This window comes from Gramella jeungdoensis (genome assembly GCF_023805255.1).
Lineage (GTDB): Bacteria > Bacteroidota > Bacteroidia > Flavobacteriales > Flavobacteriaceae > Christiangramia > Christiangramia jeungdoensis.
The window spans coordinates 115343-173013 of the sequence record NZ_JAMSCK010000005.1; the positions used below are offsets into that span (position 1 = coordinate 115343).

Here is a 57671-nt window from a genome sequence, read left to right on the forward strand (position 1 = left end):
AATCTTAGTCTTTTATCAAATAATTTTTGTACACTTAAGAATTCTTTTCTAAAAGTAACACTATTGGTATTAAACAACACTAATTCCCTTCCAAGGACTTCTTTATAAAATTCGAAAGAAGTTATCTCATAATTCCAGATTCGCCTAATATCCTCCTTTGCTCCATATCGTTTTTCGTTATTTCCCACGTCTTCTTCAAGAATTGAAGAAGAATAAGCTGCATCAACGTTTTTATATTTGATAAAAATTTCAACATCTTTAACAAACCTATTTGGCAAATACCAATCATCGGCATCAAGAAAAGCAATATATTCACATGAGGCTTTTCTTACCCCTAAATTCCTGCTGGCCCCTGCTCCCTTATTCTTTCCATCAGGATGCTGAAATAATTTTACTTTTTCATATTTCTTTGATAATTCCTCACAGACATGAAAAGAATCATCCGGTGATCCATCTTCAATTAAAATAACCTCTCCTACTTCCTTAAGATCAATAGCCGATATAACAGCCTCCTTTAAAAATTTATCAGCTTTATATACAGGAATAATTACAGAAACCTGAAATCTTTTTACTGAGGGTAGTTCTTTTTTTAACAAATCCATCTTCGTTACTTCTTAAATACCTTTTTAGCTAATTCAACTTCTTCACAACCAAAAAAATAAGATATTGAAAAATAAAAAACTGAACCTGAAATTGTAAGTATAAGTAAATTAAATATAGGAGCTAGTTGGGCTGGGCCTACCAAAAAAATCTTTAAAACAAATAAACCTAATGCCATGCCTGCAGAACAAAAAAATGAATTGGATAAATTTTTGAGCATATCGAGGACTGAAACTCCAATTTGTTTTCCTGCAATATAGAAATTTGGAGCTGCTGTAATAAAACCGGCCAGAGCATAAGCAATTACAAGGCCTAAAAGCTCCCCTACCATAATTCCAATAATAAAACTCGTTAAATAAATTACGCTCATTACTAATGTCACTCGGAAAGCTATATATGACTTCCCCAAAGCATTATAAATTACACCATTCAAAGAAAGTATTGATTGAACAGCACCAAGAAGCGCTAATATGGAAATAACAGGGATCATTGCTAACCAGTTTTCCCCAAAAGCAACCAATACAAATGGTTTTGCTAAAATGGCAAGACCCGTCATCATCGGAAAAGTAATAAATGCAATTAATTTGGTCGCCTTAAGATATATTATCCGAATTTGCAAAATATCATCTTGAAGAATGGAGAAGGAAGGAAACATAACCTTAGAAATCACGCCCGATATATTCCGAAGGGGTAACATCATAACAGCGTAAGCCTTGGTATAAATCCCTAAATCACTCTCTCCAAGAAATTTACCTATTAACAAATTATCTGCATTCCTACTCCAATAATTTATAGTGGCATCTCCAGCAACGTTAGAACCAAATTTAAAAAGCCCCATAAATGAGTTCCTACTAAATCTTAATTTTTGATTCAAGGGGTTATGAATTAAAAAAAGTATGGTAATGATTACTCCGTCAATTAACATTTTCACCAGAATACTCCACTCTCCAAAATTGTGATAAGCCATTAAAATTGCTGATACCGAACTCACAACTGTAGCAGCAAGAATAATTATTGTGTTAAGCTTTATATTAAGGTTTTTAAAAGTCAAGGCACGATTAACCCCGCTTAATGCAGAAATTAAAAAAATAGGCGACAGGGCCCGGGTTAAAATCATCAAAGTAGGCTTATCATAAAAGTCTGCTATTAGCGGTGCTAAAAAAAAGAAAATAATAGTTAACATTAAACCAAAGAAAATATTCACACAGAATACTGTATCTATATCCTTCTTCGAAATTTCCTTTTTTTGAATTAAGGCTGTACTAAAACCAAAATCAACAAAAATCTTTGCAAAACTGGTGAAAACCGCGATCATCCCTATGGTTCCAAACTCCTTAGGAGTAATCAATCTTGCAAGCACAAAGGTCACCAAAAGGTTAATTATTTGATTCCCTCCCTGATTTATGAAACTCCAGACTATTCCGGTTTTGGTTTTCCTTAAATGATTTGACATAGAATTATTTATCTAATTCACTATATATATCCAACCAATTCTTCTGTATTTCACTAATAGAAAAATTTTGAATAATCAAACTACGGTTTTGAGCAATTTTGAGTTTATAAATCGATAGATATTGCTCAATATCTTTTAAAATTTCTTTTAAATCTGAAAAATCATTGAACTCTACGTACTCTAAGCCATAATTTTTAAAAGTTTTATAAGGAAGCCAACTTCCCACTATTGCAAGATTGTTGGTGTAGAAGAATTCCGTAAGGAAAGCGCTTAGACCATCGGTTGTGGGTGCATGGATATAAACATCAGAAATGATCTTAAGTTTTGCCATCATTTCCCAATCAAGAAATTTTTCAATATAAGTAAAACCAGTATTTAAATTAGAACACTGTTTTTTTATATAATTTATATGGTCCATAGTACGATTTCCATAGGAAAGAGGAAATACCACATGAAACTTTTCAATTATTTCCTCTGGAATTTCTTTTAAAATTTCAATGAATTTTAGGTGATTATTCTCTTCCACTGCATTATGCCCATATAATATGACTAATTTATCTTCGGCAATATTTAATTTTTCTTTAAAATCAGCTTTCCATTTTTTATCCCCTTCTAACAATTGTTCGGCTACGTTATAAAAAGTTTCATCATGGATAAATCTTGCTGTTCTAAACTTATCCAAAAGATTAAAACCGAAACGGTTTTGAATTGCAAATTGCATTTCTGGTGTGGCAGCTGTAATTAAATTACCTTTTGGAAGAATGGTTTTTTGAATTTCATGATCTTTCCATTTAGAGATTCTGAAAATGTCAGAGCCCCAGTATGTGTATATGATTTTATAATCCTTTTGTAAATAATATATAAAAAGGCCATGTTTATGGTTTAAAAAGTGGAAATGAATAATATCAGTGCTGGTTTCCCCATCAATAAATCTAGCGAAACTATAGGCATGAAGATGTTGTTTGGTAAGCCTATAACTATGAGCCAAATAATTTAACAAACCCTTCTCAGCAAAATGTATGCGATGATCCTTCCAGAAATAAGTCGAAGCACTTAAATGAATTATACCCTTTAAGAGAGAACCTAAATTGAGTGAAGGAAAGCCGAACTGATAATTGTATTTGAAAATTTTATCAGCCCTTTCGTGGACATTTAAATTTCCGAATCCCTTTAAATTAATAGAACTAAAACTAAACCGTGATAATTCGGGAGCAATATTCTCATATAATTGTAAAATATAATTAGCTTGCCCTGTGCCAGCGATTAAAACCTTTTTTTTCATGAATATCTGGTTTAATGCACTTTATAGATTAATTCCAGGGTAACCGAGTTTTTGAGAAGTCTTATTATACTCATCCCATTGACCTATATCCATCCAGCTCCCCTCACTTACAGGAAAGATCCCCACTTTACCATTTCTATCCAATATCCTTTCGATAAGAGTTGTAATATGAAAAAAATCATCTTCAGGAATTTCTTCCAGAAGGTGAGGTTCAAGGATATACATCCCGGCATTAATAAAAAAGTTATACTCAGGCTTTTCTTTTAATTTTTCCAGAACACCATTCTCTCCAAACTCAAGAGTACCATAAGGGATCTTAAAGTGCTTTACTGCACTTACAGCAGTGAGTTCATTTCCATTGGACTTATGATATTTTAGCATTTCAGAATAATCATCCTTGATGAGAATATCACAATTAGTAACAAAAAAAGTTCCTTTTAATTTACCTTTTAATAAGTGAAGGCTCCCGGCAGTACCCAAAGGTTTGTTCTCTTCAAAATAATTGATGCTATAATCTCTTTGAGGTTGATTCGCAAAATAACTACGAATCATATCCTGTTTGTAATTTACTGTCAAATGAAAATTCTTTACTCCTACCTCATTAAAAGAATCTATAATCCACTCCAATACCGGTTTCTCTCCAAGTGGTATAAGGGGTTTAGGGATAATATTTGTAATAGGTTTTAAACGGGTTCCCTTTCCCCCAGCCATGATCACTACAGGAATATCATGAAGAGTATCCACCCTCTCTTTTTTTTCAGAAAAAATCTGATCCCAGAAAATAACATCCACCACATTCTGATCTTCGTCAACTATTGGCATAGTTTCAATACGGTGTTGGAGCATAAGATTACGAACATCCTCTTCCTTATCCTGAGCTGATGCAATAATTATCCTATCCCTTAAAATGGAATTTATTTCATCCTCCAATGAACGATTAGAAAGAATTGCTCTTTGAATATCACCTATACTTAATACTGATTTAAATTTTTGGTTTTTACATACCAAGAGTAATTTTGATGCTCTTTCATCCATAATCTGAAGAGCTTTTCTAATCTTCGTATTTGGTTCAATCATCAACCTTCTCCAATCTCTAGACATAAATTCCTTGGTCACTTTTTATTGAATTAATCTAATTTAATTTTCTTTATTTGATGAATTTCCGGATTAATCTAATTAGCGATTAAACCTTTTCAATATTCCCTATGGATACCCCTTTTGTTTTAGATTTGCATCCTGATGCGCTGCTCTATAAAAATTTTTGTTACGAGCTTACCTGCACAATAAGTTTGTAATTTTATAAAATCTCTACCTCCATTTGTTTTGGAATCAGGTAATTTCCATAGTAGTTTCAATCTCCCAGCTGTGATTGACATCCGCCCCTGTTATAATATTGTTTTCAAATTCGTTAAGTTAATACTTCTCCAACCTTTAGTTTTGTATTCACTTCCATAATTTCTATAAAAGAATTCTGTGTTTTTACCAAATATCCATTTTTGGTTTTAGATAATATCTGTCCCGGTTTACCAATATAACATGGAGCCTCCTGAATAAACCTGGCTTTATTTATTTTAATCTCTTTACCGTTCAGTATTGTACGTGCCTGCGGTCCAGGATCACAAATCGCTCTGATAAAATTAAATATATTTCTTGAGGAATCTTGCCAGGTAATTTTTTCATCACCTTCCGATCTTCGCCCGCAATACATACCAATTGGATCTATTAATTTTTGAGGAATTCGATTTACCTTTTCATCCAAAAAAAGCTTTATTGAATCATACAGGATATTTGCACATTCCCCGTAAGCTATTTGAAGTAGAGTGCCGTAGTTGTCCTTATCTGTGATGCAAAAAGTCCGTTGTAAAATTATATCACCTGTGTCAATTCCTTCATCTACAAAATGCACTGTAATTCCAAATTCTTTTTCATCGTTTATTAAAGCCCAATTCAGGATATTTCTTCCTCTATAGAATGGTAATTTACCTGCATGACAATTGATTATTCCTAATGGGGTTAGATTTAATATATCTTCCCTAAAGATTTGATTGAAACTCATAGAAACCAAAATATCACATTCATAAGAGGAAATCCTCTCTAATGAGTGCACTGAGTTTACATTATTTAATTTAAAGTAATCTATTCCAAATTCCTCTGTATACCTAAGTAAAGTTTCATCTTGAGTATCAAATCGAGGTACAACAAAGGCAATTTCGATACGATTATCATCAGCTATTATTTCAAAAGCCTTATGCGACCATGGACCATCTGCGAAATAACCTATCTTAATTTTTTCCATATTCCTGTATTGACTATCCAGCTTTTTTTAAAAGTTAACTTTGAACTATAAATCAAAATGTAAAACTATACCTTAAAATTTATCGAATGCTACTAGGTATGTTTACGATCCTATCCTCCAAAAATTCCGCGTTCTTCTGATTATCCCTAAAACAGTCTTTGTACATATCCAATTTATACATTAACTTCCAAATGGGTCGAGTCATCACTCCGTTCTGGTTGGTATATTTTAAGAACTCTTCCCTATCCCTCTTATTCTGGAGTTCAACACACATCAACCAATAATTAGATCTTGAATGTTCAGGTTCTTTTCTAAATTTAATTCCTAATCCATCAAAAAATTGATCATACTTATTAGCGAGTTTCCGTTTTTTATCAACAAATTCCGAAAGAGATTCAAGTTGACCACAAACTAAGGCTGCATTTAGGTTAGGCATTCTAAAGTTATATCCAAGCTCATCGTGTATATATTCGTAAGGATGTGAAATTTTTGCAGTAGTGGTTAAATACTTAGCTTTTTTTCCTACCAGTTCATCGTTTGTTACTATTGCACCTCCACCACCACTTGTTACAATCTTATTACCATTAAAAGAGAACACCCCTAATTTCCCAAATGCGCCCGTATGCTTTCCTTTATAAGAACTTCCTAAAGATTCTGCTGCATCTTCCACTACCGGAATATTCCATTCTTCACAGATTGGAATAATCTTATCAATCTTCACTGGAAATCCGAATGTATGCATGGGTAAACAAGCTGAAATCTTTTTACCCGAAATTTTATTAAAACATCCATCATCCCTTATTTCACCATATTCCTCCAAGAAGTGTTTAAGAGCAATATGAGATAAACCCATAGTTTCGTAATCTACATCCAGAAAAACCGGCTCGGCTCCATTATATTTGATAGCATTAGCGGTCGCTACAAATGTAAGCGCCTGGGTAATAACTTCATCTCCTTCTTTTACCCCTGCAAGACGTAAAGCTACCTGAATTCCAGCAGTTCCATTTACAACTGCTACCGCCTTTTTAACAGCCGTTATTGAAGCCATCATATCCTCAAATTTGTCTACATACGCTCCAACCGAAGAAACAAAGGTTGAGTCTATTGTATTGCAGACATATTTTTTTTCATTACCCAAAAATTTGGGTTCATGAAGGGGAATAAAATTACTTCTTTGATAATAATCCCTAATAAATGAAACGGTATCTTCAGCTTCTTTCATTACATTTTTGAATCTAAATATTTACCTGTCTCTTTATGCCCAAAATCAGGAATCATCTCAAAAAACAAATCGACCAAATCATCCTTACTCCAAACCTGTACATTCCTTAAATTTTCGATTGCATTTTCAAAAAAATCTAATTTTTCCTGATTCTGATACTTATTTTTAATAATACCAAGATTCTTGAAGCGTTCCAGATCTAAAACTTCTTTGTCGGTAAAAAACTCTTCAAAATCCTTTTCCCCGGTAGTATCACTTCCAGTAAACAGGCAGGGCCATTTATTTTTTTGTGGAAGGGTATTGACAAGTTCCCTTGCTTCATTTTCATCCTTACACAGATAAGCATCATAGCCTCTTTGCTTTAGAAATTTAACGGCAATATCCGCGAAAGAAATCAAATGTAATTTCTCACTAAGTTTAGGGAAAAATATATCTCTGTTCTCTCCAAAAATGCAGGACATCAGGCAAAGTTCTCCACTTTCCTGAGCTGTAACAAAATAACGCTTTACATCATTAGGTGCGACGATTGGTTGTTTTTTCTGAATCCTTTGATTAAATCCGTGTAACAAAGAACCATCCGAAAAAGCAACATTTGCAAAACGGGCGGTAGAAATCGAAATATCCTTACTCCTTCTCATTAGAAACATTTCCATAATTCTTTTGGATGCTCCCATCATATTAACAGGGTTCGCTGCCTTATCGGTGGAAACGCAAAAATATTTTTTAGTTCCTTTATCTATCGCCTGTGCTATGGTTTTATCAGTATTAAATATGTTTACATCTATCATCCGCATCAAAGTGAAAGGATCCTTCTCACTTCGAACATGTTTAAGCGCCGAAAGATTTAAAATATAATCATATTTACCATCAACTTTAATAAAGGCATCATATTCTATAGAACCTATATCCAACGCAAATGTCCTGAACTCCCCTTCAATGTAACCATAAGAACTTCTGATATCTCTGACAAGCTCTACTAAATTGTTCTCACTAAGGTCCACCACATGCAGTTTCTTTGGCTTTCTCTTAAAGATCTCCTTGGTAACAGCCTGGCCTATGGATCCCGCTCCTCCTAAAACCAAGAATGAAGAACTGGATATCAGATCCTTCAATTTATCCCGATGGGAAAGAATATCTTCTTCAAATAAGGCTGTTTCTCTTCCTATTAAGGACAATATGCTATTTTCCATTTTAAAAAACTTCCCTATAAGTTTAATTAAGCTTCATTTCTTCAAGGATATGACGAAAGGCTTTGTTAGCCGAATCCTTTGGTGAAATTTTAACATCTTTATCCGGAATTTTCCAATCTATGTTTAAGTCGGGATCATTAAAAATGATCCCTGATTCACTTGAAGGCTCATAATAATTATCGCATTTATAAAGGAATTCAGATTCTTCACTTAAAACCACAAATCCATGAGCAAATCCCCTTGGAACAAACAGTTGCCGATTATTTTCAGCTGAAAGTTCAACAGAAAAATGTTTCCCGAAGGTGGGTTCTTCTTTTCTAAGGTCTACAACAACATCCAGTACTTTTCCTTTCACTACCCTAACCAGTTTTGCCTGTGCATATTCTCCAGTTTGAAAGTGGAGTCCTCTTAGGACCCCATATGTAGAGAAAGACTGATTATCCTGGACAAAATTAACTTCAAGCCCTGATTTTACCTTAAATACCTTATCATTAAAAGATTCATAAAAATATCCTCTTTCATCGCCGAAAACTTTTGGTTCACAGATAAACAAATCTTTAAATTCGGTTTTTATCAAATTCATAAATGTCTTTTTAAGCTTTTTAAGTATTCTCCATACTTACCTTTTCCGTACCTATTAATGGTCTTCTCAAATTGATCTGTATTAATGAATCCCATTTTATAAGCAATTTCTTCGAGGCAACCTATCATGGTACTCTGGTTTCTTTGTACCACCCGGACAAATTCGGTGGCATCATCCAGAGATTCTACTGTTCCCGTATCGAACCATGTCATCCCCCGACTCATAACCCCAACTTCTAATTTACCTTTTTCCAGATATACCTGATTAATAGAAGTGATCTCCTTTTCACCCCGGGCCGAAGGTTTTACATTTCGGGCAATCTCCACCACATCGTTATCATAAAAGTAAAGACCAGGCACCGCATAATTAGATTTAGGCACTTTAGGCTTTTCCTCAATTGAAATCACCTTTTGGTTAATATCAAATTCAACTACTCCATACCGGTTAGGATCGGTAACAGGATAGGCAAAAATGGCTCCGCCACTAACATTGGTTTTGGATTGTAAAAGCTTACTCAAACCGTTTCCATAGAAAATGTTATCACCTAAAATTAATGCGACTTTTTCATTCCCTATAAATTCTGCTCCTATGGTAAAAGCTTCAGCTAAACCATTTGGCTCTTCCTGCACGGCATATTCAAATACGCATCCAAACTGAGAGCCATCACCTAATAATTTTTTAAACAGATCCTGATCATTGGGAGTCGTTATAAACAAGATTTCATTTATTCCTGCCAACATCAGCACAGATATAGGATAATAGATCATAGGTTTATCATAAACAGGTAATAATTGTTTGCTCACAGCTATGGTTATTGGAAACAACCTGGTTCCTGTACCTCCTGCTAAAATAATTCCTTTCATTACTTATATTGTTTTAGATAATATTTCTGATAATCGCCGGTTGTAACATTCACCAACCACTTTTCGTTTTTCAAATACCAGTCTATAGTTTCTTCAATTCCTTCTTCAAAAGTGACACTTGGCCTCCATCCTAGTTCTGAATTGATTTTCGAAGCATCAATAGCATAACGCTTATCATGCCCAGGCCTATCTTTCACGAATGTTATTAATTCTTCAGACTCTCCCCGGTTTCTTCCAAGTTTCCGATCCATTACGGAACATAAAAGTTGTATCAGTTCGATATTTTGCCATTCATTAAAACCACCAATATTAAATGTTTCTTTAATGGCTCCTTTATGTAAAAGAAGATCTATCGCTACAGCATGGTCTTTAACGAATAACCAGTCCCGTGTATATTTTCCATCTCCATATACGGGAAGGTTTTCTTTCTTTATGATATTATTTATAAATAATGGAATTAATTTCTCTGGAAATTGATTAGGTCCGTAATTATTGGAACAATTTGAAATTATATATGGCAGCCCATAAGTTTCACCATATGCCCTTACAAAATGATCTGAACTAGCTTTTGAAGCAGAATATGGAGAATTTGGATCATAAGGAGTATCTTCTCTAAATAAACCTTCTTCTCCTAAAGTACCATATACTTCATCTGTACTTATATGATAGAATACTTTTCCAGAAAAATCACTAACCCAACTGTTTTTAGCAGAATTTAATAAATTCATAGTTCCAATTACATTAGTCCTTACAAAAGAAAGGGGATCGGAAATAGACCGATCTACATGAGACTCAGCTGCAAGATGAATTACTGCGTCAAACCCATAATCTGCGAACAGGTTATGTATAAAATCAGCATTAGTTATATCTCCTTTTATAAAGTGATAATTGCTTTTTCCTTCTACATCTTTAAGGTTTTCCAGGTTTCCTGCATAGGTTAACGAATCCAGATTATAAATTTGATATTCGGGATATTTATTAACCAATAATCTCACAACATGAGATCCGATAAAGCCTGCCCCCCCTGTCACCAATATTTTATTAAATTGTCGTGCCATTTTTTATACAATCATCCCCGCCGCAACGGTTTCATTAGTATTTTCATCAATTAGGATAATACTCCCAGTATTCCGATTGTCCCTGTAAGAGTCTAACATTAATCGGTGTGTAGTTCTTATTTTAACCCTGGAAATATCATTCATCCTTAGATCTTTATCCTCAGAATTTCGCATATAAGAGTTTATATCTATCTTATAAACCACCTCTTTTATCATAGCCCTTTGCTCGTTAGTAGTGTGCATTACAGTGTATTTGGCACGTGGCCTGGCAGGCTCATTATGAAGCCAGCAAAGCATAACATCAAACTCCTGTTCTCCTTCGGGCTGATTATTTTTCTTTACGATCATATCCCCCCTGCTCACATCAATATCATCCTCTAAAGTAATGGCTATAGACATAGGCGCATAAGCTTCCTCAACTTGCTGCTCCCCGCTATTAATGGATGTAATCCTTGAAGTAAAACCTGATGGCAATACAGCCACCTCATCTCCTACTCTATAGATCCCACTGGCGACTCTACCCGCATAACCCCTGTAATCTCTGTGTTCATCGCTCTGAGGTCTTAATACAGTTTGAACCGGAAATCTAGCATCTATCTTATTAATATCACTACTAATATGAAGCGTTTCAAGTATGTTCAAAAGCGTTCCTCCCTGGTACCAATCCGTATTCTCAGATCTATTAACAACATTATCCCCCAATAGAGCACTAATTGGAATAAAGCGTACATCCTTTACCAGAAGCTTAGATGAAAATTCTTCAAACTGGCCTATAATTTCATTAAATCTTTCTTCAGAATATTCTACAAGATCCATTTTGTTTACACAAACAATAAGGTGCGGAATGTTCAATAAGGAAGCTATAAAGGAATGTCTTTTAGTCTGCTCGATTACACCATGCCTTGCATCTATAAGGATTACCGCTGCATTTGCAGTTGAAGCTCCAGTCACCATATTACGTGTATACTGAATATGTCCGGGAGTATCTGCAATTATAAATTTACGTTTGGGAGTAGTAAAATACCTGTAAGCAACATCAATAGTGATACCCTGCTCTCTTTCATCCTTGAGTCCATCTGTGAATAAAGCCAGATCAACCCCGTCATGTCCTTTCTTCTCACTGGTAGCGCTTACCGATTCAAGCTGATCTTCAAATATAGATTTAGAATCAAAAAGAAGTCTTCCTATAAGAGTACTTTTACCATCATCTACACTTCCTGCCGTTGTAAACCTTAATAATTGATTATTATTTATTTCCATTTGTCTTTAGCTTTATGCGTTAAGCGTTAAGCTTTTTTTTAATTCCAATATTCACTTTTGTTGAATATCTGGATTCAGATCCTAGTAAAGGGAATTATTAATTCTTATAATATCTGAGTATATTAAAAAATCTACTAGCCTAAAGTGGGGCTTAAGGCCTAAAGATTAATTAAAAATATCCCTGTCTTTTTCGATCCTCCATTGCCGTTTCCGACCTTTTGTCATCAGAACGATCACCTCTTTCAGTCTTCCTCATCATAGAAACCTCATCCACAATTTTTTCAAGAGTGTCAGCATCAGATTCAATTCCTCCTGTAATCGTGATATCTCCCAGGGTTCTGAATCGGATCTTTTTCTTTTCGATTTTTTCTCCCTCTTCCAGTTTTAAATACTCTGATACCGGGATCCACGAATGATTTCTAAAAACAACTTGTCTTTCGTGGGCGAAGTAAAGAGAGGGAATGTTAATATTTTCTTGTTTTATATAATTCCAAACATCCATTTCAGTCCAGTTACTAATAGGGAATGCCCTGAAATGCTCTCCTTCAAAGTGCTTTCCGTTCAACAGGTTCCATAATTCAGGGCGCTGATTTTTGGGATCCCATTCTCCAAAATCATTTCTATGAGAAAAGAACCTTTCCTTTGCTCTTGCTTTTTCCTCATCCCTTCTTCCTCCTCCTATAGCGCAATCGACTTTATGTTCTTCAATAGCATCCAGAAGTGTGGTGATTTGCAAAGCGTTTCTGGTGGCATTCTTTCCTTTTTCTTCAGCAACCCTTCCATTATCTATGGATTCCTGAACAGACCCCACAATTAATTTGACACCAAGATTATTGATCAAATCATCCCGGAATTTTATTGTTTCGGGAAAATTGTGACCAGTATCCACATGCATTAAGGCAAAAGGTATTTTGCTCGGATAAAAGGCTTTTTTAGCCAAATGAGTAACCACAATAGAGTCTTTCCCACCGGAAAACAATATTACCGGATTCTCAAACTGAGCCCATACTTCACGTAAGATGAAAATGGCTTCAGATTCTAATTCATCAAGGTAATTCAGATAATATTTACTCATTACTTAATAATTTCCAAATTGGTTTTTAAAAAGGTGACAATTCTGTCAACTGCATCTTCCGCATCTTCCTTATCTGTCCTAACTTCAATATCAGGAGAATCGGGTTGTTCATACGGTGCATCTATTCCTGTAAAATTTTTGATCTCTCCTGCTCTTGCTTTTTTATACAAACCTTTAACATCCCTAGTCTCACAAATCTCAAGGGGTGTATTTACAAAAATTTCAATAAAATCATCCTCTCCTATAATTTCTTTAATAAAATCTCGATCGGCCTTTAAGGGAGAAATAAATGAAGCAATTACGATGTTACCTGAATTTACAAAGAGTTTTGCCACTTCTGCTATTCGTCTAAGGTTTTCTTTACGGTCTTCCCTTGTAAAACCAAGATTTTTATTCAATCCGCTACGAACATTATCCCCATCTAAAGCAAAAGTATGAACTCCAAGGTCGAACAGTCTTTTTTCCACCATATTGGCAAGAGTAGATTTACCCGATCCTGAAAGACCAGTGAACCAAACTACAAATGAGGTATGACCTTTTTGTTTCTTTCGGTCTTCTCTCTTTATATTAAAGGAATGAGGAATTATATTATTCATCACTATAACTTACTTCTTGTGCTTTTTTAAGCTTGTTATTTTGCAACTGCTTATTCCGTCTTTTATGCAAACCATAATCAAAATTATACCATGTTCTCTCGTGTAAGTAATATAAAACCATTTTGGTAATTACTTCAATGAGACCAATTTTGAGACCTGTGAAAGGATTACCGGATATCCACCAGGCCAGCATCATAGTATCCAGAGTACCCACTATTCTCCAGGTAACTGTCTTTGCTATATGTCTTTTTCGGCTATCACCATTTCTTGTTACACCCGCTTTAATATTAAACCAGATTCTTTCATGAACAAAGTATAAAATCATCTTAGTTATAACTTCGGAAAAGCCAATTTTCAAACCGGTATAAGCATTTCCGGTAATCAACCAGGACAATAATATTGTATCCACAGTACCAACTGTTCTCCAGGTAATAGTCTTGGCGATATGTCGCTTATACGATTTAGCCAATTGCTGAAACTAAGAAATGATTATTTAAGAGATGGGTGCGGTTATATTTCATTTCTTCCCCAGTTTTTTTATCAATTACACTAAGCCCCACTGAATTACAAATTGCATGTCCGGCAGCGGTATCCCACTCCATAGTAGGCGCAAAACGTGGATAGACATCAGCCTCTCCTTCAGCTACAAGGCAGAATTTCAGCGAACTTCCCCGGGAAACCACTTCTATTTCCTGATTATAATTCTCCTTTAGGTTGGCAATATAACTTTCCGTATCCTCATTCATATGAGATCTACTGCCTACTACTCTTATTTTTCCATTCTCTTTTTGAGGAGATATTTTTACTGATTTAGAATGATCAAAGGCACCCGAATCAGTTTGGATCAAGACTTGCTTCCAGGCAATATTTCCATCAGCATAATAAATGATATTTTTAGCTGGAACAAAAATCACTCCTAATAATGGGAAAGAATTTTCTATTAATGCGATATTCACTGTGAACTCCCCATTTCTCTTTATAAACTCTTTCGTTCCGTCCAGGGGATCTACTATCCAACAGAGGTCCCAGGACTTTCGTTCCTCATATTCCAATTGTCTGTTTTCTTCACTAATAATTGGTATTCCTGTAGAATTAAGATATTGGTTAATAACAGAATTTGACCTTATATCCGCTGCTGTTAAGGGAGAATCATCATCTTTCTGTTCAATATTAAAATCAGCTGAATCATACACCTCCATTATTGCATATCCTGCTTCAATAGAAGCTCTAATAGCCGTCACCAATCTCTTATCCATATAATCTTTTTTTATGATCCGATTGCGTAAAAATCAAAACCAATATCTTCTTTGGTTTTTCTATCAAGTAACCTGCGTCCATCAAAAAGAAAAGCCGGTTTTAGCATATCTTCATATAATTTCTTCCAGTCTAAGGTTCTAAATTCATCCCATTCCGTCAAAACCGCAATGGCATGTGCCTCTTTTCCAGCCTCATAAGGATCCTTTACTACGCTCACCCTCTTCCTGTTTTCTTCCTCGGTTCTTGAATTCAAATAATCAAGATCTGCATATATCTGCTCCTCCTTCACCTTTGGATCGTAGATCACAATTTCTGCCTGTTCATTCAAAAGGTAATCTGCAACATAAATTGAAGCAGATTCACGCGTGTCATTAGTATCTTTCTTGAATGCCCAACCTAAGAAAGCTATCTTCTTACCGGAAACGGTATTGAATAAAGTTTTAACAATATTCGCAGCAAACCTTCTCTTTTGATGATCGTTCATAATTATTACCTGTTCCCAGTAATCAGCAACCTCATATAAACCAAAGGATTTGGCTATATAAACAAGGTTTAGGATATCTTTCTGAAAGCAGGATCCTCCAAATCCAACAGAGGATTTCAGAAATTTTGGTCCTATCCTGGAATCCATCCCGACAGCTCGGGCCACTTCATTAACATCAGCCCCGGTCTTTTCGCAGAGTTCAGACATCGCATTAATACTGGATACTCGTTGGGCAAGAAACGCATTTGCCGTAAGTTTTGAAAGCTCAGAGGACCATACATTTGTAGTTAGGATTCTTTCATTAGGTACCCAATGCGTATATACATCCACAAGAGCCTGAACTGCTTCCTTACCCTTTTTAGTATCAATATCACCCCCTATCAAAACCCTGTCTGGAGACAGCAGATCGTCTACTGCTGTGCCTTCAGCCAGAAACTCAGGATTAGAAAGGATCTGGTAATTTACTCCATTGCCTGTATTATCAAGAATATTTTTAAGAGCCTCAGCGGTCCGCACGGGAAGTGTTGATTTTTCTACAACGATTTTATCACTTTTGGACACCCTCGCTATTTGCCTTGCACACAATTCAATATACTTTAAATCAGCGGCCATACCTTTACCAATTCCATAGGTTTTGGTTGGGGTGTTCACAGAAATAAAGATCATATCAGCCTTATCTATGGCTGAATCAATATCTGTAGAAAAGAATAGGTTTCTTCCCCTAGCCTCAGCTACTATCTTGGATAATCCCGGTTCATAGATTGGAATATTCTCTACATCCTTATCATTCCAGGCGGCTATCCTTTTTTCGTTTATATCTACTACTGTAACATTTATTTCAGGGCATTTCTGAGCAATTACGGCCATGGTAGGTCCACCTACATATCCTGCCCCGATACAACAAATATTCTTTATTTTCATTAATAAGCTTTTATTTAAAGCAACAAGCCCTAAGCAATATTTATTTTATAATTTCCCATCACATTTATCACCTAATACGCCTTTGACATCATAGATTACAGTTTGACCATTTTTCAATTGATCAAAATTTAAAGTCAAAAACTCTTTATGAGCAACTGCCAGAACTACTGCATCAAATTTTTTCTGTGGAAGTTCCTTAACTGTCTTAAGGTCATATTCATGTTTAACCTCTTCCGGATTAGCCAGTGGGTCAAAAACAGTAACATTGGTGCCATATTCCTTAAGGTTCTTAATCACATCTACCACCTTGGTATTTCTCACATCAGGACAGTTTTCCTTAAATGTTATACCTAAAACTAAAATTTCAGCTCCTTTTACTTTCTGGTCATTTTGCAGCATTAACTTCACTACTTCACTTGCGACATACTGCCCCATACTATCATTCATTCTTCGTCCGGCAAGTATAATCTCAGGATGATATCCTATCTCTTGAGCCTTTTGCGCAAGGTAATAAGGATCCACCCCTATGCAATGCCCCCCAACCAGGCCTGGCCTGAACGGAAGGAAATTCCACTTTGTTCCTGCAGCTTCAAGAACTGCCTGCGTATCAATATTCATCATATTGAATATTTTTGCCAGTTCATTGACAAAGGCAATATTGATATCCCTCTGTGAGTTTTCAATAACCTTTGCCGCTTCAGCTACTTTGATGGTAGGTGCTAGATGAGTTCCAGCAGTTATTACCGAAGCATATAGATCATTTACTTTTCCGCCTATTTCAGGAGTGGAACCTGCCGTTACCTTAAGAATTTTTTCAACAGTGTGTTCCTTATCTCCTGGGTTAATCCTTTCGGGTGAATAACCTACATAAAAATCCTTATTAAACTTTAATCCGCTAACTCTTTCAAGAACTGGCACACATTCATCTTCAGTGACTCCCGGATATACAGTAGACTCATAAATTACCACATCCCCTTTCTTCAATACTTTCGCGACTGTATCGCTGCTTTTATATAAAGGTGTTAAATCTGGGCGGTTATTTTTATCAACAGGTGTAGGAACTGTGATTATATAGTAATTGCAATTTTTTATATCCTTCAGGTCGGCTGAACAAAAGAGTCCTTTCTTTTCAGTAGGTTCTTTTACTAATGCGGATTTTAAAAGGTCGTTATCCACCTCTAAAGTTGAATCTACTCCATTTCTCAATTCCTCTATTCTCTTCTCATTAATATCAAAACCAACAACGGAAAATTTTGTTGCAAATAAGCGGGCCAGGGGAAGACCCACATAACCAAGCCCTATGACGGCTATTTTAGTATTCTTTTCCATTAATAATTACCAATTTGTTTATTTTAAATTATGCCAATACCACTTGACAGCTTCTTTCAAGCCTACATCTATTTTGAATTCGGGCTTATAGCCCAGAAGTGTCTCGGCTTTCTCAATTGAAGCTAATGAATGAGGTATATCTCCAGGCCTATTAGGACCATGTTCTACTTTTATATCGGCTATAGTTGAATCATATTCTGATAGATGCTTCTTTAAAAGCTGGGTCAGCTCCACCAAATTTGTTCTATCTCCTACGGCAGTATTATAAATCTGATTAACTGCATCCTTATTCTGGGTGGTAATTGACAATAAATTCATTTGAATTACATTATCTATATAAGTAAAGTCCCTGGAATAAGTGCCATCTCCATTTATGATCGGGCTTTTATGCTCCATAAATTGCATTACAAATTTTGGAATAACGGCGGCATAAGCTCCGTTTGGATCTTGTTTTCTTCCAAAAACATTAAAGTATCGTAGACCTATAGTATCTAAACCATATGATTTATGAAATATATCAGCATACAATTCATTTACATATTTTGTGATCGCATATGGAGAAAGAGGTTTTCCTATTTCATCTTCAATTTTAGGAAGTTTTTCAGAGTCACCATAAGTTGAGGAACTGGCAGCATACACAAACCTTTTCACACCTGCGTCCCTACCGGCAACTAACATATTTAAAAAACCGGAAACATTTACTTCATTGCTGGTGATTGGATCATTAATAGACCTTGGAACAGATCCCAATGCTGCTTCATGTAAAATATAATCCACCCCATCACAGGCTTTTTTACATGTCTCTAAATTCCTGATGTCACCTTCGATCAATTCAAATTTTGAATGATCGTTAATGGCTTCTAAATTTTTTTTGTGACCTGTGGAAAAATTATCAAGACAAACGACAGATGCATTTAACTCTAATAAAGTTTCACAAAGATTTGAACCAATAAATCCTCCTCCTCCTGTAACTAATATTTTAGAAGAGGAAATCGTTTCTTTTTGAGATTCAGTAATCAAGATTTATAACTTTAACATTTTGCAGTGGGCAAATATAAAATATCTCAATTAAGAATTGTTCAAGACAATCTTAAAGAATTGCCAAAACTATCGAATTAATTGAGATGGTTATTGAACAGAAAATTTATCTTTTAAATTTATGCGCCGGTCCATTAATCCCTCCCAAATTATATTTAATTCAATAAAACAATTCTTGTCCTGAATTTAACCATCCCAAACAAAGAAAATTTCCTTTCTTTAATTTCTCATCAAATACTGCTATTAATTATTTTGGAAATTTTTACTACCTCCTTTTCCTTCAGATCAAAAGCTAAAGGTAAGCACAATATTCGTTCTGCTATGCTTTCCGAAATTGCCATTGGTCCTGCGGTCACATAAGGCAATTTATTAAGCGAGGGATAAAAATATCTTCTGGGAAAAACCCCGTGCTCATTTAATTTTTTTTGAACCTTAAATAACAACTTGTCGCTTTCAAAGATTACCGGATAATAGGAATAGTTCCATTCAGTAAATTCCCTAATAGCAAGTTTTCTATATCCATGGACATTTAAGTAGGTGTCATACCAATTCGAAATCTGCTCGAGATTAGTTTTAATGGTATCTATATAAGGTAACACCGCTAATCCCATACCTGCTTGCAATTCGCTCATTTTTGCATTAATTCCTAGACCATGATAGGCCAGCTCTCCCTCATGACCAAAGTTATGCCGATAAAACAACTGTTCATGCAATGACCTGTTTTCTGTAATAATGGCCCCTCCCTCACCCGTATGGAAGAGTTTTGTGGCATGAAAACTACAGGTACTTAAATTCCCATAATTAAAAATGGATCGTTTTTTATATTTAACCCCAAAACAGTGTGCGGCATCATAGATCACTTTTAAAGAATGTTTTCTGGCGATTTTCTCTATAGCTTCAACATTACATGGGTTCCCAAAAACATGTGTAGCCAGAATGAGAGTCGTGCGCGGGGTAATAACATCTTCAATTTTCCTTTCATCGATAGATAAATAGTCAGGATCAATATCTACAAAAACAGGCGTACATTTTTCCCAGACTATGCTTGAAGTGGTAGCTACATAACTAAAAGGAGTAGTGATTATCTCTCCTTCATTGCCTAACAGGTTAAGCGCTATTTGTAAAGGCAATGTCCCATTTGCAGTAAGAATTATATTATCAACTTCTAATCTTTCTTTCAATTTCTTTCTCAGTTCCAAATGCAACTTCCCTCCATTTGCAATCTGGTTAGAATGCCATATTTCTTCCAAAATCCGGTCGTATTCCTCTTTGGGAGGAAGAAATGTCTTGGTCACATTAATCATCTATTCTTTATTAAGTTAATGATTTCATTATAAGATTTCATTTTTAAAAGCTTTGCTGACAAGAGATAAAAAAGCACCCCTGACACCCCTCCAATAACAATCCTATATAGATCTATCAAGTTTCCTAAAATAAATCTATCCTCCAATGAAATTACCAATCCACTAATAGCCGCTAATAAGATAATGGGGATCACGTCTCTAAGTTGTTGTAAAGCCGTATAGTCTATATATTTTCCAGTATAGTGAGCATTGATAAAAAATGCCATTAACGAGACAAATACCTGGCTATAAAGTAAAGCCATAATGCCAAAAGGCAAGGTTACAAGCAGAGTAATTAGAATTAATATTTTCTTTACTATCTCAAGTTTTAAGAACAAATCACTTCTACCCTTAACATTTAAAACATCAAGATTATAAGAATGTAATGGGAACATTATCCCGGTAACGCAAAGTACCTGAAAATAAGGAACAGCTGGCAACCACTTTTCGGTAAAAAGAAACCTGAAAATTGGTTCAGCCAGAAAAGCCAAAAAAATTAAGACAGGTGCAATAATAAAAATTACCATTTTCATCAACTTACTATAAACCACTCTCAAACGTTTGTCATCTCTCTGGATTTTCACGAACAACGGAAATGTAACCTTACCAAGGGCTTTGGATATATTTTTCACAGGGAGTTGATTCATTGTTTCAGCACGTGTATAGAACCCGACCTGTGCAGCTGAAAAACTTTTACCAATTGCTATTAAAAATATGTTATTAAAGATCCTGTTAAGCAAGTCTGATAATATTAATTTATATCCAAAATTAAGATGCTTGCCTAATTTTTTAGGATCAAACTTAAAAATTGGAAACCATTTTGAGTAAATCCATATTTGGGCGGTGTTTGCAAGAGATAAGAACAAATTACTCCAAACCAGACTCCAAACTCCATAACCATTCATCGCCATCCAGACTCCAATTATCCCACCAATTATAGCAGAGGGAATAGCTATAATCGTCTGGGTTTTAAAGTTCATCACCTTGGTTAAACGGGCGAATTGGACTGAAGATAACGCATTAATGATAAGAGAAATACTATAAATCCTCAGAATTGAGGTCAACAACGGTTCTTCATAAAACGACGACACCAAGGGCGCCAGTAAATATATTATTCCATAAATAACGACACTGGCACTTACCTGAAAAAAAAAAATTGTAGAATAATCAGTTTGATTACAGTCTGTATCCCTTATTAAAGAATTAGTTGTACCACCTTCCAGAAGAGCACCCCCAACAGACACTACCACTGCAATCATACCTATCAATCCAAACTCTTCAGGGAGCAGGATTCTGGCCAAAACCAGGGAAACCACAAATCCAATGACCTGATTCCCAAATTGCTGGGTAAACGTCCAAACGAGACTTGTAGCAGCTTTCTTCTTTAAAGACATTGAGTAATTATAACCAAATGATGATTTTATTGCTAAACGAAGATATTAAATTTTAAATACCAATCTTTACCACTGCTCCGGTGAATTAAAAATTTCCTTATGAACAACATTTTATATTTTTGAAAACACTTTGCTATTTTGAACCAGCCGTACTAATGAATAAAAAGATATTATTACGAAACTATACCAGACTCAATAACTCTTTCACTAAGACTTTGACCTTTAATATTGGAGCTGATGCGGGTTTCTTTTCAGAATTCAACAATATGGTCTTTGCGATTCTTTATTGTTTGGAAAACAAAATCAGGTTCAGACTATATTCCAAAAAAGCTAATTTTTCAGTTGAACATGGATGGCGTGACTTTTTTGAACCTTTCTGCGAAGAAAAGACTTCTTTTCTTCATTATCGATATAATAGGCGAGCATACCAGATTCAGAATCAAAGAAAGCTGCCTCCTAAAATTCTAAAAGTTATAAGCGGGGATACTTATCTAACCCAGGATATCTGGAATTCCATAAGGAACAAGGATTTCGCTCAAAAAAAATTTAATATCCCAGAATTGGAAATAGAAGAAGCTAACCTTTTAGACGCTTCTAAGGTGATTATTAAAATGATTTGGCACTATAATCAAGAAAGCAAGGAATTTGTTGATCAATATAAGAACAGTATTTTCTTGCCAGAAGATTATTTAAGTATGCACATAAGAGCTGGAGACAAATCAAATGAAACGGATATTTTCCATATTCATAATTACATTAAAATTGCTTCTAAAATAACCAATATCCGGGAAGCATTCATTTTAACCGATGATTATAGGATAATCGAAAATTTGGAAAAAGATTATCCTGAATGGTGGTTCTGTTCACTATGTGAGAAAAACGAGAAAGGGTATATTCATTCAGATTTCAAAATGCTGGATTGTTCCAGAAAACGTCTTCTCCAATTAAAATTGTTTGCCAGTATTGATATTTGTGCACAATCCTCACATTTTATAGGTACTTTTAGTTCAAATCCCGGAATGTACATGGGAATGCGAATAGGAGAAGAAAAATGTACAGGGATTGACCATGACAGCTGGGTGCTATGGTAAATTGAATACCGGTCAGTAATATCTATAGTTGAAAATTTTTAAATAACTGTTCATGAAGAAGATCCGTATATGGTTTTCAGATTTCTATCCGGGTTTTAATCCCAAGGAGAATCCATTTATTAAGCTCTTATCCAAGAAGTTTGAAATCATATTCGATGATCAAAATCCTGATTTCTTAATTTATTCATGTTATGGGCTTGATTTTCTTAAATATGATTGCGTTCGTATTTTTTATACAGGGGAAAATCTAAGGCCTGATTTCAATTTATGCGACTATGCCATTGGATTCGACTACCTGGATTTTGGAGACAGGTATCTTAGATTTCCCAATTTTGCTCTTTTTGAGGGACAATTCAATAAATTGATCGATAATGATAGACATGTGCCGGAAAAGAAATACTTCTGTAATTTTATTTATTCTAATAATAAAGCCAACCCTATAAGAGATCGTTTTTATTTTATGCTGAATGAATACAAACCCATTACCTCCCCAGGCAAGCATCTCAATAATTCCAATATCGATATAGGCAAAAGAAACGATCCCGCTTGGATGTTCTCCAAACTGGACTTTCAATCACAATGTAAATTTACCATAGCATTTGAGAACTCTTCTTCTCCAGGATATACGACCGAAAAACTGATGCACGCCTTTTTAGCGAACAGTATACCAATATATTGGGGAGATCCATTAGTCGAAAAAGATTTTAATTCCAGGGCTTTTATAAACTGTCACCGCTATAACTCCCTGGAAGAGGTTGTACAAAGGATAAAAGAGCTGGATAAGAATAATGAAAAATATAGTGCGATGCTGAATGAAAAGCCATTTGCACAGGATCAAATTCCTGAAAACCTTTCCAAACAAAAAGTCATTGAGTTTTTGGAAATGATTTTTAATCAAAATCTCAGGGAAGCAATAAGAAGGCCTAAGTATGGGACAACTCTGAATTATGAAAACCAACTAAAAACCTTACATAAAAACAATAAGAAGAGAATAAAACTTAATCCCCGAAACTGGTTTTAACCCTATTCATATTGTTTCTTGTAATAGTCACGATATGCCCCACTGGTAATATTCGATAACCATTTCTGATTATCCAGGTACCAGTCAATGGTCTTATCAAGCCCTTCTTCAAAAGTAACCGAAGGTTGCCATCCTAGTTCTCTTTCTATCTTAGAAGCATCTATGGCATAACGTTTATCATGACCTGGCCTATCCTTGACAAAGTTTATCAGGTTTCCTGAAGTTCCCGGTTCTCTTTGAAGTTTTTTATCCATCAATTCACATAGCAACTTAACCAGTTCTATATTTTTCCATTCATTAAAACCTCCTACAATATAGGTTTCACCGGAGGTTCCTTTATGAAAAATAAGATCTATGGCTCGTGCGTGATCAATAACATATAACCAGTCCCTGGTATAGTTCCCGTCCCCATATACAGGAAGCAGATCTTTTTCAATTATATTATTAATGAAAAGTGGGATCAACTTTTCTGGAAACTGATTTGGTCCATAGTTATTAGAGCAATTGGAAATAGCATAAGGAAGGCCATAGGTTTCACCATAAGCCCTCACAAAATGATCTGAACTTGCTTTGGATGCAGAATAAGGAGAGTTGGGAGAATAGGCAGTTTCTTCAGTAAATAGCCCCTTTTCCCCCAGAGTACCATAAACTTCGTCTGTGCTGATATGATAAAATCTCTTATTTGCCCTGGCCTCCTTCCATTGGTCCCTTGCTGCGTTCAGCAAATTTAAGGTCCCCATAATATTGGTTTTTACAAACGCCAAAGGATCGGCTATTGAACGGTCCACATGTGATTCAGCCGCCAAATGTATTACACCATCAAATCTATGATCTTCGAAAAGTTTTTTGATAAAACTTTCGTGAGTAATATCACCGCGTAAAAACTCATAATTTGGACTGTCTTCAATATCCCTTAAATTTTCAAGGTTACCCGCATAGGTTAAAGCATCCAGATTAAAAATTTTATAGGTCGGATAATTTTTTACAAAATACCGAACTACATGTGAACCAATAAAGCCCGCACCGCCGGTTATAAGTATATTCATTCTTCTTGCTTTGAGCACAGGGATTAAATAATATTAGTAAAGAATCTAGACTTTAATATTTTTCTTTATCGCGAATATAGAGATATAATTCTTTATTCTTCAATTCAAAAAACGTGAACGGTAATATCAATATTACTTGGAAAAATATATAACTCCCTTTTTTTTAATTTTAGCATATCCACTTTCTTTAAAGAATTGATCTATTTGTAATGTAGAATTTTGAATCCTATCGGGATAATTATCAATGAAAAATATGGCAGCCTTATCAAAGCCCTCAATTTTTTGCTGGAGAAAATCGGAATTTAATAAAGAGTCACTTGTTTGAAAGAATGATGTGGAATCCAAAGCTGACCCTGGATACAGATAGGATAAGATTTGACTTTTATTCCCATAAAAATAAACCTGAATCCCTTCATTCTTTAGGTGATCAACTTCTTTATCTACCTTATCTAAAAACAGCTTTCTTGACTGTGTAGTCCTGATTGGGTGGAGTAACTCATGGCCAGGTGTTTGCCCTAATTGATATAACCTACCATCCTCATAGACCGCATTTATTTTTTCAATAAAGGAGAATGGCACGATAATCAACAATAGCGTAATAATTATCTTTCTTGAATTTACCCCCCCATTTACCAGGATAACGGGAAATAGAACAAATAAAAAAGATGATTTCAACAAGCCTGTATTTGACCCGAACGGATTCACAAAAAGAAAAAGCATAAAGGTAACCAACATTATTCTGTAACGATTGCCAGCCTTCAGATCAAAAAACTGAAAAACACTATACACTAAGCCCAACGATGTTAGAAACAGGGAATAAGATCTGGAATATTTGGTATGAATTATAAAAGCACTTAGAAAAAGAATCAGGAAGATAATTACAAGCATAGGAACATACTTGTTTTTTCCCTTTCTTTTAATTAAAAGATAACAAAGAAAAATTACCGTAGAGTAGAATAACAGAGTAAGACCATCCATAAAATAATTCAATATGAGCAGTCTTATATTATGGTATTTACCATTCGTTATAAAGCTCTCTCCAAAATTCGGCTCAGAAGAAAACATTAGAAGATATCCCCCTGCGATAAAACCTAATGATAGAATGAAGAATATCAATGATCTTTTTACATAAATCTTAAAGCCTCTCCCCGTTAAGAGCTTATCAATTAGAAGAATTATCGGTATTAATATTACTAAAATAATATTCGGAAGTCTTATAAATACAGCTATGGCACAGAGAAGGGCCAGAAGACTAAGCTTAACGGGAGTCATCTCTCTCATAAAGGTGATGAACGAGGTGAAAATAATACTGGTTATAAAAAGTGTGAAAGTATCAAAACCTAAAACATTAGCATTTAGAGGTGTAATTATCACCAGTACAATCGATAATACAAAAAGCAACTCTCTCCGACTTGCCCTGTGTTTCAGGGAAATAACGGGAATTAAAGCTGATAAATAAATAAGAAGAGCATTAAAAAAGCGTATCACCAGCAAATTCTTCCCAAAAAATTCTATCCACTGTTTAATTAATACTGAGCTTAAAAAAAATTTATGCTGGGACCAGTCATTAGAATTATGAATAGCCTGATTAAGATGATAAAAGCCATCTGTAAAATCAAGGCCAAAAAAAATAACGGAAAAGAAATAAGCGGTTGCTAATAGAAAGATCAGAAAAACGAGGAATCTGCTCTTAATTAAATTCAGGTTAGAAAATCTCTCTATATCTCCCAAATTAGTTGGATTATCAATCTTTCATTCAAAACCTCGTCGATTCCAAATGCACCAGGCTGGTGGTAATGATCTCTTCCCGGAATTTTCCCGGCTCATAAACTCCTTCTAGTCGGTTGTTTAGCAGATCTACGGCCCTGGAGCCGACTTCCTGAGGATGTTGCTCTATATAACTTAAAGACGGTGTTAGGAACTCAGCCACTTCCTTGCTTATATAACCGATTATTTTAAGATCTTCAGGAACTTTGATTTTCTCTTCATAGGCTATTCGGGTTGCCATGATCGTGCTTTCAAAATCGGTACAGAGAAGAGCTTCTACTTTATCTTTAGTGAAAAGGGATTTTATTTTTTTTCTTAGGTCTGCAGGCTTTGAGCTTTTTGCCAGGTAATGATGGGTGTCTTCCAGAGCTTTTTCATAACCCCTGATTCTCAGTTTTCCGATTCCAACATGATGAATTGCGGACGCAAGGCCTATCTTCTCAACCCCTCGGGATCTGAAAAAATTGGCAGCATCAAAAAAGCTGTTCTCGTCATCCACTCCAATCTTGTCGGCTGGAAGGTCAATGTTTATCCTGTCATATACAACCACTGGAATATCATAGTCCACCAGGGAGAACAAATGATCATACTCCTGTTTTTTCTGGGTTTCTTCAGATACGGCTATCAAAACTCCATCTACGAAACCAGAGGTGAGCATATCGCAGATCTGCTTTTCCCTTTCCAGTGATTCATTCGATATATAGGTGATCACCTGCTGATCATGTTTCTGCGCTTCGGCCTCCATCCCTGAAAGTACACGGGCAAAAAAACTATTGGAAATATTCGGAATTACCACCCCTATTGTTCCGGTTTTACTTTTTTTAAGGTTAACCGCAACAGGATTAGGTTTATAATTATGTAAACGGGCTAGTTCTTTTACCCGTTCTGCAGTTTTCGGGCTTATCTCAGGAGAATCATTAAGGGCCTTAGAGACAGTAGAAACGGAAACATTAAGCAGTTTTGCAAGTTCCTTTAAGGTTATTTTACTTTTCATAGGCCCATAGCATATTAGTGTATAAAGGTTAAAAAAATACTCAAATACCACAACTAAAAAGTTAATTTTGGATTTAAGAAAACCTCTATTCATAGATAGTGTAGTAAGCAAATATAGCATGTATGTTCAAAAAGTTTGAGAAAACATCCCATCCACCAGCCTTCAATGTAATGGTCTGGGATGGAAAATGCGGTTTCTGCAAATTCTGGAAAAGCCGTTGGGAAAGGAAGACGGAAGGTTTACTGCAATTCAAAACTTACCAGGATTATGCTGAGAATTTTCCTGATATCCCATTGAAAGAATTTAAAAAAGCGAGCAGGCTTATTGAAACTGATGGGAAAATTTACAGCGGACCCGATTCCGCATACAGAAGTTTATGGCATGCCGGCAATAATAAATGGCATCTATGGTATTCCAAATATTCATGGTTTAGATCATTAAGCGATCATGCATATAACCATATAGCAAAGAACAGACACTTTTACTTTCAAGTAACGAAACTTCTATTTGGTAAAGAGCCTCTAAAACTTAAGCCTTACTGGCTTTTGTATCTATTGGTAATAATTTTAATATTAGCAATGTTATGAAAATACCCAAATCATACTGGTTCTATATCATTGCAGCGATTGTAACCATAATAGGGATAATAACAGGGTGGTATTTCTTTTTATTGATCATCTTCCCGCTGAGTATTTTCAGTTCTAATAAAAAGCAAAAATAATCTTAAGAATTAGGTTTCCAAACCGAGTTAAACTTATCCTAAACAGCCCGGAGTATTTGCTAAAATGGGCCTTTCACTGTAATTTAAATTTGAATTAAAATTCAAAAAAATGAAAGATTACGGTACATTATCTCAAGCTATCAACAAATTGAAACTCGAAGAAGGTTATGAGCACGACTTTAACCTGCTCGATGAACAAATTGAGTTAAAATCTAAAAACGAAACCTTTGGTGTGGAAGAATTTGAGGTAGATAAGGTTCTTCGGTTTGAAGGAATGAGTGATCCCGATGATAATGCCATACTATATGCGATAACCACTACCAATAATAGAAAAGGTGTACTGGTTGATGCTTATGGAATGTATAGCGGCCAGGTTTCTCAAAAAATGCTGGACAAGCTAGATCTAAAGGATCATCGCGATATAGAAGAATCCTAGTTAAACTTCTATTAAAATCCCCTGCCAGAATTGGGCAAATAACTAAATCATTGTAATTTTATATTGAAACAAAAAAAACAATAACTAAAAACTATGAATTATTTAGGTTTGGATTCTAATAAAACAAAAAAAACAGTTGAAGAACTGAATGTCCTTTTAGCTGATTATCATTTGTACTATCAAAAATTGAGGAACTTTCACTGGAATATTATAGGCAAGAATTTCTTCGACCTACATGAAAAATTTGAAGAGCTTTATGAGGATGCCAAAATAAAGGTTGATGAAATAGCTGAAAGAATTCTCACCTTAAGGTTTCAACCAACCAGCAATCTTAGTGAGTATTTAAAAGATTCCAATTTGAAGGAATCTCCTTCTGATATTTCTGACAGCAAAATGATTGGAATTTTACTGGAAGATCACAGTTTAATCTTAAAGCAAATGAGAAAGGTGATTAAAACTGCCGATGAGGCGGGTGACGAAGGAACCATAGACCTTATTGGTGCATATATTCGTGAAATGGAAAAAACAAGCTGGATGCTTGATGCATGGAAAATGAAGACCAGTGAGCACCATAAACCTGTCAAGAAATAATATTCAGTACTAACAAATCAATATGGACGAATTTAATATCCGGGATTCAGTAAAAGGTATATGGGATAAATTAGGCGGATGGCTGGATTCATTAATCCTTAATCTGCCTAATTTTCTTTTGGCCGTAATTGTATTTATTCTGTTTGTGGTGATTGCCAAGTATGTAGGCAGAATATTTGGAAGGATCACCAGAAAACGAATAAAACAGGATTCTATCAGATTGATGGTGGTAAAAGTCATCAAAGCGGTTGTAATCCTGATAGGTTTTTTCATATCCCTTGAATTATTGAATCTGGATAAATTGCTCACCTCTGTTCTGGCTGGTGCTGGAGTTGTAGGATTGGCAATAGGTCTTGCCCTTCAGGGTACCCTTAACAACACTTTTTCGGGACTTATTCTTAGTTTCCTGCCAGAATTACAAATTGGTGACTGGGTTGAAACCAATGGCTATGCCGGTACGGTTACCGAAATAAACCTGAGAAATATTGTTATCAAGCAATCAGATAATAACTACGTGGTAATTCCCAATTCAAAGATAATCGAGGAACCGTTTAAGAATTTCTCCAGAACGCCTAGATCCAGGATCTTTGTGAATTGTGGTGTTGGTTATGAATCAGATCTGGAAATGGTAAGAGACCTAACCCTGGAAGTGATACAAGATCATTTTCCCCAACGTGGGAATGAAGAAGTTGAATTTCTTTATCAGGAATTTGGAGATAGTTCAATAAATTATGTAGTAAGATTCTGGGCAGATGTCACAAAAAACAGGGATATCCTGGTTGCACAGAATAAAGCAATAATTGCCATCAAGAAAGCCTATGATGCTAAAGGAGTGAATATCCCATTCCCTATAAGAACTATAGATTTTAAAAATCAGCTTTCTATAAATAAAAATGCAGAATAGAAGCTTAGTTTATAATCTCAAAATAAAAAAGCCGTCTATATTAGACGGCTTTTTTAATTTATATAGTGAGGCCTGGATCAGAACTTAAGTCCAATACCAAATTCAAAGCGTGTTCCTTCACCACCTGCAAATAAGCTAAAGGTTCCCTGAATAGCATCTGCACTATTTATCCATAATCCGCCTCCATAGCTATCATGCCATAAATCACTATTCTTTCCATCTAACCAAACCCGACCAAGATCATACCCTCCAAATACTCCAAGCTGAAATGGCAGAAAGCTTGTTTTCACCGTATTGAATGAATAGCGTAGGTCTGCCCCGGTTCCAAAAGAACTTTTCCCCGTATATCGTTCAAGTCTATAACCTCTCAACCCACTATCTGCTCCTAATTGGGCGGCCTGGTAAAACTCAAACTCCTGCCCTATATTGATATGGGCCTCTGCCCTGGTTTTAAGTACCAGTTTCCTGTTTCTTGTAAGCGCATTATAAAATCCCATATACGGTTTAAAATAACCATATTGGCGATCAATGTCAGCTGTGTTCAGCTTAGCACCAAGATTAAGTTCAAAGAGCATTCCCCGGGTGGGGTTCAACCTATTATCATAACTTTCATACCTGTACATTGCATCAACCCCGGCAAAATACTTTCTTTGGAAGAATTTAGGATCATTAGTCGTAAATTCTTCAGTAACGAAACGGCCTTCTGTATCCTGAACTTCAACCCCTTCAAAGCTGGCTGTAAATCCAAAGAAGCTACCAAACGGTGTTTTATTTACAAGTGCAGCCTTAACCCCTATTTTACTTAAGCCTACCCGATTATAATCCAAACCTACTTCATCCTCATAATTTAGAGTTTCATTACCAAAGCCGAAGAAGTTTTCCGAAAATTTAGGACTTGCGAAATTCACTCCTACCTGTAAATTGTATTTTCCTACAATACTTGCAAACTCGGCTTCATAATCCAAAGCAAATCCATTTGTGGCAGAATGAAATTCAGCCGAGAAAGTATGCTGTGAAGTAAAAGGGTTTCGCTTGAATTTATTGATAGACTTTATAAATTTTAGTCCGAAAGTATATCCATGATCGGGATTATATCCCAGGTCTGGCAAAATAGTTCCTGATGAAAATGTCTTCTTATCCTTATCGTAGGTATTTATTTCATAATTATCAGTAAACCTGAATTTAGCATTCTCGGCCTTTTTTACGGTATTCGGAAGCGATTTATGATCATATATCTTTAAATTCCTACCGTTTTCAATTGTATAGACATCGTTGTTCTGCCCACCAATTATCCGAACAAAGATCTTTTCGGGGCCGGTACCTTTTACCAGAATCTTATCATCATCATCCAGACCATATACCCAGATCTCCTCAGTTTCATCGGCTTTATATATTTTATCACTAAGGTCTTCGGCTCTTTCACCATCCTTATTTCTGGTCACAGTGACCCGGGTATTCCCATCAGGCAATCTTTCAACATCTATAAAATCATCCTTATCTGTTCCAGTGACAATCGCCAGGTTAGCCAAATGATCATAATACCTCATGGCAATATCCACAATATTGTTCCTTCGGCCTTTGACGTTTTCCATCAGCTCCTCTGATGCTTCTCCTCTGGTTTCTTCTGGTAGGTTTGCAAAGGCTTCTTCTATTACTTCGTCAGTAATATTGTTCTTAATGAACTCTGCCTGCTCCTTCCAGGTTTCCTTTCCTGTATTTTGCAAAAGGGATCTATCCAATCCAAGCGCAGCAATATTGAACCATTCAACATCATGAATATCATCGCCATAGACCGCGAACTGATTCGCGAATCCTGTTAAAGCTCTTAATGTTCCGAAAAATGCACCATCAAAATTCGAAAATACCTGGTCACGGTCCCGGGGAATGGGCTTAAAGTGGTGATTACCTTCACTATCTTCTATTTCAGCCCAACGCCACTGATTCTGGTGCCTATCCCAATCCCCTATAAGCATATCAAAAATTCGGGCTCTAACATAGGAATCCTCATCAAGGATATATTTTTCATCGCGCCTTAATCTTTCAAGCATGCCGTCAGTACCGACAATATCATGATCAGGACTTCCGAAATACTCATACCCCTTCCAGGTTTCTTCGGGTCTTTCAACGATCATATATATATCATCTCCATGAACTGAGTTATACTTACCCAGGGCCTCCTGCTTTGGGAGATAGAAAATTTTGGGGTTGGTATGATATACATCGGCTGCCTGACTTAGCCTGGGCACAACAAGAAAACCATAAGGATGGGCAGCAGTATAAAAATCGGTCATTAGATCCTCTGCCACGGTATTCTCCAACTTATCTTCAACCGGCTGATTTTTAAAAGCTACATTCTGAAGAAACCTTAAAGCATCCTTCCTAACTCTCCTGATATTATAAACTCTACCGAGGCTGTCTTCTACACGTAAGGAAACTGTTTGGTGGCCTCCTGCTTCCCTAACGACCTTAAGTCCACCATACAGAGTATCCAGATCGGCTACCGGAAGGGTAACATCGGTACCATATAATTCCCTATATCTTTTTCCCCAAACTGTATTATATACCGGGCTCTTCTCGGTTTCTTCCTCCTTATAAATGGAAGTCGTCATGGTTGGCGGAAAACTATCAGGATAATCCTTAAATTCGAACGGTACAGGAGTCTCATAAACCTGCCTCTGATAAAGCAACTTAGGTTTATTATCCTCATTGCCATAAAAACTTATCCAGGAAGAACCATCCTTAAAAATATCCAGAACTGCAAACCCCTGTCCATTATAGGCAAAAAGACCATCATTACTTAAAGTTGCGTATGTAGCCTTGGACCCAGAACCAGAAACTACCTGCTTCACACTATCGTGTTCTATGTATTGAAGTGAGTGTTCATGACCCGATACAAAGATCATTCTCTCAGCACTTCTTGCAATATTAGACAATCGGGTTGCTAATGATTTATAACGGTTATTCTGGGCATCCTGAATGGATACTCCTCCGGTTGTTCTTATTAGAGTTGCAAGAGATCCCAGTATTGGAATTGGGATTTTCTTTTGAGAAGGATAGATATGCCTGTCAAAACTATACTGACCGCCGTGAACCCCATTTGTATAAACCGGGTGGTGAAGGGCCAGAACAATGGTTTTATTCTGATGGTCTTCAATTTCTGACTCCAGTTCGAGGAACATAGCCTCTCTGGTCTTTATTTGCTCACAATTATCATTTATTCTTGGGTTTTGATCCCAGTCTTCCAGGTACCACTGCGAGTCTATAACGATCAATTGGATATTTTCGGTAATCTCCACAGATTGCATTCCACATCCAATTTTAGGGCTCCAGACCAGGATATCCTTAAACTTTTCAGTTAAATAATCCTTTTGCCTTTCCAGACCATTCAGTTTTTCGTTATACCAGTCGTGGTTCCCAGGAATCACCACAACCCTTCCTTTATAGTTCTCAATCGCATCAAGTTGGGCATCCAGGCGATATTCTGCTGCTTCACGTTCCGGTGAATCTTTAGGAGGCATCCCGTCTGGATAGATATTATCTCCAAGAAAAATGGTGTAGTTTTCAGTCTTATTGACCGAATCTAGAAATGTCTTAAAAGCAATCAGGCCAAGAGAAGTTCCTCCCGGTGGTGAATACCCACCATCCCCAAGCAGATAAAAGGACTTTTCAATTTCTTTGGTTTCAGGGTAATTGAAATTGGATTCTGGTTCACCTTCTTTGTATTTTGGTTTAACCGTAGCACATGCAAAAACGAGGAATAATGCTAGGAAATAGGCTGAAAGTTTAACTTTTCTCATAGAAAATATTGGTCGATTTTTTTTGTAATTTGGTCAATGTATCTAAGAACTTCATGTATGAACAATCTCATAGAGAAAGCCGATAAATTTGTTGAAGAATTATTTAAAGAAAAACTGCCAAACACCTTTATTTATCATAATTACCAGCACACGCAGCGTGTGGTTAAAAGTACTAAAGAATTAATCGATAATTCTGAAATTAATGTTAAAGACAAGGAAGCGCTACTCCTGGCAGCATGGCTTCATGATACAGGCTATATACATACATATAAAGGCCACGAAGAGAAAAGTGCAGAAATAGCAGAGGAGTTTTTGAAAGATAATAATGCTACTGATGAACTTATCGAGAAAGTAAAAAAATACATCAAGGCAACTAAATTTACCAATGTCCCTGAAACATTGGGAGAAAAAATTATCAGGGATGCTGATTCCTCCCATTTCGGAAAGGATTACTTTGAGGAAACCAGCGAGTTTTTAAGGCAGGAACTTGAACTTCATAATATCAAGAATTTCACAAATGCAGAATGGCTGGAGGAGAATATCCTGGTTTTTACTGAAAAGCATCAATATTATACCGATTATGCAATAAAGGAATGGAAACCCAAGAAAGAAGAAAACCTTCTCGAACTCATAGAGAGCAAGAATAAGCAGGAAAAAAAGCTTAAAAAAGAGGAACACAAGGCCCGTATGAAGGCCAAGTATAAAAACGAAAATCCTGAGAGAAGTATTCAAACCCTCTACAGGACTACACTTAGAAATCATATTAAATTGAGTGATATTGCCGATACCAAAGCGAATATCCTGCTTTCGGTTAATGCGATTATCATTTCCCTGGCGATCGCTGATATGATACCCAAGCTGGAGGCTGCCTCTAACAAACATTTATTGATCCCTACGCTGATTCTAATCCTATTTAGCGTGGCTTCAATTATTCTATCAATCATGTCCACCAGACCAAATGTTACCAGTGGGGAGTTTACAAGAGACCAGGTAAAAAACAGGGAAGTTAATCTGTTGTTCTTCGGGAATTATCACAAGATGCCATTTGATCAGTTTAGATGGGCCATGAATGAACTCATTAAAGACAAAGATTATGTTTATGAAATGCTAACCTTAGACCTTCACCTTCTTGGAAAGGTCTTACATCGTAAGTATATGCTTTTAAGACTCACCTATACCGTTTTTATGAGCGGGATCGTAATTTCGGTATTGGCCTATATAGTTTCTTTTTACTTAATGTAGTTCTTCCATCAGGTCTTCGTAGGTAATAGTTTCCTGAGGATGATCATTATCTTTTGAATAAAGTATATTCACTCTAATGGCTTTAAGACCAACCACGCCCTGCACATCCTCGAGTTCAAGAACCTCTACCTCTTCCCCAAAATATTTTTTGGCCTGCAGGTATTTTATGTACTGAAGGTATTCCCTTTCATCACTGCTCTGAGAATATACGATCGTCATTTTCCCCTTTTGAGTTACCCTCTCTTCAGTTCCCTTCACATATGCCTTATCGATCCTTTTTTTGATTATCTCGTACCTTGCATTATATGTTCCGTCAACATCAAATTTTTTCTCATCCATTCTGTAACGGATAGACATTGTACTATTATAAACGAGGATAAGTGAGGCTGCATCTAATTTGATAGGTGTATTTTCCTGAAGCTGATAGAAACGGTTCTCCATTTCACACATGGTACTAAGCTGCCATAATCTCAAATTGAAAAGATACACCTTATTGAATGGCTTTTTATTGGCCATGGAAGCACCAATGTAAATATTATGGTCTACTCCATCAGTTTTATACCTTTCAAAATAATGAGGATAGATTTCCTGAGCCTGAACCTGTTTCTTATCAATATAACGGGACATGGTACGATTAATCTGTTGTACCGTTTCGTCGTATTTTTTTCGGTGATTATATACTATACCGGTCTCAGGATTTAATTTCTTCTTATACTCTTCTACCAGTTTCTTTATCTCATCTGATTGTTTCTTAAGATGACTCATAAGCGGATTCACCTCCTTATGCAACAGATTGAAAACCTTTTGTTCACTACTGGCGTTAAGCTTGTCTTCTATTTCCTTTTTAAAATCTGAAATACGGTATTTCACCTGATCGTAAATTGGAAGCTCTTCTATCTTATAAGCTTTACCAATAATATCAAGTATAATGTCCAGCTGGTCCAGTAAATCCTTCTTTATAGCTTCGTTTCGTGCTTCAGAAGAGGCTACTATATCAATCTGACCATACAAGGGATAAACATCCTTAAATGAAATATCCTTGAAGGAAGCCAGTCCGTCCTTATCAAGATCTTTAATGAATTGTTTAGCCTCTTTTTCAAAAACCCAAAGAACACTTGGATGAATTGATGTACACTCACTCTGAATCACGGCCTTAACCCTGTTCTCAAAATCATTTTGATTTCGTTCCACTGTATTTACTATATAAGGAAGAATATCGTCCAGTTTTATAGCGTTTATACTGTTGAGTTCATTCTTTCTTTCAGAAACGAGTTCCAGTATACCTAAGAGTTTTCCGTTCTTGGCAATCGGTGCAAGCAAACAGCTTTTAACATTATTCTTCTTCAGGTTTTTTGCAAGAAGGTTATCATTGTTGCTCACATAATCATCTACATTCGATATAACAAAGTAGGTGTTTTCATCAATTAGCTTTTGGAATCCCTTTTCACAGATACCAGTATCACAATCGTTCACCAACTCCTTATCCAGGATATAACTACTGGCTTCCTTGTTATCCATACGTTCGAATACCATCTCGCGTTTATTGAATACCGTAAAGCCAACCCGGAGATCTGATATTTTATAAATTGACCGAAAGATCTCTTCAAGTTTCCGAAGCTCTTCAGCCTCGTTGATCTCTTCAAATAAAAGTGCAGTTTTTAATTCAGATATAGCCTCATCTATTGTAACATCGGTAAGATTGGTAATAGTAAAACCCTTAAAAACATAGCTTTTAGGCGGTATCTTCTCTTTCCACAACTCCACTTTATCTACATTCTGAAGTAAAAGGTCTACATCATCCTGTGTTATCTCTGGCGTATCATCTTTAGGAAAGACCTCAACAAAGTCGGCATTCATGGCTATCCTATAATGCTTTTTGATACCATTCTCATCGGGAATATCATAGTACAATGGCCGTGAGATATCAATCTTATACCCATAATAATTCTTCAATATCTGGATACAGGCCATAACATATATAACATCCTCATCCAGGTTTCGAAAGGAAAGTTCAAAATCTTCACCTGCATTTTTCAGTATCTGTTTTAAACGGCGGGAGGAATTAAAAAGAATATTATGAAAAGGAACTGAAGCCGCCTTAATTTCATTATTTGTAAGAATAGTGGGGAAAAGATCGTCCAGTAATACTTTTATTGGCTCTTTATATTTTTTCAATAGTTTCGGGTCCTCAAATCCTTCAGATAGTTGAGGGTAATCGGATATATAATCCAGCATCTTTTTAATATGTTCTCTTGAAATACTACTTTCAATACTTTCTATCTGTTCTTCATACTGTTCTATAACCTTATGAAAACTGATCCTGACTTCAAGAGGAAAATCCTTCATTTGCTGCATCATAATGGGATAATTTAGTGTAAAATTAATTTTTACTGAAGCCCTTCAGGTACAAGCTTAATTAAATTAACAATATTTTATAAATAAAGGATACCTATACGGAAGTAGTTCTTTATTTTTGTGAAAAATCACATATTAAAAATGAAAAAAATAGTAATTCTGATTTCTGCTTTTGTATTAGCCTTAACAGGCTGTGAAGAAGATAAGGGCTATTATCTAACGGGTACAATCGACGGAGTGGAGAATGGTAAAAAAGTATATATATCTGAACTTGACGGGAAGAACAGAACTCCTGTAGCAATAGATACTGCCACGGTTACCGATGGTAAATTCGAGTTGGATATGGAAGCTCCCGAACTACCAAAACTTAGTTTTTTAAGAATTGAGGGAGTAAATGGAAATGTTGTGTTTATATCTGAAGATCAGATTATCAGTTTTGATATCAATAAAGACAGTATTAGAGGTAGTGAGGTAAGTGGTGGAAAAGAAAATAAAGCTCTTTACGAATACCTGGCACATCTTAAAGAATTGAACCGCAAAATGAGCGAGATGCAGAATGAAATGCGCCAGGCCATGGTTGCAAAAGATACTGCCAAGCTGAAGAGTCTTCAGGAAACTCAGGTAGAGCTAAGGGATAATGATAAAAATTTCAAACAGGAGCTATTTCAGAGAAACAAAGACTCCTATATTGCAGTGATGATCCTTACCGATATGCTGAATATGAGAACACATTCTTCGGCTGAAGTAAGAGAAATGTATGCTGAAGTTTCCGACAGGATCAAAAAGACAGATCTGGCTCAATCTTTAAAAGAAAACCTGGATAGATCAAGCGCCAGCGAAATAGGAAGCAAAGCTCCTTCATTTTCAGCCCCGAATCCGGAAGGTGAAGAACTTGCACTTGAAGACAATCTGGGAAAAGTTACAATAGTAGATTTCTGGGCAGCCTGGTGTAAACCTTGCAGAGTTGAAAACCCTAACCTTGTTAAGACTTATAATAAATATAAAGACCAGGGATTAAACATCATTAGTGTTTCTCTTGACCGTCCCGGACAGAAAGATAAATGGCTACAGGCGATAGAAGATGACAATCTTGAAGAATGGGACCACGTTTCAAATCTTCAGTTCTGGAACGATCCTATCGCTAAAAAATACGGGGTTAGAGCTATCCCAGCAAGCTTTGTACTTGACGAGAACGGAGTTATCGTAGCAAAAAACCTGCGCGGTGATGAACTCACGAATAAAATTGGAGAATTACTTGAAGAGTAAAAAAATAAAAAGCGCCTTTTCGGCGCTTTTTATTTCAGTTCAAATCCTACGTTTACCCTTATCTTTATCTCCATCTCTCCAGGAGCGATAGTCTGCTGACCTCCTTTAGCCTGACTCATCTCCATGGCCTCATCCATCCTGTATAGAGGCTGTATGCTGTTATATTCCATTTCACTTATTGACACAGCTTTTCCTATTTCCTGACCAAGTGGTTCAGCTAGTTGCTCTGCAGTAGCTTTAGCATCAAGAACAGCCTTTTTTCGGGCTTCTCTTTCATATTTCTCCATTTCCGAAGATTTGAACTGGATACCGTCAATTCGGTTCAGCCCATTTTCCAGCAAACCCTTCATTATCTTTTCATAGGCCTTTATATCATGTAGCGTAATGGAAATTGCCTGATTAGCCACATAGCTGTAGGTCTTCTCGTTATAATCGTATCTTTTGTTGAGATTTACATAGTCAGTTTTAATGTCCTTTTCGTCAATATTCTGAGATTTGAGATATTTGATCACTTTATCAACAACCTCATCATTCTTTTGCTTTACCAAAACTGCTGAAGCGCCCTCATGTTCAATCCTGGATTTTATAAGAACCTCATCCGGTTCAACCTTAACTATGCCCTCACCGGTAACATTTACTATAGAACGATCAGAACTTTGCTGGGCAAAGACTGAAGTTAATGTTAGTACTGCCAATAAAAAAAGTACTTTTTTCATATCAAACGATTTTAGATTTGTAAGCTGTAAACCAATAAGAATACCAAACTATATATATCCTGTTCTTTGAAGGAAAAAAAGAATCACGATAGGTACAGCAAGCAGGATCACCATAAGAAGATGACTTTCGAATACCCATGGGGCAAAGACCATGGTTAGGAGATAACCTCCGGTAGCACCACCAAAATGCGCGTCATGCCCTATATTATCAGTGCGGCGCTTCATTCCGTATATAGTATAAAGAAGATATCCAATTCCGAAAACATAGGCGGGTACCGGAATTACAAAGAAGAGGCCCAGCGTCATATCTGGTTGTAATAATATTGCTGAATACAATATTCCCATAACAGCTCCACTGGCTCCAACAGCCGTATAGTTATAATCTTCCTTATGAAAAAAGTAAGAAACAAGGTTCCCCAGTAACAGGCTGCCAAGATAAATTATTATAAATGCCACTGAACCCAGAGAATAGATAACAACATTAGCGAAGAAATAAAGGGTAAGCATATTTACAAATAAATGGGCTGTATCCACGTGAAGAAAACCGGATGAAAAAACCTGAAATTTCCTGCCCCTCTGTATGTCGGCAACATTGAATTTATATTTATTGAAAAATGACTGATCACTGAAACCCTTGAAGGAAATCACCACATTCACTGCAATGATGATGAGGGTCACCAGGCTTATTTCTCCCATATCTGATTAAGTTTAATTTCAAATATACCATATATTTGCCGAAAGAATTTTTATGCAAGGACTAGTTTTCTGGGCAGTCTACCCTATCCTTTGGTTTATTTCCATTTTACCTTTCCGAATATTTTATCTGGTTTCAGACCTCATCTTCGTATTGGTCTATTACATAATTGGATACAGAAGAAAGACCGTACAGAACAACCTTCGACTTGTCTTCCCTGAAAAGCCAGAATCAGAGATAAAAAGGATAGAGAAAAAGTTCTATAGCCATATGTGCGATATGTTCCTTGAGATGATCAAAAGCATCTCTATTTCAGAGAGTGAACTGAAAAAACGTTTTGTATGCACCAACCTTGAATACCTCCGTAAATTGGAATCCACGAATAAAAGTATCATAATAATGTGCGGTCATTATGCCAGTTATGAATGGATGAATGCCCTGCAATTACATGACCTTAAATTTCATGCATTTGGGATTTATAAAAGAATAAGGAACAGGCATTTTGACCAACTCGCGAAAAGGATAAGGGGAAGATTCAATGGAACCCTCATAAGTACCTATAATGCTACTGAAAAGATCAGGTATAATGAAGAAAACGGAATTAAAGGAAATTATGCGATGATCGCCGACCAGTCACCCAAAATGAACCGTGCAAAACACTGGATAAATTTTATGGGAATTCGCGTTCCGGTATTTGAAGGCTCAGACAGGTTAGCAAGAAAGCTGGATATGAATGTAGTCTACCTCCAGGTAGAAAAAAAGAAACGTGGTTATTATGAAGCAAGGCTTGTGCCTATCACTGAAAATGCTCCTAAGGATCCTGAAAATTACATTACCAAAAAATTCATAGAGCTTCTTGAGGAACAGATAAGGAAAAAACCTGAATATTATTTATGGACTCATAAACGATGGAAACACCGCAATGAGCCCATACCTAAAAATGCTGAGATTATTAATTAAGAAATAATATCCTGTATCTCCTTGATCATCTTCTGAGCAAGCTCATCAGCTTCCAGTTGTGATTTGGCTTCTGTATAGATACGAATTATGGGCTCTGTATTTGATTTTCTAAGATGAACCCAGTTTTCAGGAAAATCTATTTTAACTCCATCTACAGTGGATATCTCTTCACTGGAATGCCTTTTTTCCACCGCTTTTAAAATCCCATCAACATCAAGGTCTGGAGTTAGCTCTATCTTGTTCTTGCTCATAAAATATGAGGGATACCCGGCTCTTATTTCTGAGACTTTTTCTCCTCTTTCTGAAAGATAAGTAAGAAACAAAGCTGCACCTACAAGGCTATCTCTTCCATAGTGCGCTTCAGGATAAATAATACCCCCATTCCCTTCACCACCTATTATAGCATGATTATCTTTCATTAGTTTCACCACATTCACCTCGCCAACAGCACTGGCTTCATAACTCCCTCCATGTTTCTCTGTAATATCTCGTAGAGCCCGGGAAGAAGATAGGTTACTTACAGTATTTCCTGAAGTTTTAGAAAGAACATAATCTGCACATGCAACAAGGGTGTACTCTTCGCCAAACATCTCCCCGTTTTCATCAATAAAAGCAAGCCTGTCAACATCAGGATCTACAACAATACCAAAATCGGCTTTCTCTTTCTTTACCAGTTCACAAATATCGGTTAGATGTTCCTTGAGAGGTTCAGGATTATGAGGGAAATGTCCATTTGGTTCACAATAAAGTTCTATTACCTCAACCCCCATTTTTTTCAGAAGTGCGGGTATAGCAATTCCTCCTGAAGAGTTTACGGCATCTACAGCAACTTTAAGTTTGGCCTTCGCCACTTTTTCGGGATCTACCAGCTTTAATTTTAAGACCTCATCTACATGCAGGTCAATATAATTTTCAATAACAGAAATCTTTCCGAGATCATCCACCAGGGAAAATTCAAAATCTTCTTTTTCGGCTATCTGAAGGATCCGGGCTCCTGCCTCCCCATCCAGAAATTCTCCTTTATTATTCAAAAGTTTAAGTGCATTCCACTGCTTGGGATTATGACTTGCAGTAAGGATTATACCTCCGTCAGCTTTTTCTAAAGGAACAGCTACCTCTACCGTTGGAGTAGTTGAAAGACCAATATCAATTACATCTATTCCCAGCCCTATTAAGGTGTTCATGGTAAGCTCCTGGATCATTTTACCAGATATTCTGGCATCGCGCCCCACAACAACTTTTATCTTTTCTTTTTTACTCTCTTTTTTTAACCACGAACCATAAGCGGCTGCAAATTTTACGGTATCTACCGGCGTCAGGTTTTCTCCTGTTTTTCCGCCAATTGTTCCTCTAATCCCGGAAATAGATTTTATTAATGTCATTTAATTTTTGTCTTAATTGAAATCAAATAGTTTTAGTTTCAGCAAATATACATGGCTGGCTTACTACAAGCCAAAACTTAACAAAAATTAACCCTCCTCTTCTTTAATTTGTATCTTCCCGAAATGAACTTTCTTGCGCACATTTATTTATCGGGAGATAATGAACAGCTTATGGTAGGTAATTTCATGGCCGACTCGGTCAAGGGGAAAAAATACCTTAAATATCCCACCGATATTAAGAATGGAATTATTCTTCATCGAGCAATCGATTATTACACCGATACGCATGAAATCTTTAAACAGAGCACCCAAAGATTATTTCCTATTTATGGACATTACAGTGGGATTATCGTGGATATATTCTACGATCATTTTCTGGCTGCTAACTGGAAAGATTATTCCAGTACTCCACTAAAAGAATATACCTTAAAATTCTATGAGGTTTTGGAGAAAAATTACGAGATTCTGCCATTCAGGGTAAAAAGCTTTCTGCCATATATGGTTAATGACAACTGGCTGCTGAGTTATTCAAAAATTGAAGGAATAGAAAAGGTACTGAAAGGCATGAATAACCGTACTGGAAGGAAATCTGGCATGCATCACTCAGTAAATGAATTACGTGAATATTATTCCCAGTTTGAGAATGAATTTAAAATGTTCTTCAAAGAGCTAATTCAGTTTAGTCAGCAAAAAATAGCTGAGTTAAAAAATGAATAAAAAAAGCCCGGCTTTTAGCCGGGCCATTTTATCTAATTCAAATAAGTGATGGGATTACTTAACAAATCTCCATCTTCCATCAATCAATTCAACTTCTTTCCAGTTCTTACCTTTCTGAACCCACCATTTATCATCTTTTCTAAGAACAGTTACACCTTCAATGGTATAATATTCACCGTTGATGTATTCAGGTTCCGGCTCTGTGGTACCGGTGCCTCCTGTACCAGTAGTAGTCTCCCCTGTGCCAGAGGTTGTTTCTTCTGTAGTTGTTTCTTCTGTGGTCGTGGTAGGACCGGGATACATTACTCCGATTCCTTCAACATCTCCTGCAGAAAGTTTAGAACGCTGTACAGAGAATGTTGATCCATCTTTCCTTGTGATCGTTGGTGAACCGGTCGCAGAGAAAGAATAAGAACTATACATCATTATAGAACCTAAATCAAGGCCTTCAGAATAATCAGCTCCATCCCAACCTGCTTCTACATAGGTATAGAAGTTATGCTCTCTTCCTGAGTAGATATTATCCCAGTGTACAGTGATAGTTAGATCACGATCAGCACGGCTTTGCTCATGCCATAATCCTACCGCATGACCAATTTCGTGGATGGTATTACCTGTAGAACAAGCATCAGCTAATGTAATAGGCTGTCTTCCACCTACCATACCTACGTATGAAGAACATCCAGATCCCGGGGTAAAGTATACATAATTAGTTTCTGAAGAACGCTTTACAAACTTCACTGCTGTATTCGCTTCCCAGTGGCTAATAGCATCTGTTACCCTGGCCTGATTAGGAAGTAAAGGATCTATATCGTAATAAACAGTGTTATCGGGCCATAGAAATTCAGTTCGTCCTGTACTCTTATCTGTAGTAGATGGGTCTTCACCTGCCTCTAGTATCAGATCTACAGGTGTTTTAGTGGTACTGTTTTCAGGAAGAAATATATCACCCTGATACACATATTTACCATTCAACTCTTCAACAGGAAGTTTTCTTCCTCCAAAGTACACATCTGATACCCGCCCATATTCTGCTGGGAAAGCAACCTCTGTGAAATCATCAACAAAGGCAGATTCGGCGCCATTCTCTTCTGTTAAACTATCAGAAACTGGCTCATCACTACAGGCAACTATGGCCAGTAATGGTAATACTAAAAGAAATTTTAGGTTTTTCATAAGTAGGTTATTTAATGTTTACATGGCAGATCTAAATAGGATTGGGTTCTATACAAACCTGCTTTCTTAATTTGTTTTTTATCGATTATTTATGCTTTTTATCTATTCTCTTCCTTTCTGGAAAATTTTCGGGTTAAAATTTTAACTGTGCATTTAATACACACATCTGTGGTCTTAACTTTTTGTTTACACAATAGTATAGAATAATAACACTTGGAATTAGGCCCAGTACCATGTCCCATCAATTAATTCAACCTTTTTCCATCCATATGTTGTTCTGTACCACCAAAGATCATAATACCTTAAAACAGTAACACCATTAATGGTATAATATTCCCCATTAATATATGATTGTTCAGTAGTTCCTGAAGAAGAAGGATACATTGAATTTGCTCCTTCTATATCTCCACTGGATAAAGCGCTTCTCTGGACACTATAAGTAGAACCGTCTTTCTTAGTGATAGTAGGCTGCCCGTTACTGGAAAAAGCATAAGGACTGTACATCATGATAGAGCCAAAATCCAGGTTGGTAGTGAATTCATCTCCGTCATATCCACCTTCCTGGTAAGTCTGAAAATTATACTCACGGCCGCTCTTAATGTTATTCCAATGAATAGTTATATGGTTATCCCTGTCTACACGACTTTGCTCATGCCAAAGGCCTACAGCATGTCCTATTTCATGGATAGTGTTCCCCGTAGAGCAGGCATCGGCAAGCGTAATATTCTGCTTCCCTCCTACCATTCCAACATAGGAAGAACAACCCGATCCTGGAGTAAAATAAATGTAATTAGACTGTCCTGATCGTTTAACGAATTCAAGATTTGTATTGGCCTCCCAGTGACTTATCGCGTCATAAACACGATCTTTATTCGGCAGGCTGCCATCTATCTCGTAATAAACAGTGTTATCTGTCCAGTAGTGGGAAGTACGCCCAACACTCTTTTCCTGTGGGGTTTCACCTTTTTCATAAACCAGTTTAACAGGACTTTTAGAAGCTTTGTCATTTGGGATAATTATATCTCCCTGGTAAATGAATTTCCCATTTACGTTTTCTACCGGAAGTTTCATCCCTGTATAATACACCTCTGAAACTTTCCCGTATTCTTCAGGGAAGGCAATTTCGGTAATTTCGTCTGTAAAATTAGCAGTTTGGGGCTGCTTTTCGGTTTCCACTTGGTCTGTAATGGGGTCTTCGCTACAAGCCATAAATGCCAAAACCGGCAACAAGAAGATCAACTTCATTTTTCTCATAAGTAGGTCTTTAATTTTTGTTTTTAAATTTTCTTAATATTCTTTTTTGTTTTCCGTCAGTGATTTACAAAGTCTGTTCCAAAAATTTTAACTTAAGATTGAGTTAATTTTTTAACAATCAAATTCTTACAAAGAATCTGATTTGGAGTAAATAAAATAGATTTGGGATCTTAACTCAACTTTCATATCATTTTTTCAGAACGTCTGAAAGCACCTTATTTAATAGTACTTTCCAAAATTTCTGTAAGAGCTTCCGTACATGCATCTCACTGATTTACAGTAGCTAACATATAAATATTTTTATATACAAAACAAGAATTTAAATTTTAACATATAAAAAAAGCTGTCCGGAAAAGCTTCCGGACAGCCTTACAACACTCTCCTAAGAGAATGAGTAAATTAACCCGCAAATTAGTCACCCCCCGGTCAAATAATTCACTCGGGTTAATATCATAAGAACTCCTTAGTTTTCACATAGATTCATATACACTTGTACATTGGATTGATCTCCATAAACTTCTTCTCCAAACGTAATTGTATATTCACTATTTATATCATTGGAAAGATTGGATCCACAATAATCGGTAGTTCCATCATCAAGAACAATATAAATATCATCTACCGTGTATGGGAAATCTAAGGTGTAATTTACATTCACTTCTCCAGATATAGTTTCAATAGTTAATGAACCTATATTGGCCCCATTATAAAGAACTTCATACAACGGTGCATCTGGATCAAACTCACTTTGATCAAAATGGAAAAACTCGCAATTTTCCCCTGCCAGATTAAATTCACAGGTCTCTGGAATAGGATTCTCATCTACAACTTCACATCCGTCCCCATCTACTGTGGTATTAGGAGGAGTATCTAAACAAAGGTCTTGACCGTTAGGGACTTCATCACCGTCACAGTCAAATGTGTCATAATGGACATTATCAGGATCACATTTATTTAGGAGGTCGTCATTATCACAATTGGCTTCAGGATCTAATGGATCACATTCAGTGCCTCCATTTCCGCCATTTCCACCACCGTCACCGCTTCCAATAGCGCCTTCGCATTCTCCTATAAGAACGTGATGATATTCATTCGTGGTTCCGTCTGGATTAAGTAGTCCATTTACCACATCCCAGCTTATTAGAATTGATGTGGTAGGGGTGTTATCAATATCACCATAGTTACCTTCCCAGTCTCTAGGATGAATTACCAAATAAAGATATGGCTCGTTTGCAGGAAGATTTGCTGGAGGTCCTGGGACTACCAAACATAATGGGTCTGAATAATAAGCGCCACTTTCATAAACTCCATAACCTGCATCTTCTACATCATCTAATGACCAATTATCGTATAACTGGATTCCTGTATCATCTGTTCCGAAATACAGATCCACACTATAATTAGCTACGAAGTGTCTTCCAAATTCATCGCAATAGTTCACGAACAGACAGAACGGATAGATCTTTTCTGGAAGTATATCAAAGAATACATATCCGTATTCATTTACCACACGTCTGTCAAAACATAGTACTTCTACATCTATATAAGGTTTGGTACCATCTTCAACATCAAATTCAAGAGGTAAGGGATTATCTACATAACCGGCAAACTCACCTTCTGTATTTTCTATTGGAGCGATCCAAATCTTGGTATCTTCGGAATCATAAACAATAAAGCTATTTAGTGTAACCTGAACACTTTCACCATCTGGTACGGGAACCTTCAAAAGCTCTGAATACGCCGTAAAATACCCCTCCGAATCCGAAAGGACATCTATCGTAATAACTCCCATTGTTTCAGGCGCCTGGCCGTCATATGATATCTCCAGTTCAACATAGGCCGGTTCTGTACCAGAACAATCCGGAACCTGGTTGAAATGAGTCTTATTCTGTGCCATAGCCCTGTTGGAAAGATCATTCAACACAGCTCCAAAGGTGAGGTCTACAGACTGAACTGAAGGATCATCTACCGGTGGAGAAGTTGTTTCATCCTTGCTACAGGATGTGAATAACATTGCCACAATAGCGACAAATGCTAAATATCTATTTATAATTTTCATAATATTTATTTTGGTTTATTAGAATGGTTAATAAAAAGCCGATCCGGTTTTAAACCGGTCGGCTTTTTCATGCTCTATTCATCACAGGCATCTGCGTGAACGATAATCCATAAATCATCATCTAAATCTCCAAGGATATCAAGGCTTTGATCTCCAAGACCATCTAGAATACCATTTTGGTTATATCGTCCGGGTGATTTAGCTACACTATATGCTTCCTCCTCTGTATCAGCAACATGTATATGAAGGGTACTGAATTCATAATCTCCAAGTAGTTCGAAGTCAAAATTCAGATTATCGCCATCTCTTGAAATAGTCACACTACCTATATGAGTTCCTTTATCTAAGTCATTTTGACCTGCACCCACATAAATATCTCGTATTATGCTATCATCTACATCATACAATTCGATCCAACCCCATCTATTGGAATTTGTAACTGCATTGATTAAAATATTATCTGGTGAGAACATAAATGCAGTTCCACAAGCTCCTTCCTCTACATCATCGCAATTGTCTTTCGAATCATTTGGACATGGGTCATCATCATTAGGCTTACAATCACCATCATTATCATTTTCAGGAGCTACGAATGGACATGTATCACATACATCTCCCATATCATCTCCGTCAGTATCCAATTGATCTTGATTAGAATCCCATGGACAGTTGTCACATCCATCAGGAATTGTATCACCATCAGAATGCATATTGTCGTCATGTCCAGGACATATATCGTCATCATTCGGCACACAATCGCCATCTGAGTCTTCTTCTGCAGGAAGTGGACAGTCGTCTGGTGGAGGTGGCGTGTCGTCACATCCTATAAAGATGTGAAGATATTCATTAGTTTCGCCATCATCATTTAGTAATGCTTCAACTTCATTCCAGTTAAGACCCACTTCTGCCATAGGAGTATTATCAATATCTCCATAATTATTTGGCCAGTCCAGTGGAGTTATCACATAGAATAGATAATCTATAGTAGGATCCTCAAATGGTGATTCTGGAACCACTAAACATACAGGATCGGCAGAGTTATTGGAATCATCAGTAACAGCCTGAGCATCATCTTCCGGATTAGGATAAAGCTGAATTCTGGAATCACCATCATCATAATATAAATCAATACTATAATTAGCAACATAGTGACGACCATCCGGACTTGGACAGAAGTTAGCAAAGAAACATAATGGATATAATTTGCCAGGAATAAGATCGAAGAACGGATAACCATACTCATTCACCATACGCCTATCGAAACAAAGTACTTCAACGTCTATATAAGGCTTGGTACCGTCCTCAACATCAAAACTGATAGGTAAAGCAGAATCAACATAACCATCAAAATTACCATCTGATTCCTTTGGCGCTACCCAGATAACATTATCTCCTGAATCGAATACTCTAAAACTATTTAAAGTAACCGTTACAAAACTTCCATCTGCTACTGGAACTTTTAACAATTCGGAAAATGCGGTAAAGTAATCATCTCCATCTGAAAGAATATCAACTGTTATGGGACCTTCAGTCTCCGGAGCCTGACCGTCATAAGATATCTCTAATACAACATAGGCAGGTTCAGTATCTGAACAGTCTGGTATCGTACCAAAATGCGTCTTATTGGTTGCCATCGCACGGTTCGAAAGATCATTCAACATCGCTCCAAAAGTTAAATCTACAGAAGATTGGACATTTGGATCATCTAAGGGAGAAGCGGTCTCCTCCTTGCTACATGAGGTTAGAAGCAATGCAAAGATTGCAAGCAAGCTCATGCTGATTTTAAGTTTTTTCATAATTAAAAGGTTTTATATTTAGAATGGTTAACATTATATACAGCCCTCTTCTCTGGAAACGAAGAGGTTTGGTAACAGATCAACAAACGATTTGGATTGAAGCTATAAGCAGGTGGGAGTGACTTTTATTTTTTCATAGGTTACTAAGTATTGGTTAATAATATTTCGAATGGTTAATAAATTATATATACAGATTTCCCTTATGGGATATTGTCAAAAACTGTCAGAAAAAAATTGTGATTTGGGGGGTACCTGGGGGCAAGTCCAATAAGAAGAAAAATGGGGAGTTCTTTTTTACATTTCAATGTAAATTTAAGAAACTACTATAGTGAGCAGCATGGGGGAAAACCCCTACTTTTAAATATAAAAACCTGTTTAACAATAATTTAGGACATAGGGAAATCAACAAGATTATGGTTGATAGCATAAATAACACTCTCCAGTATGGTTTCGGAGTTGGTCCGTTTTATAATATTTGAGCGGTGTTTCTCAATCGTTTTGGGTGAGATGAATAATGCTTCTGAAATCTCCTTTGTTTTATAACCCTTGCAAAGCAGGGAAATGATCTCTTTTTCCCGCTTGGTGAAACTAAATTCTGCCAACTCACTGTTTTCCTTAAAACACTTCTCTACCTGGTCAGCATGACTTCCTATATTCTGATCCATCGTAAACTGATCTCCAGAAAAGTCTATGATCATAATAAACTGATCATTGATATTTCTGCTCAGTTTAGAGAAACTTATTTTGGCATTTCTCAGTTTATTCTCATGTACCAGTAAAGAGGTAGAGGTTACCGCTTTCATATGTTTTCCTCTTGCAAAATTCCTCAGACTGGTTTTAACCTTAGCCTTATTTTCAACATTCACGAGATCTGTGAGTCTCAACCCATTAGTATCTTCAATTCGAAAGGTCTTTTTAAAAGCGTCATTCATTGCAATAATGCTATTCTGCTGAAGTAGTACTATAGGCTTTGCCATAAGGTTAAAAAGCCCCATAAAGCACTCATGCCAGTAATTGATCTTTCCTGAATGGTTGCTTTTCTGAATTCTTTCGGCCAACAGGTCAAAGCCTATATTATCGGAAAGGAATTCATCAATGATGGATTTATATCTCTTATTTAAGGCTTTAGCATCTTCCTGCCTACCGTATACTATAAGATAGCTACGGGTGAGGAAATGGGTGGATTTAAATGTTTTAAGGTTTTTAAAATCTGATGCCTTCTCAAAGGAGGTCTTGTCAAACAAAATGACATCGGGGAGCAAAGTAAGGGCAATATTATAAGCGACATGAATAGATTTCTCCACACTTATCTCATAATAAACACTTACACGATCTACAACTTTCTCAATAAATTCCTGATTCTTACTTACAATTAGGAGTTGTCTTTTTTCCATCTTCAATCGACATTTAACATGAACAATGATTTTTCTTTTTTAAAATGGGGCAGGAACTTAATGCATCCTTAGATGCTTTCGAATCATTTAAAAAAGAGATTTGGGAGAAGTGTTCTGGATTATCAAATATAGGTGATTTCATGTAGTTTACGTAAAAAAACAAGTAGTATTATACTGACTTTCAGAGCCTTAAACAAATGACGAAAGTTTAATTTTAAGACCTGAAATGTTGTTCTTAAACCTTACTCCTAAAGAAGGCCTAATTCCTACTTTAAAATGAGGTCCGAGAAATCGCAAAATTTACACCTATCTTAACATCAGTAGATTGACATTGGCTTTCTAAATAATAATACAATAAGTAACTTTGCCCTCTTGAAAAATTCTATGGTAAAATCTGAAGACAGAATTGAAGTATTAGGAGCCCGAGTCCATAACCTTAAAAATATTGATGTTAATATTCCCAGGGAAAAACTAGTAGTTATTACTGGGCTTTCCGGTTCTGGTAAATCCTCACTGGCTTTTGATACGATTTATGCGGAAGGTCAGCGCAGGTATATAGAAACCTTTTCAGCCTATGCAAGGCAGTTTCTGGGAAGCCTTGAAAGACCAGATGTAGATAAAATTGAAGGCCTCTCCCCTGTAATTGCTATAGAGCAGAAAACTACCAGCAAGAATCCAAGAAGTACCGTAGGTACTATTACTGAAATTTATGATTTCCTTCGACTGCTTTTTGCAAGAGCAGCCGATGCCTACAGTTATAATACTGGAGAAAAAATGGTGAGTTATACCGACTCACAGATCAAAGACCTTATCCTTGAAAGCTTTCAGGGAAAAAAAGTGAATATTCTGGCCCCGGTAATCAGAAGTCGTAAAGGGCATTATCGTGAGTTATTTGAACAGATCGCCAAACAGGGTTTTATAAAGGTAAGAGCAGATGGCCAGGTGGTAGATATCGAAAAAGGAATGAAGCTCGACCGCTACAAGACCCACGATATTGAAATTGTAGTAGACCGGCTTAAAATCGAGGATAAACCAGATTCTGATAAAAGACTGGAAGAAAGTATCAAAACAGCCATGTACCATGGTGATGACACGCTTATGATCCTGGAACAGGAAACCGGAAATGTGAGATATTTTAGCAGGAACCTGATGTGCCCCACCACCGGGATAAGCTATCCAAACCCTGAGCCTAACAGTTTCTCTTTTAATTCTCCTAAGGGAGCCTGTCCAACCTGTAATGGTATTGGCACCCTTTACCAGGTGAACATCGATAAGATTATTCCAAACAGATCCAAATCTATAAAAAGCGGGGGGCTCGCACCTCATGGCCCGCAAAAGAAGAACTGGGTCTTTTCCCAGCTCGAACTTATTGCAGAACGATTTGAATTCAGTCTGAGTGATCCTATAGAAAATATCCCACAGGAAGCACTGGAAATGATCCTGCATGGAGGCAAAGAAAGATTCTCCAGGGAATCCAAATCTTTAGGTATCACCAGGGAGTATAAGATAGATTTTGAAGGAGTCGCTAATTTTATTGAAACAACCTACCGAAATAACGATTCTACTTCCCTCAGGCGCTGGGCAAAAGAATATATGGACAAAGTAATGTGTCCAGATTGTGAGGGTTCAAGATTAAAGAAGGAGGCTTTATTCTTTAAGATATATGACAAGAATATCGCAGAACTTTCAGAACTGGATATTACAGACCTTAGCAACTGGTTCTCTGATATTGAAAGGCACCTTACCGAAAAGCAACTGCAAATAGCTGAAGAAGTAATCAAGGAAATAAGAACCCGTCTCCAGTTCCTGTTAGATGTAGGATTAACTTATCTTAATCTTAACCGGAGTTCAAAATCCCTTTCGGGTGGTGAAGCTCAGAGGATAAGACTGGCCACACAGATAGGTTCTCAACTGGTAGGAGTGTTATATATTCTTGATGAACCAAGTATCGGTTTACACCAGCGTGATAACGAAAAGCTGATCAATTCCCTGGAATCCTTAAGGGATATCGGCAACACAGTTATTGTGGTGGAACATGACAAGGACATGATAGAAAGAGCGGACCATGTAATCGATATAGGTCCTCGGGCAGGAAAACATGGTGGCGAAATTATTAGCGAAGGTACTCCGGCTGAACTAAAAGTTCATGATACCCTTACCGCGTATTATCTCAATGGAAAGAAAGAGATCCCTGTTCCGAAGGATAGAAGAAAGGGAAATGGTAAAAAGATCGAACTAAAAGGTGCCACAGGTAACAATCTGAAGAATGTAAATATCACTATTCCCCTGGGAAAAATGATAGCGGTAACCGGAGTTTCAGGAAGTGGAAAATCCACTCTCATAAATGAGACCCTGTATCCCATAATGAATGCCCATTATTTTAATGGAGTAAAGAAACCAAAACCTTATAAGAGTATAAAAGGGCTTGATCACATTGATAAAGTGATCGATATCAATCAGTCTCCCATTGGCCGGACTCCGCGTTCCAACCCGGCTACATACACCGGTGTTTTCTCTGAGATCAGAAGCCTGTTCGCAAAGACTCCTGAGGCTCTTATACGCGGATATAAGCCAGGACGTTTCAGCTTTAATGTGAAAGGGGGAAGATGTGAAACCTGTAAGGGAGGAGGATTAAGAGTGATTGAAATGAACTTCCTGCCAGACGTATATGTTGAATGTGAAACCTGCCAGGGAAAAAGGTTCAACCGGGAAACCCTTGAAATAAGGTATAAAGGAAAATCTATCGCCGATATTCTTGAAATGACCATTGATGAGGCCACCACATTTTTTGAGAATATCCCTAAGATATACAGGAAACTTAAGACCATTCAGGATGTTGGGCTAGGCTACATTAGCCTTGGGCAACAATCAACAACCCTCTCTGGTGGTGAAGCTCAGAGAATAAAACTGGCTACAGAGCTTTCAAAACGCGATACCGGAAATACTTTCTATATATTAGACGAACCAACCACCGGACTTCATTTTGAAGATATCCGGGTTTTGATGGAGGTTTTGACTACTTTAACCAATAAAGGAAACACTGTACTTATTATAGAACATAATATGGATGTTATAAAAATGGCAGACCATATAATCGATATAGGTTACGAAGGAGGAAAAGGCGGCGGGAAAGTGGTCGCTAAAGGAACCCCTGAAGAAATTATTAAAAACAAGAAAAGTTATACAGCTCAATTCCTGAAAAAGGAATTAAACTAACCTGAAAAATGATAAGAAGTAACAGAAACAAGGCCTGGAACGAGATCAAAACCAATGATTCCTGGGCGATATTTAAAATAATGGGGGAATTCGTAAATGGTTACGAAAAACTTAGTCAGATAGGCCCCTGTGTATCGATCTTTGGTTCGGCGAGAACAAAGCCCGATATGAAATACTATAAACTCGCAGAAAAAGTTGCAAAAAAGATCGTAGACCATGGCTATGGCGTGATTACCGGGGGTGGTCCCGGGATTATGGAAGCCGGTAATAAAGGTGCTCACCTGGCCGGTGGAACTTCTGTTGGACTGAACATTGATCTTCCATTTGAACAACATGACAATCCCTACATAGACAACGATAAAAGCCTGGATTTCGACTACTTTTTTGTAAGGAAAGTAATGTTCGTGAAATACTCTCAGGGTTTTGTGGTCATGCCCGGAGGTTTCGGGACTCTGGATGAGCTTTTTGAAGCGATCACCCTTATCCAGACCCATAAGATCGATAAATTCCCTATAATTCTTGTGGGAACCGAGTTTTGGGGTGGACTGGTGGACTGGATAAAAACCACTCTACTTGACAACTTCAAAAACATTAGCGAAGGGGATATAGACCTAGTACAAGTGGTGGATACTGAAGATGAAGTGATCGAAATTCTCGACAAATTCTACGAAGAATACAACCTAAGTCCTAATTTCTAGTTAATGGCCTTATTGAAGGTATTAAACTTTGATTATATTTAGCCCTGATAGCTTATCAGTACTAAATTCATATACTCGTTGAGATACCTTCAGTTTTTCCTGATATTTTTTATTTGTTCGGGATGGCTTTCCGCACAGAATGTCATTAATGTAAATGCACGTTTGATCGACAGTCTGCATACCCTGGAGATAGATCAGGATATCAACTTCATAAATACCGGAAACCGGGAGCTTGTAAGTATTTACCTTAACGACTGGAACAATGCGTTCAGCAACAAATCCTCTGCCCTGGCAAAACGCTTCGCCGAAGATTATGCAAGGCGTTTTCATTTTGCAAAAGAGGAAGAACGGGGTAATACTTCCATAGATTATATTAAAAACAGTCGGGATAGCGACCTGGAATGGGACAGGCCGGGTAATGTTCCCGACCTGGTTAGAGTTAATCTTAAAGAGCCTCTTGCTCCTGGCGACTCCCTGAAGATCAAGTTAAAGTATAGACTAAAGATTCCTGATGATAAGTTTACCCGGTATGGAATAGATCAGGATGGGAACTATAAGTTAAGATACTGGTACATGGTACCCGCACCCCTTGATAATGGGTGGAAATTATATAATCACAAAGATCTGGGATTGCAATATGTAAAACCTTACGACATCTTTGTTTCCCTTGATATCCCTACTGAATTTTACGCTGCATCTGGACTTGATCTAGTAAGAACTGAGACAAGACAGGGCTACAAGAACATCACTTTTCGTGGAGAAGATCGGGTAGATAGCAAAATGTATATTACCAGGTCATATATTTTTGAATCCATAAGTGCCAATTCCAACCAGGTAATTACAAATATTGAGGATGAAGGCATTCAATTTGACATTAAAAATACCATCCTCGAGCGGGCTGTAGGTTTTTTACATGAAAGACTAGGCGAATACCCTCATTACAACATCTTTGTAACCCAGGAAGATTATCAAAAAAATCCCATTTATGGCCTTAATCAGTTACCTGGTTTCATAAGACCCTTTCCTGATGGATTCCAGTACGATATAAAGCTTTTTAAAACGATTACAAGTAATTATCTTCAGAATACCATTCTGATCAATCCACGAACGGAGAAATGGGTTACCGATGCCATTATGATCTCACTTATGATGGATTATGTTGATACTTACTATCCAAAAATGAAGCTAATAGGCAGCTTAAGTAAGGTCATCGGGATTAGATGGTTCCATGCCGCCGATCTGGAATTTAATGATCAGTACCAGTTTCTATATATGAATATGGCCAGGCTTAATCTTGACCAGCCACTTATTACCAGCCAGGATTCTCTTGTAAAGTTTAACAAGAATATTGCGAATGCATACAAGGCAGGGGTTGGCTTAAAATATGTCGAAGATTTCCTGGGAGACCAGTCGGTAAAAGAATCAATTTCTGAATTCTATTCTACCTACAAACTGGAACCAGTGACAGATGAAGATTTTGCCGAAATTCTTAAAAAGAATGCACATAAAGATATAGAGTGGTTCTTTAATGAATATGTTGGCACAAATAAAAAGATAGATTTCAAGATAGATGAGGTTGAAAAAAGGTCGGATTCTTTAAAGGTGACAATAAAGAACCTTAGAAATAACGATATGCCGGTTAGCCTGTATGGGCTTAGGGATGGTGAAGTGGTATATAAAACATGGGTGGAAAAGGTTCGTGACACTAAACGAGTTGTGATTCCAAGGGATAGTATTCAACGACTGGCGCTCAATTATGAACAGGAGATTCCTGAATTCAATCAGCGGAACAACTATGCAGGCGTTACAAAATTGCTGGATAAACCAATACAGTTCAGGTTACTTCAGGATGTGGAAGATCCCAGATACCACCAGGTTTTCTTTATGCCTGAGTTTGAATACAACCTTTATGATGGGATAGCGGTAGGCCCTAAACTTTATAATAAAACAGTACTTAGTAAGACTTTTAATTTTGCCATATCACCCAAATACGGGTTCAATAGTAAAACAGTGGTGGGATCAGCTGCCTTCTTTAATACACACCAGTTTGAGAATAAAGAGCTATACGCGATTTCGTATGGAATAAGCGGTACACGTTTTTCTTATGGCTATGATCTATTCTACGAAAAATTCACTCCTTACCTGGCATTTGGCTTCAGGAACTCTTACTTAAGAAGTAATGAAAGGCAAAGATTACTTATAAGGAACGTTCATGTTCAGAGAGATGAGAACCCTGAAGTTCCTTTACCTCAGCCAGATTATAATGTTTTCAATGTAAAGTATGCTTACAGCAACCCTAATTTTCTTAAACATTTAACTGCTTCGGTCGATTACCAGCTTTCTGATAAATTCAGTAAAATGTCTGTGAGTGCCGAATATCGCAAACTCTTTAAAAACAACAGGCAGATAAATTTCAGGTTTTTTGCCGGTACATTTTTATATAATGACGTAAGGAGTAACGACTACTTCAGCTTTGCCCTTGACAGGCCTACAGATTATCTTTTTGATTATAAATATTACGGAAGAAGCGAAGGCAGTGGATTGTTCAGCCAACAAATTATCATGGCCGAGGGTGGTTTTAAATCTCAGCTCGAACCGGAATTTGCCAATCAATGGCTTACTTCTTTAAACGCAAGTACAAATATCTGGAACTGGATCTATGCATACGGGGATATTGGAATCGTAAAGAATAAAGGAGAAAATGGTAAATTGTTATATGATTCAGGAATAAGAGTTAGCCTTGTACAGGATTATTTTGAAGTATTCTTTCCTGTTTATTCCAGTTTAGGCTGGGAATTAGATGATCCAGATTACGACCAGAAAATAAGGTTTATAGTAGCACTTGACCTCAACACACTTATTAGATTATTTACCCGACGTTGGTATTGATCCATTAAATCCTTATTTTAACCATCAATCACAATTTAATTATTGTCAAGAAAATTATAATAAAGAACTGTTTATTTTAATAATAAATAATAAATAAAGGTTAAAATTATATTATTATCAATTTTAAAGCGAAAATTTGAATTGTATTTAATCATACTTTTCGTTACATTTGTTACCATCCAAAAACATGTTCATGCAAAGCGAAACACAAACTGAAAATTCAATTTCATTTGATGAGTTCAAAT

General features: G+C 36.6%; 49 protein-coding genes (2 of these 49 running past the window's edge). 16 read left to right on the top strand and 33 right to left on the bottom strand.

The window, feature by feature from the left end; genetic code table 11:
* The 20 genes from NE848_RS13925 to NE848_RS14020 form a co-directional block, all read right to left on the bottom strand.
* Positions 1-602 carry the 5' portion of a glycosyltransferase family 2 protein gene (locus NE848_RS13925; protein ID WP_252114661.1) on the bottom strand. 349 nt of this gene lie to the left of the window's left edge, so the window shows 602 of its 951 coding nt (coding positions 1-602); the start codon lies at positions 600-602; its stop codon lies beyond the left edge, outside the window.
* A gap of 5 nt (positions 603-607) precedes the next feature.
* Positions 608-2053 carry a lipopolysaccharide biosynthesis protein gene (locus NE848_RS13930; RefSeq protein ID WP_252114663.1) on the bottom strand — a complete coding sequence of 482 codons (1446 nt, stop codon included), beginning with the start codon at positions 2051-2053 and terminating at the stop codon, positions 608-610.
* Positions 2054-2057: 4 nt separating this feature from the next.
* Positions 2058-3335, bottom strand: coding sequence for a glycosyltransferase family protein (locus NE848_RS13935; protein WP_252114665.1), 1278 nt, complete (start codon positions 3333-3335; stop codon positions 2058-2060).
* A 21-nt stretch (positions 3336-3356) separates the two neighbouring features.
* Positions 3357-4436 (bottom strand): nucleotidyltransferase family protein, encoded by a 1080-nt coding sequence (locus NE848_RS13940; protein ID WP_252114667.1) that lies wholly within the window; start codon positions 4434-4436, stop codon positions 3357-3359.
* Positions 4437-4743: 307 nt separating this feature from the next.
* Positions 4744-5631, bottom strand: a complete 888-nt coding sequence (locus tag NE848_RS13945) for a methionyl-tRNA formyltransferase (RefSeq protein WP_252114669.1) — start codon at positions 5629-5631, stop codon at positions 4744-4746.
* Positions 5632-5710: 79 nt separating this feature from the next.
* Complete coding sequence (locus NE848_RS13950; RefSeq protein ID WP_252114671.1) at positions 5711-6853, bottom strand: LegC family aminotransferase; 1143 nt, start codon at positions 6851-6853, stop codon at positions 5711-5713.
* The gene (locus NE848_RS13955) at positions 6853-8043 is read right to left on the bottom strand and encodes a UDP-N-acetylglucosamine 4,6-dehydratase (RefSeq protein ID WP_252114673.1); all 1191 of its coding nucleotides are present in this window, start codon (positions 8041-8043) and stop codon (positions 6853-6855) included. Before NE848_RS13955 ends, NE848_RS13950 begins: the two co-directional genes overlap by 1 nt.
* 22 nt (positions 8044-8065) lie before the next feature.
* Complete coding sequence (rfbC, locus tag NE848_RS13960; protein WP_252114675.1) at positions 8066-8626, bottom strand: dTDP-4-dehydrorhamnose 3,5-epimerase; 561 nt, start codon at positions 8624-8626, stop codon at positions 8066-8068.
* Complete coding sequence (gene rfbA, locus NE848_RS13965) at positions 8623-9489, bottom strand: glucose-1-phosphate thymidylyltransferase RfbA (protein ID WP_252114677.1); 867 nt, start codon at positions 9487-9489, stop codon at positions 8623-8625. The genes rfbC and rfbA overlap by 4 nt, the downstream gene beginning before the upstream one ends.
* On the bottom strand, positions 9489-10547 hold the full coding sequence (gene rfbB / locus NE848_RS13970; RefSeq protein WP_252114679.1) for a dTDP-glucose 4,6-dehydratase: 1059 nt from the start codon (positions 10545-10547) through the stop codon (positions 9489-9491). Before rfbB (NE848_RS13970) ends, rfbA begins: the two co-directional genes overlap by 1 nt.
* Positions 10548-10550: 3 nt before the next feature.
* Entirely contained in the window at positions 10551-11807 is a 1257-nt protein-coding gene (locus NE848_RS13975; RefSeq protein WP_252114681.1) for a sulfate adenylyltransferase subunit 1, read from the bottom strand.
* Between the two features lie 169 nt (positions 11808-11976).
* The gene (gene cysD / locus NE848_RS13980; protein WP_252114683.1) at positions 11977-12882 is read right to left on the bottom strand and encodes a sulfate adenylyltransferase subunit CysD; all 906 of its coding nucleotides are present in this window, start codon (positions 12880-12882) and stop codon (positions 11977-11979) included.
* Complete coding sequence (gene cysC, locus NE848_RS13985; RefSeq protein WP_279344069.1) at positions 12882-13478, bottom strand: adenylyl-sulfate kinase; 597 nt, start codon at positions 13476-13478, stop codon at positions 12882-12884. The genes cysD and cysC overlap by 1 nt, the downstream gene beginning before the upstream one ends.
* Complete coding sequence (locus tag NE848_RS13990; RefSeq protein ID WP_252114688.1) at positions 13471-13947, bottom strand: DUF2061 domain-containing protein; 477 nt, start codon at positions 13945-13947, stop codon at positions 13471-13473. The genes cysC and NE848_RS13990 overlap by 8 nt, the downstream gene beginning before the upstream one ends.
* A complete protein-coding gene (gene cysQ, locus NE848_RS13995; RefSeq protein ID WP_252114690.1) occupies positions 13940-14734 on the bottom strand; it encodes a 3'(2'),5'-bisphosphate nucleotidase CysQ in 795 nt (264 codons plus the stop codon). Before cysQ ends, NE848_RS13990 begins: the two co-directional genes overlap by 8 nt.
* Positions 14735-14745: 11 nt before the next feature.
* Positions 14746-16140: a UDP-glucose 6-dehydrogenase gene (locus tag NE848_RS14000; RefSeq protein WP_252114692.1), complete on the bottom strand. Its 1395-nt coding sequence runs from the start codon at positions 16138-16140 to the stop codon at positions 14746-14748.
* Positions 16141-16185: 45 nt separating this feature from the next.
* A complete protein-coding gene (locus tag NE848_RS14005) occupies positions 16186-17469 on the bottom strand; it encodes a nucleotide sugar dehydrogenase (RefSeq protein WP_252114694.1) in 1284 nt (427 codons plus the stop codon).
* Between the two features lie 18 nt (positions 17470-17487).
* Complete coding sequence (locus NE848_RS14010; protein ID WP_423748008.1) at positions 17488-18486, bottom strand: SDR family oxidoreductase; 999 nt, start codon at positions 18484-18486, stop codon at positions 17488-17490.
* Positions 18487-18737: 251 nt separating this feature from the next.
* Positions 18738-19811, bottom strand: a complete 1074-nt coding sequence (locus NE848_RS14015) for a DegT/DnrJ/EryC1/StrS family aminotransferase (protein ID WP_252114698.1) — start codon at positions 19809-19811, stop codon at positions 18738-18740.
* Entirely contained in the window at positions 19808-21244 is a 1437-nt protein-coding gene (locus tag NE848_RS14020) for a lipopolysaccharide biosynthesis protein (protein ID WP_252114700.1), read from the bottom strand. The genes NE848_RS14015 and NE848_RS14020 overlap by 4 nt, the downstream gene beginning before the upstream one ends.
* Positions 21245-21399: 155 nt before the next feature.
* Here NE848_RS14020 and NE848_RS14025 point away from each other — a divergent pair, with 155 nt between their 5' ends.
* Together NE848_RS14025 and NE848_RS14030 are read left to right on the top strand one after the other, a co-directional pair.
* Positions 21400-22335, top strand: a complete 936-nt coding sequence (locus tag NE848_RS14025) for an O-fucosyltransferase family protein (protein ID WP_252114702.1) — start codon at positions 21400-21402, stop codon at positions 22333-22335.
* 52 nt (positions 22336-22387) lie between these two features.
* Entirely contained in the window at positions 22388-23356 is a 969-nt protein-coding gene (locus NE848_RS14030) for a glycosyltransferase family 10 domain-containing protein (RefSeq protein ID WP_252114704.1), read from the top strand.
* A gap of 2 nt (positions 23357-23358) precedes the next feature.
* Here NE848_RS14030 and rfbB (NE848_RS14035) read toward each other — a convergent pair whose 3' ends face one another.
* Both rfbB (NE848_RS14035) and NE848_RS14040 read right to left on the bottom strand, forming a co-directional pair.
* Positions 23359-24402, bottom strand: coding sequence for a dTDP-glucose 4,6-dehydratase (rfbB, locus tag NE848_RS14035; RefSeq protein ID WP_252114706.1), 1044 nt, complete (start codon positions 24400-24402; stop codon positions 23359-23361).
* Between the two features lie 132 nt (positions 24403-24534).
* Complete coding sequence (locus NE848_RS14040) at positions 24535-25077, bottom strand: hypothetical protein (RefSeq protein ID WP_252114708.1); 543 nt, start codon at positions 25075-25077, stop codon at positions 24535-24537.
* 316 nt (positions 25078-25393) lie between these two features.
* Here NE848_RS14040 and NE848_RS14045 point away from each other — a divergent pair, with 316 nt between their 5' ends.
* Entirely contained in the window at positions 25394-25534 is a 141-nt protein-coding gene (locus NE848_RS14045) for a hypothetical protein (RefSeq protein WP_165499085.1), read from the top strand.
* Positions 25535-25630: 96 nt separating this feature from the next.
* Complete coding sequence (locus tag NE848_RS14050; protein ID WP_252114710.1) at positions 25631-25861, top strand: hypothetical protein; 231 nt, start codon at positions 25631-25633, stop codon at positions 25859-25861.
* A 297-nt stretch (positions 25862-26158) separates the two neighbouring features.
* On the opposite strand, the gene NE848_RS14055 is transcribed toward NE848_RS14050, so the two are convergent.
* Positions 26159-27163, bottom strand: coding sequence for a LacI family DNA-binding transcriptional regulator (locus tag NE848_RS14055; RefSeq protein ID WP_252114712.1), 1005 nt, complete (start codon positions 27161-27163; stop codon positions 26159-26161).
* Between the two features lie 122 nt (positions 27164-27285).
* Between NE848_RS14055 and NE848_RS14060 the strand changes: the two genes are divergently transcribed.
* The 4 genes from NE848_RS14060 (at position 27286) to NE848_RS14075 (ending at position 29815) form a co-directional block, all read left to right on the top strand.
* Entirely contained in the window at positions 27286-27750 is a 465-nt protein-coding gene (locus NE848_RS14060) for a thiol-disulfide oxidoreductase DCC family protein (RefSeq protein WP_252114714.1), read from the top strand.
* 243 nt (positions 27751-27993) lie between these two features.
* Positions 27994-28320 carry a phosphoribosylpyrophosphate synthetase gene (locus NE848_RS14065; RefSeq protein WP_252114716.1) on the top strand — a complete coding sequence of 109 codons (327 nt, stop codon included), beginning with the start codon at positions 27994-27996 and terminating at the stop codon, positions 28318-28320.
* 93 nt (positions 28321-28413) lie between these two features.
* Positions 28414-28911, top strand: a complete 498-nt coding sequence (locus NE848_RS14070; RefSeq protein ID WP_252114718.1) for a Dps family protein — start codon at positions 28414-28416, stop codon at positions 28909-28911.
* A 22-nt stretch (positions 28912-28933) separates the two neighbouring features.
* Positions 28934-29815 carry a mechanosensitive ion channel family protein gene (locus NE848_RS14075; RefSeq protein WP_252114720.1) on the top strand — a complete coding sequence of 294 codons (882 nt, stop codon included), beginning with the start codon at positions 28934-28936 and terminating at the stop codon, positions 29813-29815.
* 77 nt (positions 29816-29892) lie between these two features.
* Here the strand turns inward: NE848_RS14075 and NE848_RS14080 are convergent, their stop codons facing one another.
* Positions 29893-33612: a metallophosphoesterase gene (locus tag NE848_RS14080; RefSeq protein ID WP_252114722.1), complete on the bottom strand. Its 3720-nt coding sequence runs from the start codon at positions 33610-33612 to the stop codon at positions 29893-29895.
* Positions 33613-33669: 57 nt separating this feature from the next.
* Between NE848_RS14080 and NE848_RS14085 the strand changes: the two genes are divergently transcribed.
* Positions 33670-34854: a Pycsar system effector family protein gene (locus NE848_RS14085; protein ID WP_252114724.1), complete on the top strand. Its 1185-nt coding sequence runs from the start codon at positions 33670-33672 to the stop codon at positions 34852-34854.
* Here NE848_RS14085 and NE848_RS14090 read toward each other — a convergent pair.
* On the bottom strand, positions 34846-37212 hold the full coding sequence (locus NE848_RS14090; protein WP_252114726.1) for a GAF domain-containing protein: 2367 nt from the start codon (positions 37210-37212) through the stop codon (positions 34846-34848). The two genes, NE848_RS14085 and NE848_RS14090, sit on opposite strands and share 9 nt — an antisense overlap.
* Before the next feature lie 138 nt (positions 37213-37350).
* Here NE848_RS14090 and NE848_RS14095 point away from each other — a divergent pair, with 138 nt between their 5' ends.
* Positions 37351-38475 carry a redoxin domain-containing protein gene (locus tag NE848_RS14095; RefSeq protein ID WP_252114728.1) on the top strand — a complete coding sequence of 375 codons (1125 nt, stop codon included), beginning with the start codon at positions 37351-37353 and terminating at the stop codon, positions 38473-38475.
* Positions 38476-38504: 29 nt separating this feature from the next.
* Here the strand turns inward: NE848_RS14095 and NE848_RS14100 are convergent, their stop codons facing one another.
* Positions 38505-39191, bottom strand: coding sequence for an SIMPL domain-containing protein (locus tag NE848_RS14100; protein WP_252114730.1), 687 nt, complete (start codon positions 39189-39191; stop codon positions 38505-38507).
* Between the two features lie 48 nt (positions 39192-39239).
* Entirely contained in the window at positions 39240-39887 is a 648-nt protein-coding gene (locus NE848_RS14105; RefSeq protein ID WP_252114732.1) for a rhomboid family intramembrane serine protease, read from the bottom strand.
* A 52-nt stretch (positions 39888-39939) separates the two neighbouring features.
* On the opposite strand from NE848_RS14105, the gene NE848_RS14110 reads away from it, so the two are divergent.
* Positions 39940-40845 carry a lysophospholipid acyltransferase family protein gene (locus tag NE848_RS14110; protein WP_252114733.1) on the top strand — a complete coding sequence of 302 codons (906 nt, stop codon included), beginning with the start codon at positions 39940-39942 and terminating at the stop codon, positions 40843-40845.
* Here NE848_RS14110 and glmM read toward each other — a convergent pair.
* Positions 40842-42227 carry a phosphoglucosamine mutase gene (gene glmM / locus NE848_RS14115; protein WP_252114735.1) on the bottom strand — a complete coding sequence of 462 codons (1386 nt, stop codon included), beginning with the start codon at positions 42225-42227 and terminating at the stop codon, positions 40842-40844. The genes NE848_RS14110 and glmM overlap by 4 nt on opposite strands.
* 123 nt (positions 42228-42350) lie before the next feature.
* Here glmM and NE848_RS14120 point away from each other — a divergent pair, with 123 nt between their 5' ends.
* Complete coding sequence (locus tag NE848_RS14120; RefSeq protein WP_252114737.1) at positions 42351-42944, top strand: acyl carrier protein phosphodiesterase; 594 nt, start codon at positions 42351-42353, stop codon at positions 42942-42944.
* A gap of 54 nt (positions 42945-42998) precedes the next feature.
* On the opposite strand, the gene NE848_RS14125 is transcribed toward NE848_RS14120, so the two are convergent.
* The 5 genes from NE848_RS14125 to NE848_RS14145 all read right to left on the bottom strand — a co-directional run bounded on the left by NE848_RS14125 (position 42999) and on the right by NE848_RS14145 (position 50623).
* The gene (locus NE848_RS14125; RefSeq protein WP_252114739.1) at positions 42999-44120 is read right to left on the bottom strand and encodes a M12 family metallopeptidase; all 1122 of its coding nucleotides are present in this window, start codon (positions 44118-44120) and stop codon (positions 42999-43001) included.
* Between the two features lie 219 nt (positions 44121-44339).
* Positions 44340-45374 (bottom strand): M12 family metallopeptidase, encoded by a 1035-nt coding sequence (locus tag NE848_RS14130; RefSeq protein WP_252114741.1) that lies wholly within the window; start codon positions 45372-45374, stop codon positions 44340-44342.
* 463 nt (positions 45375-45837) lie between these two features.
* Complete coding sequence (locus tag NE848_RS14135; protein WP_252114743.1) at positions 45838-47433, bottom strand: hypothetical protein; 1596 nt, start codon at positions 47431-47433, stop codon at positions 45838-45840.
* 74 nt (positions 47434-47507) lie between these two features.
* The gene (locus NE848_RS14140) at positions 47508-49229 is read right to left on the bottom strand and encodes a hypothetical protein (RefSeq protein WP_252114745.1); all 1722 of its coding nucleotides are present in this window, start codon (positions 49227-49229) and stop codon (positions 47508-47510) included.
* A 386-nt stretch (positions 49230-49615) separates the two neighbouring features.
* Positions 49616-50623 (bottom strand): response regulator transcription factor, encoded by a 1008-nt coding sequence (locus NE848_RS14145; RefSeq protein WP_252114747.1) that lies wholly within the window; start codon positions 50621-50623, stop codon positions 49616-49618.
* Positions 50624-51007: 384 nt separating this feature from the next.
* On the opposite strand from NE848_RS14145, the gene uvrA reads away from it, so the two are divergent.
* The 4 genes from uvrA to NE848_RS14165 all read left to right on the top strand — a co-directional run.
* Positions 51008-53839 (top strand): excinuclease ABC subunit UvrA, encoded by a 2832-nt coding sequence (uvrA, locus tag NE848_RS14150; RefSeq protein ID WP_252114750.1) that lies wholly within the window; start codon positions 51008-51010, stop codon positions 53837-53839.
* Between the two features lie 8 nt (positions 53840-53847).
* Entirely contained in the window at positions 53848-54537 is a 690-nt protein-coding gene (locus NE848_RS14155; RefSeq protein ID WP_252114752.1) for an LOG family protein, read from the top strand.
* Positions 54538-54615: 78 nt separating this feature from the next.
* Positions 54616-57426 carry a gluzincin family metallopeptidase gene (locus tag NE848_RS14160; protein ID WP_252114754.1) on the top strand — a complete coding sequence of 937 codons (2811 nt, stop codon included), beginning with the start codon at positions 54616-54618 and terminating at the stop codon, positions 57424-57426.
* A gap of 193 nt (positions 57427-57619) precedes the next feature.
* Positions 57620-57671: the 5' portion of an alpha-ketoacid dehydrogenase subunit alpha/beta gene (locus tag NE848_RS14165; protein ID WP_252114756.1), read on the top strand. Its footprint extends 2348 nt past the window's final position; 52 of the gene's 2400 nt are visible here — the first part of the coding sequence; the start codon lies at positions 57620-57622; its stop codon lies off the right edge, out of view.

What these genes read in the sequence shown, in the direction of transcription:
- NE848_RS13930 (WP_252114663.1), bottom strand. Translation starts at nt 2,053, where the DNA reads ATGTCAAATCATTTAAGGAAAACCAAAACCGGAATAGTCTGGAGTTTC.
- NE848_RS13935 (WP_252114665.1), bottom strand. Translation starts at nt 3,335, where the DNA reads ATGAAAAAAAAGGTTTTAATCGCTGGCACAGGGCAAGCTAATTATATT.
- NE848_RS13940 (WP_252114667.1), bottom strand. Translation starts at nt 4,436, where the DNA reads ATGTCTAGAGATTGGAGAAGGTTGATGATTGAACCAAATACGAAGATT.
- NE848_RS13945 (WP_252114669.1), bottom strand. Translation starts at nt 5,631, where the DNA reads ATGGAAAAAATTAAGATAGGTTATTTCGCAGATGGTCCATGGTCGCAT.
- NE848_RS13950 (WP_252114671.1), bottom strand. Translation starts at nt 6,853, where the DNA reads ATGAAAGAAGCTGAAGATACCGTTTCATTTATTAGGGATTATTATCAA.
- NE848_RS13955 (WP_252114673.1), bottom strand. Translation starts at nt 8,043, where the DNA reads ATGGAAAATAGCATATTGTCCTTAATAGGAAGAGAAACAGCCTTATTT.
- rfbC (WP_252114675.1), bottom strand. Translation starts at nt 8,626, where the DNA reads ATGAATTTGATAAAAACCGAATTTAAAGATTTGTTTATCTGTGAACCA.
- rfbA (WP_252114677.1), bottom strand. Translation starts at nt 9,489, where the DNA reads ATGAAAGGAATTATTTTAGCAGGAGGTACAGGAACCAGGTTGTTTCCA.
- rfbB (WP_252114679.1), bottom strand. Translation starts at nt 10,547, where the DNA reads ATGGCACGACAATTTAATAAAATATTGGTGACAGGGGGGGCAGGCTTT.
- NE848_RS13975 (WP_252114681.1), bottom strand. Translation starts at nt 11,807, where the DNA reads ATGGAAATAAATAATAATCAATTATTAAGGTTTACAACGGCAGGAAGT.
- cysD (WP_252114683.1), bottom strand. Translation starts at nt 12,882, where the DNA reads ATGAGTAAATATTATCTGAATTACCTTGATGAATTAGAATCTGAAGCC.
- cysC (WP_279344069.1), bottom strand. Translation starts at nt 13,478, where the DNA reads ATGAATAATATAATTCCTCATTCCTTTAATATAAAGAGAGAAGACCGA.
- cysQ (WP_252114690.1), bottom strand. Translation starts at nt 14,734, where the DNA reads ATGGATAAGAGATTGGTGACGGCTATTAGAGCTTCTATTGAAGCAGGA.
- NE848_RS14000 (WP_252114692.1), bottom strand. Translation starts at nt 16,140, where the DNA reads ATGAAAATAAAGAATATTTGTTGTATCGGGGCAGGATATGTAGGTGGA.
- NE848_RS14005 (WP_252114694.1), bottom strand. Translation starts at nt 17,469, where the DNA reads ATGGAAAAGAATACTAAAATAGCCGTCATAGGGCTTGGTTATGTGGGT.
- NE848_RS14015 (WP_252114698.1), bottom strand. Translation starts at nt 19,811, where the DNA reads ATGATTAATGTGACCAAGACATTTCTTCCTCCCAAAGAGGAATACGAC.
- NE848_RS14020 (WP_252114700.1), bottom strand. Translation starts at nt 21,244, where the DNA reads ATGTCTTTAAAGAAGAAAGCTGCTACAAGTCTCGTTTGGACGTTTACC.
- NE848_RS14025 (WP_252114702.1), top strand. Translation starts at nt 21,400, where the DNA reads ATGAATAAAAAGATATTATTACGAAACTATACCAGACTCAATAACTCT.
- NE848_RS14030 (WP_252114704.1), top strand. Translation starts at nt 22,388, where the DNA reads ATGAAGAAGATCCGTATATGGTTTTCAGATTTCTATCCGGGTTTTAAT.
- rfbB (WP_252114706.1), bottom strand. Translation starts at nt 24,402, where the DNA reads ATGAATATACTTATAACCGGCGGTGCGGGCTTTATTGGTTCACATGTA.
- NE848_RS14045 (WP_165499085.1), top strand. Translation starts at nt 25,394, where the DNA reads ATGAGCAGTCTTATATTATGGTATTTACCATTCGTTATAAAGCTCTCT.
- NE848_RS14050 (WP_252114710.1), top strand. Translation starts at nt 25,631, where the DNA reads ATGGCACAGAGAAGGGCCAGAAGACTAAGCTTAACGGGAGTCATCTCT.
- NE848_RS14055 (WP_252114712.1), bottom strand. Translation starts at nt 27,163, where the DNA reads ATGAAAAGTAAAATAACCTTAAAGGAACTTGCAAAACTGCTTAATGTT.
- NE848_RS14060 (WP_252114714.1), top strand. Translation starts at nt 27,286, where the DNA reads ATGTTCAAAAAGTTTGAGAAAACATCCCATCCACCAGCCTTCAATGTA.
- NE848_RS14065 (WP_252114716.1), top strand. Translation starts at nt 27,994, where the DNA reads ATGAAAGATTACGGTACATTATCTCAAGCTATCAACAAATTGAAACTC.
- NE848_RS14070 (WP_252114718.1), top strand. Translation starts at nt 28,414, where the DNA reads ATGAATTATTTAGGTTTGGATTCTAATAAAACAAAAAAAACAGTTGAA.
- NE848_RS14075 (WP_252114720.1), top strand. Translation starts at nt 28,934, where the DNA reads ATGGACGAATTTAATATCCGGGATTCAGTAAAAGGTATATGGGATAAA.
- NE848_RS14080 (WP_252114722.1), bottom strand. Translation starts at nt 33,612, where the DNA reads ATGAGAAAAGTTAAACTTTCAGCCTATTTCCTAGCATTATTCCTCGTT.
- NE848_RS14085 (WP_252114724.1), top strand. Translation starts at nt 33,670, where the DNA reads ATGAACAATCTCATAGAGAAAGCCGATAAATTTGTTGAAGAATTATTT.
- NE848_RS14090 (WP_252114726.1), bottom strand. Translation starts at nt 37,212, where the DNA reads ATGATGCAGCAAATGAAGGATTTTCCTCTTGAAGTCAGGATCAGTTTT.
- NE848_RS14095 (WP_252114728.1), top strand. Translation starts at nt 37,351, where the DNA reads ATGAAAAAAATAGTAATTCTGATTTCTGCTTTTGTATTAGCCTTAACA.
- NE848_RS14100 (WP_252114730.1), bottom strand. Translation starts at nt 39,191, where the DNA reads ATGAAAAAAGTACTTTTTTTATTGGCAGTACTAACATTAACTTCAGTC.
- NE848_RS14105 (WP_252114732.1), bottom strand. Translation starts at nt 39,887, where the DNA reads ATGGGAGAAATAAGCCTGGTGACCCTCATCATCATTGCAGTGAATGTG.
- NE848_RS14110 (WP_252114733.1), top strand. Translation starts at nt 39,940, where the DNA reads ATGCAAGGACTAGTTTTCTGGGCAGTCTACCCTATCCTTTGGTTTATT.
- glmM (WP_252114735.1), bottom strand. Translation starts at nt 42,227, where the DNA reads ATGACATTAATAAAATCTATTTCCGGGATTAGAGGAACAATTGGCGGA.
- NE848_RS14120 (WP_252114737.1), top strand. Translation starts at nt 42,351, where the DNA reads ATGAACTTTCTTGCGCACATTTATTTATCGGGAGATAATGAACAGCTT.
- NE848_RS14125 (WP_252114739.1), bottom strand. Translation starts at nt 44,120, where the DNA reads ATGAAAAACCTAAAATTTCTTTTAGTATTACCATTACTGGCCATAGTT.
- NE848_RS14130 (WP_252114741.1), bottom strand. Translation starts at nt 45,374, where the DNA reads ATGAGAAAAATGAAGTTGATCTTCTTGTTGCCGGTTTTGGCATTTATG.
- NE848_RS14135 (WP_252114743.1), bottom strand. Translation starts at nt 47,433, where the DNA reads ATGAAAATTATAAATAGATATTTAGCATTTGTCGCTATTGTGGCAATG.
- NE848_RS14140 (WP_252114745.1), bottom strand. Translation starts at nt 49,229, where the DNA reads ATGAAAAAACTTAAAATCAGCATGAGCTTGCTTGCAATCTTTGCATTG.
- NE848_RS14145 (WP_252114747.1), bottom strand. Translation starts at nt 50,623, where the DNA reads ATGGAAAAAAGACAACTCCTAATTGTAAGTAAGAATCAGGAATTTATT.
- uvrA (WP_252114750.1), top strand. Translation starts at nt 51,008, where the DNA reads ATGGTAAAATCTGAAGACAGAATTGAAGTATTAGGAGCCCGAGTCCAT.
- NE848_RS14155 (WP_252114752.1), top strand. Translation starts at nt 53,848, where the DNA reads ATGATAAGAAGTAACAGAAACAAGGCCTGGAACGAGATCAAAACCAAT.